49 protein-coding genes and 1 pseudogene (1 of these 50 running past the window's edge) are annotated in these 57,671 nt (G+C 37.8%); 35 read left to right on the top strand and 15 right to left on the bottom strand.

What is annotated here, in order from left to right:
- Positions 1–393: 393 nt before the first annotated feature.
- Entirely contained in the window at positions 394–1,308 is a 915-nt protein-coding gene (locus ACG94X_RS04670; RefSeq protein ID WP_419382582.1) for an acyl-CoA desaturase, read from the top strand.
- Positions 1,309–1,399: 91 nt separating this feature from the next.
- Here ACG94X_RS04670 and ACG94X_RS04675 read toward each other — a convergent pair whose 3' ends face one another.
- Complete coding sequence (locus ACG94X_RS04675; RefSeq protein WP_419382583.1) at positions 1,400–4,798, bottom strand: DEAD/DEAH box helicase; 3,399 nt, start codon at positions 4,796–4,798, stop codon at positions 1,400–1,402.
- A gap of 180 nt (positions 4,799–4,978) precedes the next feature.
- On the opposite strand from ACG94X_RS04675, the gene ACG94X_RS04680 reads away from it, so the two are divergent.
- Together ACG94X_RS04680 and ACG94X_RS04685 are read left to right on the top strand one after the other, a co-directional pair.
- The gene (locus ACG94X_RS04680) at positions 4,979–6,142 is read left to right on the top strand and encodes an acyl-CoA dehydrogenase family protein (protein WP_419382584.1); all 1,164 of its coding nucleotides are present in this window, start codon (positions 4,979–4,981) and stop codon (positions 6,140–6,142) included.
- A gap of 70 nt (positions 6,143–6,212) precedes the next feature.
- Complete coding sequence (locus tag ACG94X_RS04685; RefSeq protein ID WP_419382585.1) at positions 6,213–7,382, top strand: acyl-CoA dehydrogenase family protein; 1,170 nt, start codon at positions 6,213–6,215, stop codon at positions 7,380–7,382.
- A gap of 177 nt (positions 7,383–7,559) precedes the next feature.
- Here the strand turns inward: ACG94X_RS04685 and ACG94X_RS04690 are convergent, their stop codons facing one another.
- The gene (locus ACG94X_RS04690; RefSeq protein WP_419382586.1) at positions 7,560–8,159 is read right to left on the bottom strand and encodes a TetR/AcrR family transcriptional regulator; all 600 of its coding nucleotides are present in this window, start codon (positions 8,157–8,159) and stop codon (positions 7,560–7,562) included.
- Positions 8,160–8,306: 147 nt separating this feature from the next.
- On the opposite strand from ACG94X_RS04690, the gene ACG94X_RS04695 reads away from it, so the two are divergent.
- The 7 genes from ACG94X_RS04695 to ACG94X_RS04725 all read left to right on the top strand — a co-directional run bounded on the left by ACG94X_RS04695 (position 8,307) and on the right by ACG94X_RS04725 (position 17,813).
- Positions 8,307–10,097, top strand: coding sequence for an acyclic terpene utilization AtuA family protein (locus ACG94X_RS04695; RefSeq protein WP_419382587.1), 1,791 nt, complete (start codon positions 8,307–8,309; stop codon positions 10,095–10,097).
- Between the two features lie 140 nt (positions 10,098–10,237).
- Positions 10,238–11,158: an SDR family oxidoreductase gene (locus tag ACG94X_RS04700; RefSeq protein WP_419382588.1), complete on the top strand. Its 921-nt coding sequence runs from the start codon at positions 10,238–10,240 to the stop codon at positions 11,156–11,158.
- Between the two features lie 3 nt (positions 11,159–11,161).
- A complete protein-coding gene (locus tag ACG94X_RS04705) occupies positions 11,162–12,775 on the top strand; it encodes an acyl-CoA carboxylase subunit beta (protein ID WP_419382589.1) in 1,614 nt (537 codons plus the stop codon).
- Positions 12,776–12,911: 136 nt separating this feature from the next.
- Positions 12,912–14,069, top strand: coding sequence for an acyl-CoA dehydrogenase family protein (locus ACG94X_RS04710; protein WP_419382590.1), 1,158 nt, complete (start codon positions 12,912–12,914; stop codon positions 14,067–14,069).
- A gap of 9 nt (positions 14,070–14,078) precedes the next feature.
- Positions 14,079–14,915: an enoyl-CoA hydratase/isomerase family protein gene (locus tag ACG94X_RS04715; protein ID WP_419382591.1), complete on the top strand. Its 837-nt coding sequence runs from the start codon at positions 14,079–14,081 to the stop codon at positions 14,913–14,915.
- Positions 14,916–14,969: 54 nt separating this feature from the next.
- Complete coding sequence (locus ACG94X_RS04720) at positions 14,970–16,910, top strand: acetyl/propionyl/methylcrotonyl-CoA carboxylase subunit alpha (RefSeq protein WP_419382592.1); 1,941 nt, start codon at positions 14,970–14,972, stop codon at positions 16,908–16,910.
- A gap of 237 nt (positions 16,911–17,147) precedes the next feature.
- The gene (locus ACG94X_RS04725) at positions 17,148–17,813 is read left to right on the top strand and encodes an RluA family pseudouridine synthase (RefSeq protein ID WP_419382593.1); all 666 of its coding nucleotides are present in this window, start codon (positions 17,148–17,150) and stop codon (positions 17,811–17,813) included.
- Between the two features lie 110 nt (positions 17,814–17,923).
- Here ACG94X_RS04725 and ACG94X_RS04730 read toward each other — a convergent pair whose 3' ends face one another.
- Positions 17,924–19,234: an MFS transporter gene (locus ACG94X_RS04730; protein ID WP_419382594.1), complete on the bottom strand. Its 1,311-nt coding sequence runs from the start codon at positions 19,232–19,234 to the stop codon at positions 17,924–17,926.
- Positions 19,235–19,372: 138 nt separating this feature from the next.
- On the bottom strand, positions 19,373–20,014 hold the full coding sequence (trhA, locus tag ACG94X_RS04735) for a PAQR family membrane homeostasis protein TrhA (protein ID WP_419382595.1): 642 nt from the start codon (positions 20,012–20,014) through the stop codon (positions 19,373–19,375).
- A gap of 99 nt (positions 20,015–20,113) precedes the next feature.
- Here trhA and ACG94X_RS04740 point away from each other — a divergent pair, with 99 nt between their 5' ends.
- From ACG94X_RS04740 to ACG94X_RS04750, 3 genes are all read left to right on the top strand, one after another.
- Positions 20,114–21,334: a class I SAM-dependent methyltransferase gene (locus tag ACG94X_RS04740; RefSeq protein ID WP_419382596.1), complete on the top strand. Its 1,221-nt coding sequence runs from the start codon at positions 20,114–20,116 to the stop codon at positions 21,332–21,334.
- Positions 21,335–21,345: 11 nt separating this feature from the next.
- Positions 21,346–21,780 (top strand): GNAT family N-acetyltransferase, encoded by a 435-nt coding sequence (locus ACG94X_RS04745; RefSeq protein ID WP_419382597.1) that lies wholly within the window; start codon positions 21,346–21,348, stop codon positions 21,778–21,780.
- Positions 21,781–22,173: 393 nt separating this feature from the next.
- Positions 22,174–22,785 carry a hypothetical protein gene (locus ACG94X_RS04750; protein ID WP_419382598.1) on the top strand — a complete coding sequence of 204 codons (612 nt, stop codon included), beginning with the start codon at positions 22,174–22,176 and terminating at the stop codon, positions 22,783–22,785.
- A 173-nt stretch (positions 22,786–22,958) separates the two neighbouring features.
- Here ACG94X_RS04750 and ACG94X_RS04755 read toward each other — a convergent pair whose 3' ends face one another.
- Positions 22,959–23,813: a patatin-like phospholipase family protein gene (locus ACG94X_RS04755; protein WP_419382599.1), complete on the bottom strand. Its 855-nt coding sequence runs from the start codon at positions 23,811–23,813 to the stop codon at positions 22,959–22,961.
- Between the two features lie 82 nt (positions 23,814–23,895).
- Positions 23,896–24,096: a hypothetical protein gene (locus ACG94X_RS04760; protein ID WP_419382600.1), complete on the bottom strand. Its 201-nt coding sequence runs from the start codon at positions 24,094–24,096 to the stop codon at positions 23,896–23,898.
- Between the two features lie 334 nt (positions 24,097–24,430).
- Between ACG94X_RS04760 and ACG94X_RS04765 the strand changes: the two genes are divergently transcribed.
- Positions 24,431–24,802 carry an SseB family protein gene (locus ACG94X_RS04765; protein WP_419382601.1) on the top strand — a complete coding sequence of 124 codons (372 nt, stop codon included), beginning with the start codon at positions 24,431–24,433 and terminating at the stop codon, positions 24,800–24,802.
- Between the two features lie 10 nt (positions 24,803–24,812).
- On the opposite strand, the gene ACG94X_RS04770 is transcribed toward ACG94X_RS04765, so the two are convergent.
- Together ACG94X_RS04770 and ACG94X_RS04775 are read right to left on the bottom strand one after the other, a co-directional pair.
- A complete protein-coding gene (locus ACG94X_RS04770) occupies positions 24,813–25,739 on the bottom strand; it encodes a tRNA dihydrouridine synthase (protein ID WP_419382602.1) in 927 nt (308 codons plus the stop codon).
- Between the two features lie 503 nt (positions 25,740–26,242).
- A complete protein-coding gene (locus ACG94X_RS04775; protein ID WP_419382603.1) occupies positions 26,243–27,052 on the bottom strand; it encodes a cytochrome C assembly family protein in 810 nt (269 codons plus the stop codon).
- Positions 27,053–27,196: 144 nt separating this feature from the next.
- Here ACG94X_RS04775 and ffh point away from each other — a divergent pair, with 144 nt between their 5' ends.
- The gene (gene ffh, locus ACG94X_RS04780; protein WP_419382604.1) at positions 27,197–28,606 is read left to right on the top strand and encodes a signal recognition particle protein; all 1,410 of its coding nucleotides are present in this window, start codon (positions 27,197–27,199) and stop codon (positions 28,604–28,606) included.
- A gap of 230 nt (positions 28,607–28,836) precedes the next feature.
- Positions 28,837–29,412: an alpha/beta hydrolase gene (locus ACG94X_RS04785; protein ID WP_419382605.1), complete on the top strand. Its 576-nt coding sequence runs from the start codon at positions 28,837–28,839 to the stop codon at positions 29,410–29,412.
- A gap of 218 nt (positions 29,413–29,630) precedes the next feature.
- Here ACG94X_RS04785 and ACG94X_RS04790 read toward each other — a convergent pair whose 3' ends face one another.
- Entirely contained in the window at positions 29,631–30,362 is a 732-nt protein-coding gene (locus ACG94X_RS04790; RefSeq protein WP_419382606.1) for a type III pantothenate kinase, read from the bottom strand.
- A gap of 100 nt (positions 30,363–30,462) precedes the next feature.
- On the bottom strand, positions 30,463–31,218 hold the full coding sequence (locus ACG94X_RS04795) for a biotin--[acetyl-CoA-carboxylase] ligase (protein ID WP_419382607.1): 756 nt from the start codon (positions 31,216–31,218) through the stop codon (positions 30,463–30,465).
- 30 nt (positions 31,219–31,248) lie between these two features.
- On the opposite strand from ACG94X_RS04795, the gene ACG94X_RS04800 reads away from it, so the two are divergent.
- The 5 genes from ACG94X_RS04800 to ligA all read left to right on the top strand — a co-directional run bounded on the left by ACG94X_RS04800 (position 31,249) and on the right by ligA (position 39,922).
- Complete coding sequence (locus ACG94X_RS04800; protein ID WP_419382608.1) at positions 31,249–32,058, top strand: sulfite exporter TauE/SafE family protein; 810 nt, start codon at positions 31,249–31,251, stop codon at positions 32,056–32,058.
- Positions 32,059–32,555: 497 nt separating this feature from the next.
- Complete coding sequence (locus tag ACG94X_RS04805) at positions 32,556–33,251, top strand: GntR family transcriptional regulator (RefSeq protein WP_419382609.1); 696 nt, start codon at positions 32,556–32,558, stop codon at positions 33,249–33,251.
- A gap of 13 nt (positions 33,252–33,264) precedes the next feature.
- Entirely contained in the window at positions 33,265–36,717 is a 3,453-nt protein-coding gene (gene smc / locus ACG94X_RS04810) for a chromosome segregation protein SMC (protein ID WP_419382610.1), read from the top strand.
- Position 36,718: 1 nt separating this feature from the next.
- Complete coding sequence (locus tag ACG94X_RS04815) at positions 36,719–37,795, top strand: cell division protein ZipA C-terminal FtsZ-binding domain-containing protein (protein ID WP_419382611.1); 1,077 nt, start codon at positions 36,719–36,721, stop codon at positions 37,793–37,795.
- Positions 37,796–37,891: 96 nt separating this feature from the next.
- Positions 37,892–39,922, top strand: a complete 2,031-nt coding sequence (gene ligA / locus ACG94X_RS04820; protein WP_419382612.1) for an NAD-dependent DNA ligase LigA — start codon at positions 37,892–37,894, stop codon at positions 39,920–39,922.
- Between the two features lie 185 nt (positions 39,923–40,107).
- Here the strand turns inward: ligA and ACG94X_RS04825 are convergent, their stop codons facing one another.
- Positions 40,108–41,172, bottom strand: a complete 1,065-nt coding sequence (locus ACG94X_RS04825) for an SDR family oxidoreductase (protein ID WP_419382613.1) — start codon at positions 41,170–41,172, stop codon at positions 40,108–40,110.
- Between the two features lie 446 nt (positions 41,173–41,618).
- Between ACG94X_RS04825 and ftn the strand changes: the two genes are divergently transcribed.
- The gene (ftn, locus tag ACG94X_RS04830; RefSeq protein ID WP_419382614.1) at positions 41,619–42,083 is read left to right on the top strand and encodes a heteropolymeric bacterioferritin subunit Ftn; all 465 of its coding nucleotides are present in this window, start codon (positions 41,619–41,621) and stop codon (positions 42,081–42,083) included.
- A gap of 231 nt (positions 42,084–42,314) precedes the next feature.
- Here the strand turns inward: ftn and ACG94X_RS04835 are convergent, their stop codons facing one another.
- On the bottom strand, positions 42,315–42,887 hold the full coding sequence (locus ACG94X_RS04835; RefSeq protein WP_419382615.1) for a peroxiredoxin: 573 nt from the start codon (positions 42,885–42,887) through the stop codon (positions 42,315–42,317).
- 134 nt (positions 42,888–43,021) lie between these two features.
- On the opposite strand from ACG94X_RS04835, the gene ACG94X_RS04840 reads away from it, so the two are divergent.
- The 6 genes from ACG94X_RS04840 to bioD all read left to right on the top strand — a co-directional run bounded on the left by ACG94X_RS04840 (position 43,022) and on the right by bioD (position 48,295).
- Positions 43,022–43,345: a DUF6176 family protein gene (locus tag ACG94X_RS04840; protein WP_419382616.1), complete on the top strand. Its 324-nt coding sequence runs from the start codon at positions 43,022–43,024 to the stop codon at positions 43,343–43,345.
- A gap of 193 nt (positions 43,346–43,538) precedes the next feature.
- Entirely contained in the window at positions 43,539–44,267 is a 729-nt protein-coding gene (locus tag ACG94X_RS04845) for an alpha/beta hydrolase family protein (RefSeq protein ID WP_419382617.1), read from the top strand.
- A 96-nt stretch (positions 44,268–44,363) separates the two neighbouring features.
- Positions 44,364–45,668 carry an adenosylmethionine--8-amino-7-oxononanoate transaminase gene (gene bioA, locus ACG94X_RS04850; RefSeq protein WP_419382618.1) on the top strand — a complete coding sequence of 435 codons (1,305 nt, stop codon included), beginning with the start codon at positions 44,364–44,366 and terminating at the stop codon, positions 45,666–45,668.
- Positions 45,665–46,828, top strand: coding sequence for an 8-amino-7-oxononanoate synthase (locus tag ACG94X_RS04855; RefSeq protein ID WP_419382619.1), 1,164 nt, complete (start codon positions 45,665–45,667; stop codon positions 46,826–46,828). Before bioA ends, ACG94X_RS04855 begins: the two co-directional genes overlap by 4 nt.
- Positions 46,829–46,877: 49 nt before the next feature.
- A complete protein-coding gene (bioC, locus tag ACG94X_RS04860; RefSeq protein WP_419382797.1) occupies positions 46,878–47,654 on the top strand; it encodes a malonyl-ACP O-methyltransferase BioC in 777 nt (258 codons plus the stop codon).
- Positions 47,651–48,295, top strand: a complete 645-nt coding sequence (gene bioD / locus ACG94X_RS04865) for a dethiobiotin synthase (RefSeq protein ID WP_419382620.1) — start codon at positions 47,651–47,653, stop codon at positions 48,293–48,295. Before bioC ends, bioD begins: the two co-directional genes overlap by 4 nt.
- 1 nt (position 48,296) lies before the next feature.
- Here bioD and ACG94X_RS04870 read toward each other — a convergent pair whose 3' ends face one another.
- The 3 genes from ACG94X_RS04870 to ACG94X_RS04880 form a co-directional block, all read right to left on the bottom strand.
- Positions 48,297–48,746 carry a hypothetical protein gene (locus tag ACG94X_RS04870; RefSeq protein WP_419382621.1) on the bottom strand — a complete coding sequence of 150 codons (450 nt, stop codon included), beginning with the start codon at positions 48,744–48,746 and terminating at the stop codon, positions 48,297–48,299.
- A gap of 277 nt (positions 48,747–49,023) precedes the next feature.
- Positions 49,024–49,362 carry a ribosome hibernation-promoting factor, HPF/YfiA family gene (hpf, locus tag ACG94X_RS04875; protein WP_419382622.1) on the bottom strand — a complete coding sequence of 113 codons (339 nt, stop codon included), beginning with the start codon at positions 49,360–49,362 and terminating at the stop codon, positions 49,024–49,026.
- Positions 49,363–49,541: 179 nt separating this feature from the next.
- Complete coding sequence (locus ACG94X_RS04880) at positions 49,542–50,999, bottom strand: RNA polymerase factor sigma-54 (protein ID WP_419382623.1); 1,458 nt, start codon at positions 50,997–50,999, stop codon at positions 49,542–49,544.
- A 585-nt stretch (positions 51,000–51,584) separates the two neighbouring features.
- On the opposite strand from ACG94X_RS04880, the gene ACG94X_RS04885 reads away from it, so the two are divergent.
- The 7 genes and pseudogenes from ACG94X_RS04885 to rluB form a co-directional block, all read left to right on the top strand.
- Complete coding sequence (locus tag ACG94X_RS04885) at positions 51,585–52,436, top strand: amino acid ABC transporter substrate-binding protein (RefSeq protein WP_419382798.1); 852 nt, start codon at positions 51,585–51,587, stop codon at positions 52,434–52,436.
- 95 nt (positions 52,437–52,531) lie between these two features.
- Positions 52,532–53,374 carry an amino acid ABC transporter permease gene (locus ACG94X_RS04890; RefSeq protein ID WP_419382624.1) on the top strand — a complete coding sequence of 281 codons (843 nt, stop codon included), beginning with the start codon at positions 52,532–52,534 and terminating at the stop codon, positions 53,372–53,374.
- Between the two features lie 2 nt (positions 53,375–53,376).
- Positions 53,377–54,054, top strand: a complete 678-nt coding sequence (locus tag ACG94X_RS04895) for an amino acid ABC transporter permease (RefSeq protein ID WP_419382625.1) — start codon at positions 53,377–53,379, stop codon at positions 54,052–54,054.
- 13 nt (positions 54,055–54,067) lie between these two features.
- Positions 54,068–54,811 carry an amino acid ABC transporter ATP-binding protein gene (locus ACG94X_RS04900; RefSeq protein ID WP_419382626.1) on the top strand — a complete coding sequence of 248 codons (744 nt, stop codon included), beginning with the start codon at positions 54,068–54,070 and terminating at the stop codon, positions 54,809–54,811.
- Between the two features lie 579 nt (positions 54,812–55,390).
- The gene (locus ACG94X_RS04905; protein WP_419382627.1) at positions 55,391–56,182 is read left to right on the top strand and encodes a segregation and condensation protein A; all 792 of its coding nucleotides are present in this window, start codon (positions 55,391–55,393) and stop codon (positions 56,180–56,182) included.
- The gene (gene scpB / locus ACG94X_RS04910; RefSeq protein WP_419382628.1) at positions 56,179–56,781 is read left to right on the top strand and encodes an SMC-Scp complex subunit ScpB; all 603 of its coding nucleotides are present in this window, start codon (positions 56,179–56,181) and stop codon (positions 56,779–56,781) included. The genes ACG94X_RS04905 and scpB overlap by 4 nt, the downstream gene beginning before the upstream one ends.
- Before the next feature lie 40 nt (positions 56,782–56,821).
- Positions 56,822–57,671: pseudogene (rluB, locus tag ACG94X_RS04915) on the top strand (23S rRNA pseudouridine(2605) synthase RluB) (its annotated part continues 35 nt past the right edge of the window); the annotation flags it as partial.

Raw genomic sequence — 57,671 nt, forward strand, 5'->3', positions numbered from 1 at the left:
AGTCATCGCCAGCTTTTAAATTTAAACACCCCCTCCGCTAACGCAGAGGGGGTGTTTTTTATTGCGCATAATATTTTATAAAATAACAAAATAAAACGTGAAATGAATGAAATCTAATCAAATGTGAGTGTGGAGTTGCTGCACTTTACATTGAGAATTTAAATATATTTGTATAGGTGATATCTCACTTTTTAGAGATAAAAAGTGACAAAATCTTTTATTGGGTGAAAGGTATGTCTTGTACCTCCACTAAACTGCGACATTTACGGCACCACACGATAGAAAGATCATATATGATTCAATAATATAATAAGTATAAGTAAATGGTCAGCTTTACTATATTCTAGACATTGGATTCCAGTTGAAATATTTAAAATAAAAAAGTAGAAAATTATGTATAAGAAGACAGCAGTACCGACAATCTATGAGAATTCTGAAACCAATGCATATGAAGGAAAAGTTATTTGGTCACCTATAAAGTCTATTTGGGTAATAATGATGTATCTTATTGGAATTTATGGTGTTTTATTTTTATCATCTATTGAAAACTTTCTAGTATTTTTAGCTAGTTCTGCTATTACGCTATGCGTTGGGCATTCATTAGGAATGCACCGTCGCTTAATTCATCAAAGCTATGAATGTCCTAAATGGCTAGAATATTTATTTGTTCATTTTGGTGTTATTGTCGGATTAGCTGGTCCTTTTGGTATGGTGAGAACACATGATACTCGTGATTGGGCACAGCGCCAACCTCAGTGTCATCCATATTTTTCTCATCAAAGCTCTTTTCTAAAAGATGGTTATTGGCAAATGCATTGCGATATTGTTTTAAAACATCCTCCTATATTTAAAGAAGAATCTATTCTCGATACTCAATTTTATCGTTTTATGGAAAAAACGTGGATGTTACAGCAATTACCTTTGGCATTTATTCTATATCTTATAGGAGGGGTAGAATGGGTCATTTGGGGAATTTTTTTACGTGTCGCAGTTTCAGTCACAGGTCATTGGTTAATTGGATATTTTGCTCATAATTCAGGTCATCGTTCGTGGTATGTAAAAGGTTCAGGCGTACAAGGCTATAATATTAACTTTTGTGGCTTAATTACTATGGGAGAATGTTGGCATAATAATCACCATGCATTTCCAGGTTCGGCAAAACTAGGTCTAGAAAAAGGTCAAACCGATCCTGGTTGGTGGGTATTAATAATATTAAATAAAATTGGATTAGTTAAAAAATTAAAATTAGTCGCTGATTTAGAAGAACGACAAGAGCTTGTACCGTACCATCAAGAAACTAACGAATAATGGTAATTGTCATTCAAACAGCATCATCCAGCTCTTATTTGATTGAGGCTTTATGCATGAAAAATTGCCATTTACATATAGATGGTAATTTTCAATCTAATAAACTCAACACATCATTTTCAGTTAATTTCACATCATTTTCATGGTCTATACTGAGAATTGATTTGGTTAGATTGGCCTTATTTCGTTGTAAAGCCAAAATCTTTTCTTCAATACTTTGAGTGGTAATCAATTTATATACAAAAACGGGTTTATCTTGTCCAATACGCCATGCGCGATCCGAGGCTTGGTCTTCGGCAGCTGGATTCCACCATGGGTCAAAATGAATCACAGTATCCGCAGCAGTCAGGTTTAAACCTACACCACCTGCTTTTAGACTGATCAAGAAAATAGGAATATCACCTACTTGGAAAGCGGTAATAACTTCATCACGTTTTTTGGTTTTACCTGTGAGTTTTACATTCTTAATTTTAAGTGTATTTAATTGATCTTCAATGATTTGTAGCATACTGGTGAATTGAGAGAAGATTAAAATCTTTCGTCCTTCTTCAACCATGTCTTGAACCATTTCTAATAAATGATCCAATTTAGCAGATTCAACATTTTGATTTTTAATATGATCAAGGTCTAATAGACTAGGATGGCAACAGACTTGTCGTAATTTGAGTAAAGCACTCAGAATCTGAATCTGACTGCGATTAAACCCTTTCACTGCAATTAATTCACGGATATTTTTTTGCATTGTGGCACGAACAGCTTCGTACAATTTTGACTGCTGTTCATACATGTCAATATTGACTTCAATTGTGGTTTTTTCAGGAAGTTCTTTAGCAACTTCTGTTTTTAAACGACGTAACATGAAGGGTTTTATGCGAGAAACTAGTTTATTCTTAAGATTTACATCGGCATGTTTTTCGATTGGGTTACGATATTTTTTATTAAATACTTCCTGACTATACAAAAATCCAGGCATCAGAAAGTGGAATAAAGACCAAAGTTCACCTAAATGGTTTTCAATAGGTGTACCTGTTAGGCATAGACGATGCTTGGCTTGAATCTGACGAACGACTTGTGCAGCCTTAGAACGTGGATTTTTAATATTTTGCGCCTCATCTAAAATGAGTAAATGATATTGATGGGCAAGCAGTAGTTCTTCATCACGACCTAAAAGTGGATAAGTACTGAGGACAATATCAACATTTTGAATATTTTTAAAATGTTCAATTCGATCACTACCTTGTAATACCAAAACTGTTAATTCAGGCGTGAATTTTTCTGCTTCTTTACGCCAATTATGCATCAGTGAAGTCGGTGCAATAATCAATACAGGATGCTGTTCTAATCGACCAGCTTGTTTTTCTAAGAGTAGATGTGCAAGCGTTTGAGCAGTTTTCCCTAAGCCCATATCATCGGCAAGGATTCCGCCATGTTCGGTTTCACGTAAAAATTGCAACCATGCCAAACCTTGTTGTTGATATGGACGTAATTCACCCTGAAACCCTCGTGGTGTTGGAAGTTGATTTTGATAGCTTTGTTGCAGCCGATCTGCGAATATTTTTAAACGATCATTGCTTTGCCAAGGCATACCTAAATGATGTTGTAAGTCTAGAATCTGAACCGCATCGTAACGATCAAATCCAGCAGATTCAGGTTTTTGTAAGATTTCTTTCATATAAATAAAGATTGGCTTAATATCTTGAATCTTAATAGCAAGTTGTGGATGCTCAGAACCTAAATCGATATTGATATAACCATCGTCTTCGAATTGTTCTAGATATTCAGGGTCTAATATGATTGGCATGCGAGTGACAAGTTCACCAAGCAGTTCTATCAGATTATATGTATTGCCATTGGCATCTTGAACTGTTGCACCTACATTGAACCAGTCTGGTCTTTGATCGGACTCAATCAGTTCAAATTGTAGATTTTGTGTAGAAATAAGATTAAATAAGCTGTCTACTGTATGTTCAACTTTCCATCCCAATCGTTCAATTTTATTTTCTGGAATAAGTTGCTCAACCCAGTCATAAGGATTGGCACAAATAACTGATTTTTCGGTGATATCATCAAAAGCAGGGCGTTTATTTTTATTAATTTCTGTAATCCACTTGAGTGATGGAACAATACTTTTTAATAACTCAAATTGTGATTTTTCAGTCGCTAAATCACGGTGTTGCCGTACCGATTTCCCATTGTGGTAGCTAATGAAACTGGCATCTGGAAAGCCTGCTTTGATTGTTCCAGTTGGGTAATCAAATTCAATTTCTGCTATAGCATAATGATTCATTTGACCCAAACGATCGTATTGTGGAAAGCTGCCAAAACGTAGAATAGGCGTCGGTTTTCCATCAAGAACTTCAATATTTTGTGTAAATTGAGCTTGGGGTAAATCTTCAAAAATTGAATAAGGTTGAATGACTTGTTCAAATTCAGCAATCAAATCTACAGGCATTTGTGGCATGTTAATGAGTTCTTCAATCATTTCACTTGAATATGAAGACTCAAGCACACCGACTTGATTTCTAAAGGTATCGAGATAACTCAAAGGATGTGAATGGATAATAAAAATTTGTTTGGCATGTTCAGCTTCAATCTCTTGATGGTTTTGATCAAAAAATTGCGCTTTTAACTTTTCAGTTTGTTGCACTGGACGTGCGTGCCAGTTGAACTCGATACGATAGCTTTCATCAGACCACGTCAGTGCAGGGTTTATGATGTTTAAAGCATAACAATTGCCACTTTGAATTGCAGTTTTTAATTGTTCCTGATAAATGCCTGAAATATCCCACGCTGTTGGATAATAATGAGTATTGGTAAAGTTTAGTTTAGCAAAAAAGTATAAATGATTAAAAATTTTCTTTTCTTCAGATGAAACTTTGAGTCGTCCATTAAGGACATTGTCATAACTGGTATACGCATTTGTATCACGGATTTGTCCATTTTTATTACGGCGAACTTTATAAACACTCAGTTGTAATGTATTGGTGTTCTTTTTTTGTTGGAAAATATAAATCAGTTGATTTTGAGATATTACTTGTATTGGTTTTTCTTGTGCAAGTTGTTGTCTAAACTGATTCAGCCAAGTTTTCGCAGTGTAATGTGTTGGACTGGTGTTGCTGAGGGAAGAATGTATTGTTGCAATATTATCAGTATGTACTGTAGAAACTGTTTGAACATTTGAAGTTACATATTTGTTAAATGGTTTTTCATTTTGATGCTCATAAAAATATCGAGCTAAAGCTGCTGCATGTTTGCAGTTATATCTCACAGGACAACTACACTTGGTATCTGCAATGCTATTTTTTAATGTATGAATAGTAATATAGGTTTCGTATAAATCAGTACCTTCAATTTGAGCTTTGATACTAAGTTTATTATTTTCAAAGCGAACATTTAAACGATGTAAATCAATATCTTTCACATAACTGGCACTTCTTTGAACCGTAATTGTGCTAAAACGAGATAGAAATTGAGTAAGCGTCGTCTTCATTGAGGGATATAAAAAGTAAAATCAAATATTGCATGATTCTAGCTGATTTAAATTTTAAAAAATTAGAAATGATCAATTTTGTCAAAGAAAATGTTCAAAATGAACTTTTTTGCAACAAGTGATTGGCTCAAATACTGTCAATATTACTGTTTTGAATAATAAGCTGGGAAGCAAATAAACATGAATTACAATCCAATTTACTATACAGATCAACATTTTGCATTTGCTGATTCAGTCCGAAAATTTGTTCAAAAAGAATTAATGCCACATATTAATGAATGGGAAGAAGCAGAAACTTTTCCAAAAGAACTCTATAAAAAAGCGGCTGATATCGGACTCCTTGGATTAGGTTTTGATGAAAACTATGGTGGTATTCCAGATACCGATGCTTTTCACATTCTTTTATCTTCAATCGAATTAGCAAAAACAGGTTCAGGTGGCTTATGTGCTTCATTATTATCACATTCCATTGGTGCACCTCCCATCAATCATTTTGCTTCAGCTGAAATTAAAGAAGCGGTACTCACGCAAATTTTGGCAGGGGATAAAATTTCGGCGCTCGCAATTACAGAACCGAGCGGTGGTTCAGATGTTGCCGCATTAAAAACTAAAGCAGTTCGTGATGGTGATGATTATATTGTCAGTGGTGAAAAAACCTTTATTACTTCTGGAATGCGAGCAGATTATTACACTGTGGCAGTTCGAACTGACCCAGAAGCAAAAGGACCGAATGGTATTTCGATGCTGCTTATTGATGCACATAGTGCAGGTATCACCAAAAGTAAATTAGACAAGATGGGGTGGTGGGCATCGGACACAGCGCATTTACATTTTGATGAAGTACGAGTACCTGCAAAAAATCTACTCGGTGCAGAAAACATGGGCTTTCTGGTCATTATGAATAACTTCAATATGGAGCGTTTTTTCCTTGCTGCGAGTAGTTATGGCTTTGCTTTGACCTGTTATGAAGAGGCTTTGGATTGGGCAAAAGAGCGTAAAACATTTGGTAAGCGTTTGGTTGATCATCAAGTGGTACGTCATAAACTGGTTGAAATGGCGACTCGTTTAACCACCACACGAGCTTTGCTCGAAGACACAGCTTACCGTTTAGGTCAGCCAGAATTACAAGGCAATGAAATGATTGCCCAGATTTGTATGCTGAAAAATGTCGCAACACAAACCATGCAGTTCTGTGCAGATGCAGCAGTACAAACGCTTGGTGGCATGGGCTTTATGCGAGGAATGAAGTCTGAACGAATTTATCGTGATGTTAAAGTGAACATGATCGGTGGTGGTGCAGAAGAAATTATGAAAGATCTTGCGAGTCGTCAGTTGGGGTATTGATTTTTTGAATGATCGATTATTTTAAAATAGCAGTATAAAAAGAACATTAACAAGGAAAACAGGGAATAAAATGGATCATTTAAATAACCCGATTTATTACACCGCAGAGCATCGTGCTTTTGCAGACAGTGTTAAAAAGTTTGTGGAAAAGGAAATTTCTCCTTTTGTGAATGAATGGGATGAAGCTGAAACTTTCCCTCGTGAATTATATCAAAAGGCTGCTGAGATTGGTTTGCTTGGTTTGGGTTTTGATGATGAGCATGGCGGTATTTCAGATGCAGATGCATTTCATGTTTTTTTAGCAGCTGTAGAAACTGCGAAAGCAGGATCGGGTGGCGTACATATTTCTTTAATGATTCATACCATTGGAACGCCTCCGATTCATCATTTTGCCCAGCCACATATCCGTGACAAAGTGATGCCACAAATTATTTCAGGTGAGAAAATTTCTGCATTGGCGATTACTGAGCCAAGTGGTGGTTCAGATGTGGCTGCTTTGCAAACCAAAGCCATTCGTGAGGGTGATTTCTACATCGTTAGCGGTGAAAAAACCTTTATTACTTCTGGGATGCGTGCGGATTACTATTCTGTCGCAGTACGTACTAATTCTGAAATAAAAGGTGCAAATGGTATTTCAATGCTTCTGGTCGATGCACATAGTGCAGGTATTACCAAATCGCCTCTAAAGAAAATGGGATGGTGGGCTTCAGATACAGCGCATTTACATTTTGATCAAGTGAAAGTGCCTGTTGAAAATCTGTTGGGTGAGGAAAATGCAGGCTTTAAAGTCATCATGAAGAACTTTAATATGGAGCGCTTTTGGTTGGCTTCAATGGCGTATGGTTATGCATTGGTGTGTTACCAAGAGGCTTTGGAATGGTCAAAAGATCGTAAGACCTTTGGTAAACGTTTGGTTGACCATCAGGTGGTACGTCATAAGTTGGTGGATATGGCGACACGTTTAACTGCGACTCGTGCTTTATTGGAAGATACGGCATATCGAATGGGTAAAGCTGAATTACAAGGCAGTGATTTGATTGCACAAATTTGTATGTCTAAAAATGTCGCAACACAAACCATGCAATTTTGTGCAGATGCTGCTGTTCAAACGCTTGGTGGGATGGGCTTTATGCGAGGAACTAAATCTGAACGAATTTACCGTGAAGTGAAAGTGAATATGATCGGTGGCGGTGCTGAAGAAATTATGAAGGATTTGATTGCTAAGCAGTTGAGGTTCTAATTATTCTCAACGAGTTCAAGAATATGCCCATCATGATTTTTGACCACAGTATGATAGCCAAAAGCTGTGTGTTGTGGTGGGGATACAATTACAGCTAAATTATAAATTTCTTTAACTAAGTTTGATAGGTAGAAATTTTCTATAAAATAATGAAGTCATAATTTTATTTTGTTAAAATTATTTCATTGCCATTTCCCAGACAATTTCCGTCAGCTCTTCCATGGTCATTTTGCCATTCGGCCTATACCACGTTACCGTCCATGCAATTGCACCACCCACCAAACGTCGCCAGATAAAGGCATCATATTTTACTTGACCAACTAGCCGTAACTTTTCGATGACGTCTAACCAAATATTCTCATAATCATTACGTAGTTTTAACAGTTCATCCTGCTTTTCTTGGGATAGTGCAAACCATTCATACACCAGAACTGCCATTGCAGAACCCGTATCACCAGTGATAGAAAATAACTCTGCTCTAATTAAATTTTTCAATTGCTGTTCAGGTAAATCAGACAGCGCGATGGCATCCTGCATACGTGCATAGTGATAAATAATGGTTTGCTGCATAACATGCGCCAAAATATCATCTTTACTTTTAAAATGATGAAATAAGCTACCCGACTGAATTCCAATGAAATTTGCCAATTCTCTGACTGTTGTTTTTTCATAGCCTTGCTTGTGAAATAAATACGCAGCACCCAATAGTACTCGCCCTCGAGCATTATCTTCAAAACAGGCGATGGCAGGAATCTGATCAATCGAAGTTGCAATCATTTTATAAGAATTATCCTTTCGTATTTTTTAATATGAGCAAAAATGTTTACTCAGTATAACATTTTGCACTTTACAAACCAAGCGCTTGCTTGGTAGATTAAAAGTATAAATTTTATTCACGACAATGAAAACAAAATGGGTGTGGAAATGGAAGATCAACGTATTGTCAAAATTGGTTGTGCCTCTGGTTTCTGGGGGGATACCAATACGGCAGCATTTCAGTTGGTGCATATGTCTGATATCAATTACTTGGTTTTTGATTATCTTTCAGAAATCACGATGTCCATTATGGCAAAAGCCATGATGACCAATCCAGAGCATGGTTATGCATTGGATTTTGTTAGTCGGGTAATGACACCATTACTGAAAAAAATCAGTGATAAAAAAATAAAAGTGATTAGCAATGCAGGTGGTGTTAATCCATTGGCTTGCCGCGATGCTTTACAAAAAGTGATTGAATCACAAGGATTAAATTTAAAAGTCGCTGTAGTTTTAGGTGATGATTTATTGCCAAAACAGGCTGAATTTCAAAAGCAAAATGTTAAAGAAATGTTCAGTGGTGAAGATATTCCTACACATTTAGCCAGTTGCAATGCATATCTGGGTGCAGTTCCTATTCGTGATGCACTGGATGCGGGTGCAGATATTGTCATTACTGGGCGTGTGGTTGATTCTGCGGTAGTACTTGCGCCGTTATTAAATGAATATCAATGGTCTATGAGTGACTACGATAAATTAGCACAAGGCTCACTGGCAGGACATATTATTGAATGTGGTGCACAGTGTACAGGTGGTAATTTTACGGATTGGCGACTGGTTCAGGGCTTTGACAATATGGGCTTTCCAATTGTTGAAGTATCACCTGATTCATCATTCATTGTGACAAAGCCGAACGGTACAGGTGGACTAGTTTCAATTGGGACTGTTGCAGAGCAAATTGTCTATGAAATTGGTGATCCTCAAGCGTATTTACTGCCCGATGTAACCTGTGATTTTAGTAATGTACAGCTCGAACAGATTGGTGAAAATTGTGTCAAAGTCACAGGTGCAAAAGGTCGTGCGCCTACAGAGCAGTATAAAGTTAGTGCAACTTACCCAGACGGTTACCGAGTGCAAGTCAGTTTTATGATCGCAGGTCGTGAAGCAATTGAAAAAGCTCAAGTCATTGCCGATGCTATTTTAAATAAATGTGAACGTGTGATGGCGTTGCGCTCTATACCGCCATTTGCAGAAAAATCGGTGGAAATTTTAGGTATTGAAAGTACTTATGGTGCTCATGCTCAGACATTAAATAGTCGTGAAGTTGTTGTGAAAATGGCAGTAAAACATATGTTTAAGGAAGCATGTATGTTCTTTGCTTCTGAAATTGCACAAGCATCTACAGGTATGGCACCTGCACTGGCAGGAATTGTCGGTGGACGACCAAAAGCATCCCCCGTCATTAAACTGTTTTCTTTCCTTATTGATAAAAATCAACTAATTATCGATACCGATATCGACAACAAGCGTACACAAATTCAAATTCCACAAGGCTCGTCAGATCAGACATTTACCCAGCATTCAGTGGGTGATGTTGCTCAATTCACTGGTGATGAAATTGAAGTGTCTCTGATTGATATTGCCCATGCTCGTAGTGGCGATAAAGGCAATGCAAGCAATATTGGGGTGATTGCACGTAAAGCAGAATATCTACCGTGGATTCGGGCAAGCCTGACTGAAGCCAATGTCGCTGAATATATGAAGCATGTGATTGATGCCGAAAAAGGCAAGGTAATCCGTTATGAATTACCAGGTTTGAACGCATTGAATTTTATGCTTGAAAATGCTTTGGGTGGTGGTGGTGTGGCAAGTTTGCGTATAGACCCGCAAGGTAAGGCTTTCGCACAGCAGTTATTGGATATGCCAGTGAAAATTCCTGCGAGTTTAAAAATGCTGTAATTGTAAATCCTCCTAACCTTCTTTGGAAAAGGGGGAGCTCATCCAATTTTTTTATTAAGAGTTGAAAGCTCCTTCTCCTTTGGGAGAAGGTTGGGATGAGGGGCGTTAAGAAAATCAAAGTAATAATTTGGAAATAAAAAATGCATTATCATTCAATATTTAGACTAGATGCTTTTCAGAACAAAGTCATTATCGTGACAGGTGGTGGTTCTGGTATTGGCCGCTGTACGGCACATGAGCTGGCTGCATTAGGTGCTCAGGTCATCATCACTGGGCGCAAAATTGAAAAACTAGAAAAAATCAGTGCAGAAATTATTGCCGATAGTGGCAAGGTTCATAGCATTGTTTGTGACAATCGTGAAGAAGAACAAGTCAAAGACATGATTGCAGAAGTCATTGAAAAATTTGGCAAGATTGATGGTTTGGTGAATAACGCAGGTGGTCAATTCCCATCGACATTGGAAAGTATCTCTGCCAATGGTTTCGATGCAGTAGTACGTAATAACTTGCATTCTACCTTCTATTTAATGCGCGAAGCTTATAACCAATGGATGGCGAAAAATGGTGGCAGTATTGTCAATATGGCTGCGGATATGTGGGGCGGTATGCCAGGAATGGGGCATTCTGGTGCTGCACGTTCAGGGGTTGATAATCTGACTAAAACCGCTGCGGTAGAGTGGGGGCATTCAGGGGTGCGAGTGAATTGTGTTGCACCTGGATGGATCGTGTCATCGGGTATGGATAATTATTCAGGTGATTTTGCCAAATTCATTATTCCAAGTCTGGCGGGCAATGTGCCATTAAAACGCATGGGTACTGAGTCAGAGATATCATCCGCCATTTGTTATTTACTTTCCGAAGCGGCAGGATTTATTTCAGGGGTAACGTTACGTATTGATGGTGCTGCATCACTGGGTACTCGCATGTATCCATTGGCAGATGCGACCAACAGTAAATCTTATAATGGTTTCCATCGAGCCTTCATCCCCGATGTATTAAAAGATGAGCTTGGAAAAGCAGAGCAAATTTCTACCCAAATGCAAGATGATAAGAAGGATTAAAAAATGACTATTCTCCAATCTGAAATTGCTGTGGGTAGTGAGCAATACGAACAGAATAAAGCCGCACTTTTAGAACAACTTGAAGAAGTACGTGTGGTACAGAATAAAGGTTTGGAAAAGTCTTATGCGGCTAAACCCAAGTTTGATAAGAAAGGCAAAATTCTGCCACATGAACGTGTACGTTTGGTGCTAGATCCAGACTCACCTTTTGTTGAGATATGCGGTTTAGTTGGCTACAACATGCATGACGATAAAGATGGTTCGGAAGCAGGTGGTGGGATTATTTCAGGTATTGGTTTTGTCAGTGGTGTACGTTGCTTAGTTTCTGCAAGTAATAGCGCAATTAAGGGTGGAACAATGTCGCCAATGGGCGTGCAAAAAACCTTACGATTGCAAAAAATAGCGATGGAACAGAAATTACCCATGGTCACTATGACCGAAAGTGGTGGTGCTAATCTGAACTATGCAGCAGAAGTATTTACCTATGGTGGGATGACTTTTGCCAATCAGGCGCGGATGTCTGCGGCAGGACTGCCACAGCTTTCCATCGTGCATGGTAATGCAACGGCAGGCGGTGCGTATCAGCCGGGTTTGTCTGATTATGTCATTACTGTGCGTAAACAATCTGAAATGTTATTGGCAGGTCCTCCATTATTATTGGCTGCGACAGGTGAGGTTGCTACTGCTGAGGAACTTGGTGGTGCAGAGATGCATGCTCAGGTAGCAGGAACAGCAGAGTATCTGGCGGAAAGTGATGCCGATGGTATTCGTATTGCACGTGAAGTTTTTGCCCATCTGAACTGGAAGGAACAGACGCACAGCCTAAATAATCATTACAAAGAGCCGCGTTACGATGTAGAAGAACTGTTGGGCATTATTCCCAATAACACTAAACAACCTTTTAATATGAAAGACATCGTGGCTCGGTTGGTTGATGATTCAGATTTTCTTGAATTTAAACAGGAATATGATGATTTAACTGTTTGTGGATGGGCGAAAATTGGTGGGCAGAATATTGGCATTATTACCAATAATGGTCCAATTACTCCACAAGGTGCAACCAAGACAGCGCAGTTTATTCATCTATGCGAACAGACGCAGCGCCCACTTTTATTTTTGCATAACACGACAGGTTTTATGGTTGGAACGGATGCTGAACAGAACGGCATTATCAAACATGGTTCAAAGCTGATTCAAGCGGTGGCAAATACTACCGTACCAAAAATATCTATTGTGGTGGCAGGCTCTTATGGTGCAGGAAACTATGCCATGTGTGGTCGTAGTTTATCGCCTGATTTTATTTTTGCATGGCCAAATTCACATGTCGCTGTCATGGGTTCTGCACAGGCTGGAAAAGTACTTCGTATTGTTGCGGAAGGAAAACAAAAAGCATCTGGCATGGAACCGAATGAGCAGATGTTAGATTTTCTTGAGCAAAGTACAGCGATGAAACTGGAACAGCAATCCACGGCTTTATTCAACACAGCGATGTTGCATGATGATGGCATTATTGACCCGAGAGATACTCGTAAGGTACTGATATTTTTATTGGAAACCATTTATGAAGCAGAGCATCGTAAATTGAATCCAACCCGATTCGGGGTGTCGAGATTTTAATTGTATTAAAAATAGTTGAATCCCTCTCCTTCATCCTCTCCCAAAGAGAGAGGAGACTTCATGACTATATGAAGTTTATGGATAGTCATAGAAATTTAAACACAACAAAATTCAGGAAATAATAGGAACAAACAAAATGAAATTTACCTCAGAACACGATGCATTACGCCGTACCACACGTCAGTTTGTAGAAACTGAACTGAATCCATTTATCCCAGAATGGGAAGCTGCAGGTAGTTTCCCAATTCACGGAGTCTTTAAAAAAATGGCGGATTTAGGGTTACTTGGTATTTGTAAGCCCGAAGAAAATGGTGGTGCAGCACTCGACTATTCTTATAATTTAGTGGTTGCGGAAGAGTTAGGTCGTGCAGCTTGTGGTGGTGTGCCTTTGGCAATCGGTGTCCAGACCGATATGGCGACACCTGCTTTGGCACGTTTTGGCAGCAAAGAATTACGTGATGAATTTTTAACACCTGCAGTTGCAGGAGAATATGTAGCTTCGATAGCTGTATCTGAAGTGCATGCGGGTTCAGATGTTGCAGCGATAAAAACTACAGCAAAAAAAGAGGGCGATGATTACGTTATTAACGGCAGTAAGATGTGGATTACCAACTCATTACAGGCCGATTTTTTCTGCCTGCTTGCCAATACTTCTGACGATAAACCACATGTAAATAAATCCATGATTATTGTCCCTGCCAAAACCAAAGGTATCAGTTTTTCAGAACCATTAAATAAGTTAGGAATGCGTTCTACGACAACAGCAGAAGTGTATTTTGACAATGTCCGTGTACCACAGCGCAACTTGGTCGGTGCAGAAGGTATGGGCTTCATGATGCAGATGATGCAATTTCAAGAAGAGCGTATGTGGGCGGCAGCCAATGCCATTGGCGGCCTAGAAAATGTGATTAAACAAACCATTCAATACACCAAAGAACGCAGTACATTTGGTCAGCCACTCATTAATAACCAATATGTCCATTTCCGTTTTGCAGAACTCATGACTGAAGTTGAAGCGTTACGTGCATTGACTTACCGTGCTTGTGATATTCATGTGAATGGTGGAAATGCGACAGAAATTGCATCTATGGCTAAATTGAAAGCGGGTCGTTTGACTCGTGAAGTTGCGGACAGTTGCTTACAGTTTTGGGGCGGCAATGGCTTCATGTGGGATAACCCTGCATCTCAGCTATATCGTGATGGACGCTTGGGTTCTATTGGTGGTGGTGCAGATGAAATCATGCTTGGCATTATTTGTAAGTTGATGGATATTTTGCCATCTAAGCGTAAATAAGGAGCCGCTATGACACTTTCTCAAGCATTGACCGATTTACAACTGGATGACAGTATTCAATTAGATTTATCGGAAGGCATTCTATCGCTGATATTGAACCGTCCTGAAAGCCGTAATGCCATGAGTCTAAATATGGTGAAAGCCATTCAGCAGGTATTTACTGCAATTCATGATGATGTTGCCATTCGTGCTGTGGTCATCCGAGGTAAAGATGGTCATTTTTGTGCAGGCGGTGATATTAAAGATATGGCGCAACTGCGTGGTGAAGCCATGAGTGTAGGGTCAAATCAACCATATGTTAATTTCAACCGTCAGTTTGGTGCCATGATTGAACTGGTCGATCAAGCGCCACAAACGGTTGTTGTGGTACTTGAAGGTGCTGTGTTGGGTGGTGGATTTGGTTTGGCTTGTGTATCCGATGTTGCGATTAGCCGTTCAGATGCTAAGTTTGGTTTACCTGAAACTGGCTTGGGTGTACTTCCTGCTCAGATTGCACCTTTTGTGGTGAAACGGATTGGTTTGACTCAGGCACGTCGTATTGCCTTACTTGGCAATCGTTTTGAAGGACATGATGCATTGACCATGGGTGTTGTCCATGACGTTGTAGAAAATGAAGCTGAATTGGAATTGGCTCTGAGTAAAGTGCTATTACAAATTCGCCGAACTGCACCGAATGCTTCACGTGTCACTAAAGCATTGTTGCATCGAACATTATCAGAACCATTAAAACCATTACTAGATGATGCAGCACTATTATTTGCCAATGCGGTCAGTAGTGAAGAAGGTTTGGAAGGCACGATGGCATTTGTACAAAAGCGTAACCCGAACTGGTTTGGCGATGCGTAGTTATAAAACTACTTTATGTCATTGAAATGATAAAATATAAATAGGGAAACAAGAATGACATTTTCCAAAGTATTGGTGGCAAACCGTGGTGAGATTGCAGTCCGTGTTATGCAGACTGCAAAAGCAATGGGCTATGCCACAGTGGCTGTTTATTCAGATGCAGACAGTCATGCACGTCATGTCACAGTTGCAGATGAAGCGGTTCATATTGGAGCTTCTAAAGTTTCAGAATCGTATCTGTCGATTGATAAAATTATTGCAGCCTGTCAAAAAACAGGTGCAGATGCAGTACATCCTGGCTATGGATTTCTCTCTGAAAATACTGATTTTGCAGCTGCATGTGCAAAGCATGGGATTACTTTTATTGGGCCAAGTGCGCCATCGATTGAGTTGATGGGCAGTAAACGCTTATCTAAAATTGCCATGATCAAAGCAGGTGTACCTTGTGTTCCTGGTTATGAGGGGGATCGGCAGGATTTAGATCATTTGGCGGAACAGGCAGAAAAAATTGGCTATCCGTTAATGGTCAAAGCATCTGCAGGTGGTGGTGGGCGTGGTATGCGCCTAGTTCAGCAATCTTCAGAATTGATGGAATCTCTAAAAACCGCTCGTTCTGAGGCTGAAAATGCATTCGGTTCAGGTGAGCTGATTCTTGAAAAAGCGGTAATTGCACCGCGCCATGTGGAAATTCAGGTTTTTGGTGATACGCATGGCAATCATGTTTATCTGTTTGAGCGAGATTGTTCTATTCAGCGTCGTCATCAAAAAGTTGTAGAAGAAGCACCGTGTCCTGTTATGACAGCCGAACTGCGTCAGCGCATGGGGGAAGCGGCAGTTTCTGCTGCAAAGTCTTGTAATTATATTGGTGCAGGCACAGTCGAGTTCCTACTGGATCAATCGGGCGAATTCTATTTCCTTGAGATGAATACACGTTTGCAGGTAGAACATCCTGTTACAGAAATGGTCACAGGCCTAGATTTAGTCGAATGGCAACTTCGTGTTGCCAATGGTGAAGTGTTGCCGCTCAAGCAAGATCAACTACAGCTAAATGGTCATGCCATTGAAGTACGTTTATATGCAGAAGATCCACGTCAGGATTTTCTACCACAGACAGGACAAGTATTGAAATGGCAACCTGCTGAATTACCGAACGTGCGTATCGATCACGGCTTGTTGTCACAAGGTGAAATCAGTCCTTTTTACGATCCGATGGTGGCAAAAGTCATTGCTTATGGTAAAACCCGTGAAGATGCGATTCGTTTGCTTGCTCGTGCTGTAGATGATTGTGTGTTACTCGGTGTAAACAGCAATAAACAGTTTTTGGTGAATTTATTACGCCATCCAATTATTGTGGCTGGAGATACCAATACCGCATTTATTCAACAGTATTTTCAGGCAGATATGAGTTTGCATCAACAGACTTTGTCATTGGAACATTTGGCTGTGGTTGCTGCTATTTTCACACAGGCTCAGCATCAAAAAGGTTGGAACACGGGTCTAAGCCCTCGCTTACCGCTAAAACTTCTGATTGATGATCAAAAAGTTGAATTGTTGGTAGAACAAAAAGGGCAGAGTATCGCCGTGGAAACTTGTGGTCAATTGCAGTCTATTGATTTGATCAGTCAATCATCAGAACAGCTTATTTATATTGTTGATGGTGTACGCTGTAAAATGAGCTATGTGTTGAATGATGATCAACTTTATCTGGATACACTGAATGGTAATGTCAGTGTGAGTAATGTGACTTATGCACCGCCTGAAATTGCTGAAACAGCAGGTGATGGCAAAATTCGTGCACCGATGGATGGTGCAATCATTAACATTCTGGTGAATGTAGGTGATCGCGTTGAGAAAGGTCAGACTTTGCTCATTTTAGAAGCCATGAAAATCCAACAGCAGATTAAATCGGATGTGGATGGTGTGGTTGAAGAGATTATTGGACAGACAGGACAGCAAGTGAAAAAACGTCAAGTGTTGTTCAGTATTCATGTCTAAGTGAATATTCTAGCTGAGTGGTTAAACTGGTTAATTGTTCAATCAGTAATGCTTTTAGTTTTTTAGTTACCAAAAACATTTCGTTTATTGGATTCAGTATTTTGGAATCTTGTTGCGAGCTCTCTTCCCCAAAGGGATGGGAGCTTTCTTCATTTCTAAGTCTAAAAAAAGACGATGACTTGACACGCTTTCAGGCAGTTGTTATTTTTCGGCAATTCTTGCCAATACATGATTGACATGCCCATAGATAAGAGCTTTGTTTATCAACCACCTTTAGAACCGCTCGCTATTATTTTTGAAGATGATGACTTTGTTGCAATTCATAAACCTGCAGGATTACTTTCTGTTCCTGGGCGTTTGGTTGAACATCATGATAGTGCTTATTTTCGAGTTCTTGAATTATATCCAAATGCCAAAATTACCCATCGTTTAGATATGGCAACTTCTGGCATTTTGTTATTTGCTAAGCACCGTGATGCTGAAGTTGCAGCAAGTAAAATGTTTCAGGCAAGAACCATTAAAAAGAATTATATCGCCTTGGTTCAGGGGAAAATAAGTCATAAGGGGAGTGTGGAAGTACCATTGCTTACAGACTGGGAAAATCGCCCAAGGCAAATGGTTCATTTCGAATTGGGTAAGCCTGCACAAACTTTATTTGAATGTATTGATTATGATGTTAAAAATAATATCAGCCGTGTACTTTTAACTCCAATTACAGGGCGTTCACATCAGTTGCGTGTACATATGCAATATATTGGGCATCCGATTATTCGAGATAAGCTTTATCACCCTGAACCGTTCAATACGGATTTAACACGTATGGCTTTGCATGCGAGTTATTTGTCTTTTATGCAGCCATTTTCAAAACAGTTGATTGAAATGGTGAGTACACCAGAGTTTTAGCATAATCCATTACAAAATACATTTAGTTGAATAGGCATCAAAAATACTCATAAAAGAAGCCTGCTCAATAGCAGGCTTCTAATACTCTAAAACACTTCACTTCAATAAACTTAAATCTGATTATTTACATCATCATTTTTCGTTTCACGAATGGCTAAGAAAGCAAGAAGTGAAAGAATAGACGCAGCAGATAAGTAATAACCTACAGCATATAAACCATAAGTTGTTGCAAGTTTTGTTGCAATTAATGGTGCAAAAGATGCCCCAAAAATACCTGCCAAGTTAAAGGTTAAAGCTGAACCTGTGTAACGTACAGACGTTGGAAAAATTTCTGAAAGTACAGTACCAATTGGGCCATAGGTCATGCCCATGAGTGCTAAGCCAGTACACAAGAACAGGAATACTAGCAAAGTACTGCCAGATTCAAGCATGCTTGAGAATACTAAACCGAACAATGCACAGCCAATACATACTGCTATAGAAGTTGCTCTACGACCAAATTTTTCTGCCAAGATTGCAGACAGTGGAATAAATGCAGCAAAGCACAGTGTTGCAGCCAATTGCATTTGTAAGAATTCAGTACGTGAATAACCTAGTTTTGTCGTACCCCAATTGAGGGCGAAAACAGTGGTTAAATAGAAGACAACAAAGGTACAGATAGCGGCGATTGTACCTAGAACTAACATTCGAGTATGTTTAGTTATAACTTCTGTAAATGGAATAGTAACTTCTTTTTGTTTATCCAAAACTTTTTGGAACGCAGGTGTTTCATGTAATTTTAGACGAATCCACAAACCTACAATAACCAATGCAGCACTTGCGATGAATGGAATACGCCAACCCCATTGCATAAAGTCTTCTTCAGACATCAATGCGCCAAGTGTTAAGAATGAGCCCGTTGCTAAGATGAACCCGATAGGTGCGCCCAATTGTGGGAACATACCATACCAAGCACGTTTGCCTTCAGGGGCATTTTCTGTTGCAAGCAGTACAGCACCAGACCATTCACCACCTAAACCAAGCCCCTGACCTAAACGGCACAGTGCAAGAAGTAAAGGCGCAGCAAGACCAATCTGATGATAGGTTGGGAGTAAGCCGATACAAACGGTTGAAACACCCATTGTTAATAATGCAGCAACTAAGGTGGCTTTACGTCCAATTCGGTCACCGAGATGTCCGAATAATGCAGCGCCAATCGGGCGAGCAATAAAGGCAATTGCAAAGGTTGCTAAAGATTGAATGACCGCAGTCGTTGGATCTGTACTTGCAGGAAAAAACAAGTGAGGGAAAATAAGAACAGCAGCAGTTGCATAAATATAGAAATCGAAGAATTCGATAGTCGTGCCGACAAGGCTCGCAAAAAGTACGCGAGCTTTAGAATTTGTCTTAACGGTTTCAGTTACAGTAGATGATGACGCCATGGTTGACCTTACACTTTTAAAAGTAAAAAACTAGTTTCTAAAGCGTAATCTTTTTAAAAAAGGCGTAATTTTTTAAAAAAACAACGAGATAAATCCTTTTCACCCTTTCAGGGTCACTGAAAATTGAGTTTCTGCGGATTAGATAACGTAAAGATAAATCGCGAGGAATTGTGATCCTGCCCCTATCAAAACAAAAATATGCCAAATTGCATGAGTGTATCTTACTCTTTTTAGCGCATAAAACAATGCGCCAATCGTATAAGCCAAGCCGCCAATGATCAAAAGTTTGAGACACTCAGGCTTTAAAAAGCGTTGCATATCATCTATTACCAGAACTGCAAGCCATCCCATGACCAAATAAGCAATTAATGAAATTTTCTCAAAGCGATTGATCAAAACTAACTTGAATAGTGTACCAATTGCAGCGATCACCCAAAGTGCAATTAGCAAGTAGTGTGCTTTGGCTGTAGGAAGAGCAATTGCAAGAAATGGCGTGTAAGTCCCTGCGATTAAATAATAAATTGCCGTGTGGTCCAGTTTTTTATACCAATGGCGTTTTTTTTCATCGACTGAAAAGTGATAAATGGCTGAACTTGAGAAAAGTAAAATCATACTCAAACCATAAACACATAAGCCAAAAAGCTGCCAAAAAGGCAAATAACTGCCTTTCATCAACATCAACACGGTTGCGATGACTGCTAAAACAGCACCGAAGGCGTGACTGAGGGCATTAATTCGTTCTTCTTGTGGAGCATAATCATGAATGAGTTTGTTGGTCATGAGCAATCACACTTATAAAATACAGTTGTATAGTAATGGAGTTTTACCTTTAAGGTAATAAGTTTTAAAATCAGAGCTCAAATTATTCGAGTTTTTAATATGTCTCAAGTGGCTACTCCGTCAATTCAAGAACAGCAATTTTTAGATGCTTTTCAGCAAGCCATTGAAACTCAAAGTTTTGATCGAATGATTATGAGCCAATATAAGGGTGAATTAGAGCATTTAGAGAAAATGACTTTTAGAGTCATTCAGCTACAGAATCAAGATGTTTTGAGTTGTCTATTTCGCTATAAAACCAATGATGTCACAAAAAACTATACTTTGAATGAAGCATTACCCATCGTGCAAGGTTTTTTACAGCAATGCAAGCAAGCTAATTTAATGACCAATGAGCAAGAATTGCAATTGAAAAAAAATAAGAAAAAAGACATGCTGACTGTGAGTAAGCAACAACCGATATCATCAAAAACCGCAGAACAACAAGGGCATGATCGAACCAAGCATCGTTATGTCGATCAAAACAGTTATTTTCTACAGCCTTTGGGTATTACCGATGCCAAGGCACAGATTATTCCAAGCATGTCTAGAAAATGGAAACAGATTAATAAGTTTGTAGAAATTTTTTCAGGTGCTTTAGAACAATTACCAAATCATCAACAAGCTTTAAAAATTGTCGATTTTGGTTCAGGTAAAGGTTATTTGACCTTTGCTTTGTATGATTATTTAGCCAAAAATAAAATAACGCCTTTTGTGACAGGCGTGGAGCTTAATGACAAAATGGTTAAGTTTTGTCATGATGTTGCGCAACAATCGGACTTTACCCAACTCGATTTTTTTCAAGGGGATGTCAGAACGTATCACCCTGAAACATTAGATGTGATGATTGCATTACATGCATGTGATGTTGCAACAGATTTTGCGATTCATACAGGTATTCGTTTGAATGCTCAAATGATCATGTGTGCGCCGTGTTGTCATAAGGAGTTGCGTCCACAATTACAAAGCCCAATCGTTTTACAACCTATGTTGCAGTTTGGTATTCATGCAGGGCAACAGTCGGAAATGTTGACGGATACGATTCGTGCTTTATTGCTCAAAGCGTATGGCTATGAAACCAAAGTTTTTGAATTTGTGGCTTTAGAACACACCAGTAAAAATAAGATGATTTTGGCAACCAAGCGTAAAGATTATATTGAACCAGATCAGGCAGTTTTGGCACAGATTCAAGCACTGAAAGCGATGTATGGAATTCGTAAACATTCTTTGGAGTTATTATTAAATGATCAGTGGGATCAACAAGATATTGGTAGTAAATGTTAATGGTAGAGCAAATGTCAGATTTTAATATCCTCTCAGGGCATTGGAATGAATTACAGCACGATGCGGAATTGATTCGTCGTCATGTATTCATTCAAGAGCAAAATATTCCTGAAAATGAGGAATGGGATGATCAAGATGCAATTTCTTTGCATTTCGTGGTTTATGATCAAAATCAAGCGATTGCAACAGCACGTTTATTGGAAAATAACAGCATAGGGCGTGTTGCTGTTTTAAAATCCCATCGTGGCTTGGGGATTGGCAAAATACTGATGCTTAACATTATTCAGCAAGCAGCGAAAGAACAACGGACAGCTTTAAAATTGTCTGCACAGGTTCATGCAATTCCGTTCTATGCAGGGCTAGGTTTTGCCGTACAGGATGGTACAGAACATTTGGATTGTGGCATTCCACATATCGATATGACTTTTTCGCTAAAGTCAGCATAGTAATAAGAATAGATTGATGGCAACGATCCAAGTTGTGTTTTCGATTTCAACCAAACACAGCTTGGATTGGGGTTAAATGAGTGCTTTAAGATTGCCACTATTTTCGAAGTGAATGTTTTGAAAAAAGTAAATCCTAATTTTTTATTTGATATATCTGCAATTATAAGTTGTTCCTCGAAATAATATTTCATGGATGATCATTCATTTTTCACTATTTCAGCAACTCAACAAATCGCGATATAGATCAATCTGTTTGCGCCCTAACAAAAAGTAACAGCGGCGCAAGCAGATCATCATATACAGTCATTTGTAGATATCCTGACGATTATTAAAAATAAGATGAATAAAAAACATATGTTTTATCCTCCAATTTTATTTTTTGGCACATTGTTTGTGGCTTCATATAGCTTTGCACAAACTCCACAAGATGAAATGTCTCGATACGCTTTAACTACGGATAATAATATTGAAGTTTATCAACCACTCACACAATCTCGAATTCGTATGTATGGGAAAAATGGGCAGAAAATTTATTTACAACATTCTTTTGATTGTGCAGGAAAAAAAGATGGAATCCGAAACTATTTAAGCAGTACAGGCGGTTGGAATGCCTTTAAAAGTTATGCACGATGGACGTTTAACCAGTCCAAAGGAATGCCACGGACCGCTATTCAAAAAGAAGTTGAAGGCAATGAAATGAGTACTTATGCAATGCTTTCTTATAAAGAATTTATTTTAAAGGCAAATGAACCTGTAAATTTACATGGATTTGTCGTTGGTGCTCAAAATCGTACAGCTTCGAAAGCACAAGTGATTACTGCTTGTGAACATGCCATTGGATCTTTTAAGCCGCTTGCAGGGCACGATTATGAGGTTTTAGGACGCTATGAAAATAATCAATGTCAATTTCAAGTGATAGATCTTAAAACGAATCAACAAATAATAATCTCAGATCAAGCGTATTCATGCCCTGTCAAATCTTGGAAGTTTTGGAAAAAGGATTAGGTGATGAAAATAATTATTGTAAGAACGTATAAATTGATTCCACCCTTCGTCAATTTGAAAAAGGGTAGGTGATTCAATTGGATAATATCGATAAGGATTCCTTTCCTAATGATGGCTATGACACAAAATATTATTGAAAACTGAAATAAAAATTTAAATAAACTCCATCCGAGTTAAATTAATTTTTGCCAATTTTCAATCGCTTTTATTCCAGTTTCTATACCAACTTGATAGGTATATTTCAGTTTGCGTTTATCTTTACATAAACGTCCAGCCAATTTTTTATCATCAGGTGGGCATACTTCTAAAATACGTTGTTGAGTATTTTGGCGAATAAAATCGACAGTATTGTTATAACGAGTACAGCGATTTTTTAAGCTATCCGCAAAACCAGTATGTTGATTCAATAAATATTTTGAAAAAAACTGATCGGCTTTACTACTGGCTTTAAAATAATGTTGCGGACGAGTACGAATCACCAAAAGGTTTTTAATATTATGCTGTTGTGCTGCCCATTGAACAGGTAATGCATCTGCAACACCACCATCAAAATAAGGTTCACCAAAAATTTCTACAGCATGGCGTGTTAGATAAGGAATAGAACTCGAGGCACGTAAACCATCGATAATATTGTCTTTACCTGCACGTAAATACTCAGGGTAACCTGTGCGAGCATGTGTCAAAACCATATAAAAATCAGGATTATTGGTGAAAAGTGTCTGCTGATCTAAAGGATTTTCCTTTTCCACAATCTCCCACATCCATTGCATATCCAGTAAATCACCACCTTTTAAAAAGCGACCATAGCGAATAAATTCAGGACGTAAAGAATGGTCTAGGTAGAGCTCTATGTTGCGACCATGTTGTTGGGCAAGATAATTAGCAAGATTTGTTGAGCCTGAAGACACTCCAACAAAGAGGTCGAAAGGGTTAAAACTGTGTTGTAAAAAGGCATCGAGAACACCGCAAGTAAAAGCCCCACGCATGCCTCCGCCTTCCACCACAAGGGCATTACGCGAATCATTCATAAATTAAAGTCTAGTGAGCTTGCTCTGAATGAGCATCGCTGAGTTGCATATTTTTCATTTCATGATCAGTCATTTGCATGGCTTAAGGAGCCGCTTCTGTCTGTGTATCTGAAGAGTTCATTCGATGTTGTAGTGCAGTTGTTTGTTTCTGGCTCGGCATATAATCAGATTCACGATTGATTGCTAAGTAGAAAAATACAAGGAATAGGCAACTAAAAATTGCTGCGATTATCACCGCTTTAGAACGCCATAATGGAACTTTAGGAGATACAACATCGATCATAGGAAAATTCCTAAATGAAAAGAATCAAATGTTCAGTCGTTTTATAGCATAAATAGTGGAAAAAGTTGAGATTAAGATTGAAGTCATAGTCATTTTATCGTTTTTAATAGTGAATTTTTTTGATCAAAAATGAATATGCTTGGTGTATTTTATCTGAGAATTGAATGTTTACAACCAATGAAATCTATTGATGAATGCTTAGAAACCATAGTGATGATTACTCTATGGCTGAATAATCTTTCGTGATCGTCTATCTAACTCTAGATAACACTGGTCTATTTTATATTTATCGGAAATAATAGAGTCAATTAAAACCAAAAAAATAAGCAAAAATATGTCAAACCTACAACAATTATTTACCCAAACCCAAGAAAATTATGAACTTATTCCAGACTTTATAGATCTACTTCTAGTTTCAGATGTTTATTGTTTAGGAAAGCAAAATCCGAATCAGCGAATACAATTTAGAGTGCTGGAAACGCCAGATGGAGATCAGGCGATTCCGTTCTTTTTATCTAAAGAAACGATTTATCAAGATTTAGGAGAGGACATTGAGTACGTTACTTTAAATACTCGAAAACTCTTTGAGATGACAATAGGTGCAACACTTGTGTTAAATCCTACAGCCGATTTAACAAAAGAATTTCAACCAGAGGAAATTCAAGCAATTCTTGCCATTGGTTTAGATGAAGATACTCATCCTTAAACTATGCATATTAAGCATTTAATTTTTCAATAATTTCATTCAATTGCTTAATACGTTTAACCTCATCCCATAGTATTTTGGCTTCTGGGTAGTGTTTCGACATCATTCCAAGCCATTGTTTATAGCGCCCAATCATATTCATTTCTTTTTTATATAGACCATTTAAAAAGCGAGCTTGTAAGCTTAAGAGCTCGTTCCAAGTGATTAATGGTTGATCGGTATTTTGACGAATACATTGGGTTAAATCGGGTGTAGTGACTGCACCACGACCAATCATTAAATCTTCACAACCTGATTCAAGTTGGCACTGCTTCGCATCTGCATTGGTCCAAATTTCACCATTGGCAATGACATTGATTTTTAAAGTTTCACGAATCGGTTGAAGTAAGTCCCAAAAAGCTGGCGGAGTATAGCCATCGGCTTTGGTACGTGCATGTACGGTGACCCATGCTGCACCTGCATCTTCAATTGCATGAGCATTTTCCATTGTAAAGTTTCTGTCCATATAGCCTAAACGCATTTTTGCAGAGACAGGAATATGTGCAGGAACCGCATCTCGAACGGCTTTAACCAGTTCATGAACAACTTCAGGTTCATCGAGTAATACTGAGCCACCACGGTGACGATTCACTGTTTTAGCTGGGCAACCAAAATTCATGTCGATGGCTGGTGCACCAAGTTCTACAGCACGAACAGCATTTGCAGCCAATACTTCAGGATTATTTCCTAAAAATTGCACATGCACAGGTGTACCTGCTGCTGTTTTTCCATCATTGAGTAATTCAGGACAATACTTATGGTAAACATGATCGGGTAGTAAAGAATCGGTTACACGAATAAACTCAGTTACACACCAGTCATAGCTACCGACATGCGTTAAAACATCACGCATGATTGGGTCAGTTAAACCTTCCATTGGTGCAAGAATGAGTTTCAATGTTGCTGGCCATCTGATAATAAAAAATGCGTTATACGTTTTTTTAGTGGGGATGTCTAGTTCATTGTCAAATTGATGAATTATGCTTTTCTAAAAGTTTTGAAAAATTTATCTGCCAATGCACATATCAATAAAATAATATTTATTTTTGCCCGCTATTTGTGATGCAAAAAAATGAGCAATAACGGTCGTTACTATATGTTGATACAACACCATCATAGTTTGGATCAATATCTTTGATCAGAAAAACGGCGTCACATTGTTGACATCTTTCTGTTGAAATTTGGTTTAAATTTTCATCTTGGCTATTAATTGGTATCATTACGAAATATCCATTGTTTGTTTTGTAAACACATACTTTTTTTAAGAGATTAAACGTGTTGATCAGTATTCGCAAGATTTAAATATAAAATTTTAATATAAATAAGATGTTAATGTTTTAATCGTTATGAATAGAAAGTATTCATAATATGTTCGAAATGATTCATTGCCGCATTTATCAATTAGCGATGTAGAATCATTTCCAAAACAAACTTACTTCCTATAAAGCCTACAGCCAATAAGAAAAATCCAATAATCGTAAAGCGAATGGCTTTTTGACCACGCCATCCAAACTTATAATGACCAATCAATAAAGAACCATATACAAACCAAGAGACAATACTAAATGCAGTTTTGTGTGCTAAATGTTGTGCAAAGAAATTATCAATCGTGAAGAAGCCAAACAATAAGGCAACACTGAGTAAACTAAACCCTGTGAATAACATATCAAACAACAAAGATTCCATTGCTTGATAAGATGGTAGGAAATTGACCCAAATCCGTTTTTTTTGTTTCTTTTTGAGTTCTCGGTTTTGGAACCAAATCAGTACAGCTTGAATCGTTGCCATTAATAACACTGCATAAGCAGACAGCGATAAAATGATATGAAAATCTAGCCCTAAAGAATGCTGTTCAATGATTTGATTGGGTTCACTAAAACAAAAACCTAAAATGAGACCCAATGCAGCGACTGGAATACCAATTAAATTTAATGCAGAAACAGGGCGATAGGTACTATATAGCAAGCTTAATAGCAGCATTAACCCAGAAGTAAACGACATTAAGTTAAAGACATCGTAATTAATGCCATATGGCATAACCATATCGTTATACAGTACACTCGAGTGTAGGATCAGTCCTAATCCTGACACGATTGCAATAAACCATGGGTTTGAAGGACGCTTTGACATTAAGTGCATAACCACATACCAAAATGAAGTGGTATAAGCAATTAATGCTAAAATCGTGTAAACCAAGGGGAGGCTAATCATGTCAAACCTTTTTCAGGATGATGAATAATCATGTTATAAGATATAAATTCCATGTGAACTACAGTATCCTATAGCATCTTATGCACAAATTTTCTATTTTAAGAAAGAATTTTTTGCTACTAGCTATTTTAAGCGGATTTTGCAATGTTTGATACCTTAACAGAACGACTCACGCAGAGTTTAAGAAATGTTACTGGCTCTGGGCAGCTGACCGAAGACAATATTAAAGATACCTTACGTGAAGTACGTATGGCGTTGCTTGAAGCCGATGTTGCTTTACCTGTAACTCGTGAATTTATCGCGAAAGTTAAGGAAGAAGCATTAGGTCAGCAAGTAATGACTCAGCTTTCGCCTGGGCAAGCTTTCGTCAAAATCGTCTATGATGAACTCACGAAAATGATGGGTGAGGCGAATGAAACCCTGGATTTAGCTGCAAAACCACCTGTTGTTATTCTCCTTGCAGGTTTGCAAGGTGCTGGTAAAACAACGACAGCAGCAAAATTAGCTCGCTTCCTTAAAGAACGCCAAAAGAAAAAAGTAGCGATGGTGTCTGCGGACGTTTATCGTCCTGCGGCAATCAAACAGCTACAAACTGTTGCTGCTGAAGTTGGTGTAGATTTCATTGAATCTGACGCTTCTGAAGATCCAATTAAGATTGCACAACGTGCGATTGGTCAAGCCAAGATTAACTTTAATGATGTCTTAATTGTCGATACTGCAGGTCGTTTGCATATCGATGATGACATGATGGATGAAATCAAAGCCTTACATGCTGCGATTGGTCCAACAGAAACTTTGTTTGTTGTCGATGCGATGACAGGACAGGATGCTGCTAATACAGCAAAAGCCTTCAATGATGCGTTGCCGTTGACAGGTGTTATCCTGACCAAGACTGATGGTGATGCACGCGGTGGTGCGGCACTTTCTGTGCGTGCTATTACAGGCAAACCAATTAAATTCTTAGGTATGGGTGAAAAACTCGATGCCTTAGAGCCATTCCATCCTGAACGTGTTGCACAGCGTATCTTAGGTATGGGTGATGTACTTTCTTTAGTCGAAGAAGTTGAACGTAAAATCGACAAAGAAAAAGCTGAAAAAATGGCGAAAAAATTGCAAAAAGGCGGAAACTTCAATTTTGAAGATATGCTCATGCAATTTGAACAAATGAATAAGATGGGCGGTATGATGGGCTTCTTAGATAAGTTGCCTGGCATGAGTGGAGCGGGTATTCAGGATGCAATCGCACAAGCGAATCCTGAAAAGCAAGTGAAAAAGATGGAAGCGATTATCCAATCGATGACCATTAAAGAACGTCGCAACCCAGATCTAATGAACCCAAGCCGTAAAAAACGTATCGCAGCAGGTTGTGGTATGGATGTTGTTGAAGTGAATAAACTCATTAAACAACATGCACAAATGGCGAAGATGATGAAGAAATTTGCTAATCCGTCGGGTATGGCAAAAATGATGCGTTCATTAGGCGGCATGCAAAAACAATTCGGCGGTGGTGGTGGCGGTATGGGACCATTGTTTGGCGGTAATGATAAAAAATAATGATCAGATCGTTAATTTTTAAAAGTTAATTGTCTATACATATTTAAAAGATGCTTCGGCATCTTTTTTTTCATCTTAAGTGAATAAAATAATATTGTGATTTTATTTGCAAATCGTCTAATTAGTGTTAATTATTTTGCTATTAATTCTATTTTCCTATTTAATCAAAATATAGACGTAAATTTTGCTTTGATGAATCTATTCATCTTTAAACAATTAGAAGAAAAAAAATGAGTGTATTTTTGATTTATGGTAATCCTCGTTTGTCGCCTACCCATTGGTACACATGGATATCTGAAAAAATTGCTGCCAGTGGTTTAGTATGTGCTCATATCTCATTACCGAATCCTCAACAGCCTGATTATGAGCAATACAAACAGATATTCATTCATCAAGATATTCAGTTAAATGAAGATAGTATTATTATTGCTCATGAGCTCGGCGTTTTGGTCGCTTTAGATTGGCTCTCAATTCAATTGAAACAAGGTAAGCGGATTAAAGCACTTTTTGTTATTTCAGCTTCTAATCAAAATTTAGCTGCTAAACCTGAATATCACTCATTTATGAAGCACATTAAAATTGACGATAGTGTGATTAGAAGCCATGTTCAAAAACGGTTTCTATTTTTATCAAATAATGATTTAAACATTCCTGCACCGCTGAGTATTGGTTTTGGGCATTTATTGAATGCACAGATGATTGAAGTAAAGCAAGCGGGGCAGTTTCGGGATCAAGATGGTTTATTAGAATTTCCACAATTATGGGAAAAATTAAAACCTATTTTGACAGCTAAAGAAGAAGCTTAATTTCAATATTTAGGTCAGCTAGAGTATTCATTTACCAATCATTCAGTTTTCAATTGTCTTGCAAAACATTCAATTTCAAAGGTCGTTCTGTTTCGAACAATCTAGATGGCTTTTCAATGCAGCAATAGACATCATTATTTCTCTATATCTAAATTTATTAATTTTTAGTATTCATAAAAATGGAGGATACATGATCCTCCATTGAAGTGTGTTTATACTTAATTATTTTGTTGATCTATATAAAGTTGTAAGCCTTGTAACAGTAAATCAGTTTCAATTTGTGGAGAAAATTCTTCAAGAAATTGTGCAAATAATAGGGCATCACCACCCGTTAGAATTAATTTACGTGGTGATTGTTGCATGACTTGGCGAATGGTACTGAGTAGCCCCAATAATATACCGTGATGTACGGCGTCAATGGTATTTCGACCTGGGCTCAGTTCTGAAAATGCTGCATCTGGAATTTTGATGCCTTTGGTTTTTTGGATTAAGGAATCACGTTGTAAATAAAGGTTAGGTAGAATATAACCACCAAGATGCTGAAAACCTTCAGTTAAATCAATAGTTAATGCTGTTCCACAACTAATGACACATAGATCTTCTTCTGCACTGGCAACGGCTAAGACTTGTAACCAACGGTCTATTCCTAATTGTTCGATATGGTCATAGCCACAGCGTAAACCTGCATATTCAGCATGGACTTTGGCAAAAGTTACAGGAATATCAAGTAAGGTCAAAATTTGGATAATACGTTCATTGTTCTTTTGGTCTTGAACAGAAGAAATACCAATCTTATCTAAGCCTAAGCCACGGAAATGCTGTATTAAGCCAAGCAGTAAATCCGCAGGGGATTGCAGATGTAATTCTGCTGCTTGTTCAATAATTTGGTCATTTTCGGTGATCCAATATTTAAGACGAGTATTTCCAATATCCAACCAAAGTGCTTTCATTTTAAAAGACTCATTTTTCAAACCATTGCGGATGATATGTTTTGTGTATCTGCCATTCTTGATCCACCATATTTTAAGAAATGGATCGAGTTTTTACAATTTAAGATTCAACTAAACGTAACCGACCTTGATAGACTTTTTCTATTCCTTGCGCAGTAAGTAAGTTGAGTGCGCCGTCATTTGAAATTCCTTTGAATACACCTTCAATTGAGCCTGATACTTGTTCAAAATGAACGTGTTGGTCAATAAAGGCCGCATAATGATTAAATCGAGCAGCAAGGTTGTAACAACCGTGATCAAACCATTGTCCAGCTTGTTGGATGGCTAGATATAATTCATTTACGATTTGAATTCGATTGGGATATTGCACGCCAAGTTGTACGACCGAAGTGGCTTTCTGGCTCACTTCTTGCTCAGGAATGGGAAGCAGATTAATGCCGACACCTACAATCGCTTGATGAGGTGAAATCGGTTCAACTAAGATACCACCCCACTTTCCTTGTATGCTAAATAAATCATTCGGCCATTTAATTTGTAAACCTGTCAGACCTTTCAAGCTAGGCATATGCAAAATATTTAAAGCGATTTCAAGTGCTAAACGACCATCTAAGGCTGTTCGAGTATCGAGCAATGTGCTTAAATAAATATTGCCAATTGGGGATACCCATTCTCGTTGGTGCTGACCTCGCCCTTGAGTCTGTGTTTCACTACAGACCAAAATTGTCTTGACACCACTGCGCGCAATTTCCCGAACATCATCGTTGGTTGATGTTGTTGTCTGTTTTAAGAGCAGCACTTCAGGGAGCTGATTTGCTTGCGTAAGAAGCTGTCTAAGATGACGAGTCTCTAAATCCATGTTGAATCTGAGAAGAGTGGAAGAACATTTATGGAGTTAATCATATATTTAGGTATTGGCGCAATCGCTGGATTTGCTGCTGGACTATTTGGTGTCGGTGGTGGGTTAATAATTGTACCTATTCTCTATGTGGTCTTTACTCAAATGGGTTATGACCCATCTGTTATTATGCATATGGCTTTAGGAACATCCTTAGCGACGATTATTGTGACGTCTATTAGTTCTGTAACGGCACATCATAAAAAAGGTGCAGTTTTATGGAATGTATTTAAAAATTTAGCACCAGGATTAGTGATTGGATCATTTTTAGGTGCAGGGATTGCAGATATTCTGTCAGGACAACATTTACAACTCATCATTGGTATTTTTGCACTTTGGGTTGCTTTTAAAATGTTTAAGGGAGCGAATGTTAAAGTTGATGAATCTAAACATTTACCATCTGCACAAAAACAAATGCTTGCTGGTGGTGGAATAGGTGTTGCATCTGCAATTTTTGGGATTGGTGGTGGTAGCTTAACCGTACCGTATCTGAATAAAAATGGTGTAGTCATGCAAAAGGCTGTGGCAACTTCAGCTGCGTGTGGTTTACCTATTGCGATTGCAGGAGCTCTAGGTTTTATGTTCTTTGGTGCACAAGAACAGATAGAGATTAAAAATGCGATTGGTTATGTACATATTTATGCCTTTATTGGTATTAGTGTTATGAGTTTTATTACGGCTAAATTTGGTGCAAAAGCTGCTCATGCACTTTCACCTGAAATGCTCAAAAAGTGTTTTGCTTGTTTGTTGACTGCTGTAGGGCTTTATTTTATTTATAAAGGTATTTCGCCATTTTTTTGAATATTTGATTTTAAATTTTTATCTTTTTGATGATTTAACTTGCTTTATATTTTATAAGTAGAGCAAGTTAAATATAAGTTAAGGAACTTGTTCGAATAGGTAATATAGCGACCAGGACTGAATGGCTTGCTGGATAAATTAGAAAAACACTCAAGTATTTGAGATTAAGAATGTTTTAAAACCAATATTGGTGATCTCTTTTTTTATGGAATTTGTTTTCATCCTTTAAAAAGAGAGGAGATTTCCAATTTCAATCAAAAAAGCTTTCGTAGAGATTTATTAGAGATACCTTTTATATATCAGATAATTATTAAATAATTCATACTTAATTTCCGATCAACAACACTTCTTCAAAAATCAAAGTTGACTTAAAATGCATTAAAATTGTCGGACAATGTCATGGCTTTTATCTAAGGAACTCAGGTAAAACAAAAGAATGACAATTGATATTGTCCTAAACCTTGCTACAAAAATAAAAAAGCCAATATAGGAAGTATATGCATTTGGAAGAAGTTGATAGCCTTTCAGAACAAATCGCCAAGCATATTAGTGAACAAATTATTAGCGGCGAGTTGGTGGAAGGGGAAAGAATACAAGAACTACGTATCGCCAAAGAACTGAATGTCAGTCGAGGGTCGGTACGTGAAGCTCTTTTGCTTTTAGAAAGAACCCATCTCATTGAAATATTCCCACGCCGTGGTGCAATTGTTTCTGAAATGTCTGCACAACAGGTACGCGCATTGTTTGATACCTGCGCTTTGCTGTTGGGTCAAATAGTACAACGCATGAGTGAAACATGGCGCAACCATGAAGCCGAAGCTTTACAACAAATGATGAGTCAATTGGTTGAGCATGTGAAGCAAGGCAACACAGAAAAATTTTATGATGGTATCTTTCAATTCTTGTCAGAACAGCAAGATATGGTAGGAAATGCCTATCTGATGAAATTTTATAAAGAATTGCTGCCATCATTACGTAGAAGTTATTTTTTAACCTTAAATACTTCAAGACGTGAGCTACAAGAAGCTTTAGAATTGTTAAAGTTAGTGATTGATGCAATTTTAATCCGAAAATCACAACAAGCTACTTTATTTATGGAAGATTTTTGTCGACACTTACGTAATTTAGTGTTGGAATCTCTGACACGGATGAAACAAATCGAACTTGCTTGGGCGCGGAGATCGCGTCGGTAGTATCTAGGACATTATGCGTTTAAGTAGCTTAAAACTTTCAGGCTTCAAATCGTTTGCCGATAGCACAACTTTACAATTCAAAAATAGCCGTACAGCGGTCGTAGGTCCTAATGGTTGTGGTAAATCCAATGTGATTGATGCCATCCGTTGGGTGATGGGTGAGTCTAGTGCGCGCCAGTTACGCGGCGGTAGTATGCAAGACGTTATCTTTACCGGTACGGTAAAACGTAAACCTGTAGGCATGGCAAGTGTTGAACTACGTTTTGAAAATACCTATGGCAAACTGGGTGGAGCGTATAATGCTTATACCGAACTTGCTGTCCGCCGTCAGGTGAATCGTGATGGAAAATCTGAGTATTTTCTAAATGGTACCAAGTGTCGTCGTCGTGATATTACAGATATTTTCTTGGGTACAGGTTTAGGGCCTCGTTCATATGCCATTATTGAACAAGGTATGATTAATCGTTTAGTTGATGCTAAACCTGAAGAAATGCGTGTTTTTATCGAAGAGGCTGCAGGCGTATCACGCTATCAAGCCCGACGCCGTGAAACCTTGCAGCATTTAGAACACACCACGCAAAATTTAGACCGTTTGGATGATATTGCTTCAGAGTTAAAATCACAGCTCAAAACATTAAAACGTCAGTCTGAGTCAGCCATTCAGTATAAAACTTTAGAAACTGAAATTCGTACTTTAAAGATTGAAATTCTATCTTTCCAATGTGAGCGTAGTTCTCGTTTGCAAGAAGAATACACCGTTGAAATGAATGAATTAGGTGAGCATTTCAAACTGGTTCGTACTGACATGAGTACATTGGAACATGACTTAACATCGACCAATGAATTGTTTCAGCGTTTGATTCAGCAATCTACCCCTTTACAAAATGAGTGGCAACAAGCAGAGAAAAAATTATCTGAATTGAAAATGACGTTGGAGCAGAAGCAAAGTTTATTCCAACAAAATTCTGAAACTTTGGGTAATTTGGAACAACAGAAAGTCCAAACCAAAGAAAAAATTCAGTTAATAGATTTACAACTGGAAACCTTACACAGTCAATTGGAACAACAGTCAGAACATTTGCTCAGTTCAGAAGCTGAAACGCAGCAACGTAGTCGTACTTTTACAGATTTAAAAGCACAGCAACTTCAAGCGCAGCAACACTATGAGCAAGTTAAAGTTCAAGTTGAGAAGCAACAACTTCAAAAAAACCAGATGCAAGCTCAAATTGAGCAATTGGCAAAAAATGTCGCACGTATAAGTCAGCAAAAAGAGACATTAAAAACTCAAGCGACTCAAATCCAAAGCCAGTTTCAAACGGAAGATATACAGCAACTTGAACAAGATAAGTTAGCTGCTCAAAATAGCATAACGCTACTTGAACAAAAAACTTCTGAATCAAAATTGCAACTAGAACAACGCCAAGAACAGATCAATCTCCAAAAAACACAAATTTCAGCATTTAAATCTGAAATTCAAGTGTTGCAGTCTGAACAGAAAAATCTAAACCAATTGATGGCAAAAAGTACGGTAAAAGCTGATGCCAATGCTGTGCAATTGATGCAAATTTTAAAACTCAATTCGCAAGGTAAAACCCATGCCAATTTAGTTGAAAAGTTTTTAGCAAAATGGTTATCTGCACATATTGTTGAAGGGAATACTGACTTTGTAGAAAGTGTGGCACGTCAACTTAAAGCTTCAGACTCTTTGGATAAAATCCAATTAAATGGCTTAACTTGTTTAGCCGATTGGATTGAGTCTCCGCAATATTCTTTGTGGAATCAAGTGGCTGTTACTAAAAATCTAGCAGAAGCTTTAAGTTTGCAAACCAAGTTGAATGTAGGGCAAAGTATTTTGACATTAGACGGCTACCACGTCGGTCAAGATTGGGTGGTTGGTTTATTCTTTGATGAATCGAGCCAAGCTGCACAAGGAGCATTGAGTCATCGTATTCGTCTTGAAGAAATTGACACTTTACTCACAACATTACAGCCTCAATTCATTGAAGCAGAAATAGTTTTACCAGTGTTTAATCAGCAAATAGCGACATTGCAACAGCAGATTCAGCAAGATCAAGATTGTCTTAAAAGTCAGCAAAAAATATTGCAGCAAGTTGATGTACAAATAGCGAAACAGCAAAGTGCGGCTCAAGCATTTGAATTGCAAAAAGTTCAATTGAATAGCCAATTACAACAATTGGATGAGCAACTTGAAGAAGATGCAATGCAGAAAGATGATCTTGAAATTGATATGCATTCAGTCATCCTCAAGCTTGAACAAAATCTGCCTGAATTTAAAACTGTGCAATATAAGCTCGATGAATTAAATGAGCAGGTTGAAGAACAGCAACTGCAATTACAGCTCAAACAGCAAGATTTTGAAGCGACCCGTCGTTTGACTGAACAGAATAAACAACAAATTGAATTGCTTGAAAAAGATCTGACATTTTCTAAAGCGCAGTATGAGCAAATTATTGCGCAAATGGAACAAGCTAAGAAATTTGTAGATCCGATTCAATTAGAGTTGCCAAGTTTAGAGTCACAATTTTCTGAACAATCACAACATACAGAAAAATTGCAAAAGACTTGGAGTGATTGGCAGATTGAATTGAATAATGTTCAATCTAAACAGCAACAATTGACAGAAATGCGCCATTTGCATCAGCAAAATGATGAACAGTTACGTACAAAACTGGAAGAAAAACGTCTTTCTTGGCAATCAGCTAAATCCGACTTGCAACATTATTCAGACCAGCTCAAAGAAATGAATGCTGAGATTAAGCAAGGTGTAGTGATTGATTTACCTACTCATCAAGAAAAATTTGAAAAATCACAACGTCAGTTTGAAAAACTCGGTGCTGTTAACCTCGCTGCTTCTGAAGAGTATGAGGAAGTATCGAAACGCTTTGATGATTTAACTCATCAAATGCAAGATCTGGAAAATACGGTTGGGCAATTAAAAGATGCCATGAAGACCATTGATCAAGAAACCAAAAAATTATTTATGGGTACTTTTGATCGGGTGAATACTGAGCTTAAAGTATTATTTCCTAAAGTTTTCGATGGTGGTGAAGCCAGTTTAAGTCTAGAAGATGATTGGCAGTCTGGTGTGAAGTTGATGGCGCGTCCACCGGGTAAGAAAAATAGCTCATTGGCATTGTTGTCGGGTGGTGAAAAAGCATTAACAGCTTTGGCATTGGTTTTTGCAATTTTTAGGCTGAACCCTGCACCATTCTGTGTTTTGGATGAAGTTGACGCACCTTTAGATGATGCAAATGTCGGACGTTTCTGTAATTTAGTAAAAGAGCTTTCTGATCAGGTGCAATTCATTTACATTACACATAATAAAGTTGCAATGACAATGGCAACCGATCTGCTCGGTGTGACGATGCCTGAACCGGGTACATCAAAACTCGTCACGGTGAATTTGGAAGAGGCAAGAGAATACGGTTTAGCCGCGGAGTCATAGTATGGAAAACACCACAATTATTGGAATTGTTGTTGCAGTAATCTTTATCTTAATCGGTTTAAGAATGGTGTTACGAAAGCCGCATGATGCTGCACCATCTTTAGAATCTGAACTGCATGTGAATGAGGATTGTAATCAACCTGTAATTCCACGTCATGTACGTGATCAATTGCAAGCAGATCGTGCATCCAAAGAGCAAGTACGTGTTGAACCGAGTTTAAATACTTTAGATTCCGTTGAAATTGCTGATGAAAAACAACAGCAGATTGAAGCACAACAAGAATCTGTATCGGTTCAAACAACAAAAACTGCTACGCAAGTTGCTGCTGTGGATACAATAGCTAACCTTGATTCAGTTGATAAAATTGAGCAAGCCGATCTTGTTGAAACTGAAAGTTTAAATGGGGCTGCTGTGCAAGTTACTGAATCTGAGGTTCAGAAAATCGAAAATGCTGTTGAAGCGACTCAAGTTCAAACTCAGACCACAGTTGCATTTCAAACTGAGATTGATACACCGAAAAAAGAGCCTGATTTTCATTTAAATCCAAATGTAGAAACCACAGAAATTAAAGCATTTGATGAAGAAAGTAATATTTTAGATGTGCATTTGAACCAACAACAAAAACATGATGATGAAAGTGTGTTGTCGAATGCAGAAATGATTATTGCATTGAATGTTTATCCAAACCCACGCAAAGCTTTATCTGGTGATAAGACGTTAAAAGTACTGTTGAAATATGGCTTACGCTTCGGTGAATTGTCATGTTTTCATCGCTATGAAAATACAGAAGAAGAATGTCATCTGTTATTTTCAGTATTGCGTGTAACGGATAATGGACCAGATGGTTTTGATTTAGAAACCTTATCGACTGAGCAAGTTCAAGGTTTGGCATTCTTTCTTGCATTACCTCATCCAGACGTACAAAAAGGTTTTGATACCATGGTGAGTATTGCAGGTTTAATCGCTCGTGAGATTGACGGTACGGTTTATGATGAAAATAACTTGGAATTTACCCCACAATTGAAAGAACATTGGCGTCATAAAGCCATCGACTATCGTTCTGGGCAAGAAGTGTAAGATCTGTTTTAGTAAATGAGTTGATCATTTGCTTTATAATAATCGGCAATGAATTTTAGGCGGAGTCATCCGCCTTTTTAGATAGTGAAATAATGTATGGAAAATAACCCTGTCGTGGCGCAAATGCGTCAATTGATACAACTGATTGCTCAACATAATCATGCTTATTATGTAATGGATCAACCCACTATTGAAGACAGTGAATATGATCAATTATTTCATCAGTTAAAAGCTTTAGAGCAGCAATATCCTGAATTAGTACAAACAGATACACCGACAAAATCTGTAGGTGGGAAAGCATTATCAAAGTTTGAAACCATTACCCATACAGTGCCAATGCTGTCTTTGGGAAATGTATTTAATCAAGAAGAATTATTGGCTTTTGCACGTCGTATTGAAGAACGTTTACCGAATCAAAAAATTCAATATGATGTCGAATTAAAGTTTGATGGCTTGGCGATTTCATTGTGGTATGAGGATGGTGTTTTGATTCGTGGTGTCACTCGTGGCGATGGCGAAACGGGTGAGGTCATTACCGAAAATGTAAAAACAATTCGTAATTTACCTAAAGTTTTAGCCGCAGATAAAGTGGCGGTTCCACGTTTGTTAGAAGTCCGTGGTGAAGTGCTGATGCCTAAAGCAGGCTTTGATAAGCTAAATGCCGAAAATGAAGCAAAAGGTGAAAAGACCTTTGCTAATCCACGTAATGCAGCAGCAGGTAGTTTACGTCAACTCGATCCGAGTATTGCAGCTTCTCGTCCATTGGCATTCTATGCGTATGGGATTGCACAATGTGAACCGAACCATGGTATTACCTCTATGTCGGAAAGTTTGGAATGGCTGACCAATTTTGGATTTGCGGTAGGTGAGCGTCATTTTGTTTGCGATAGCATCCAAGAAGTTCAGGAAAAATACGAACAAATTAATCAAGAACGTCCAAATTTGTTGGTCGAAATTGATGGTATGGTTGTTAAGGTTGATGATTTACAGCAACAACAAAAATTGGGTTTTTTAAGTCGTGAACCACGTTGGGCAACGGCGTATAAGTTTCCTGCAGTTGCAGCATTAACCACAGTAGAAAATATTGACTGGCAAGTTGGACGTACAGGAACTTTAACACCTGTTGCACGTTTGAATCCCGTTGCTGTGGGTGGTGTTACCGTTTCTAATGTGACGTTGCACAATATTGGTGAAATTCACCGTTTAGATGTGCGCATTGGCGATACTGTCAGCGTTTATCGCAGTGGTGATGTTATTCCAAAAGTTGAAAAAGTTTGGTTGGAATTCCGTCCAGCAGATGTGGTTGAAGTTCATCTTCCTGAGAATTGTCCTGTATGTTCTTCTCCTGTAGTCATGCCAGAGGGTGAAGCTTTAGCCCGCTGTTCAGGTGGTTTGTATTGTTCAGCACAACGTATTGAAGCTATTCGTCACTTTGTTTCTCGTAAAGCACTGGATATTGAAGGTTTAGGCGATCGTTGGGTTGAATCATTATTACATCTTGATTTGTTGAAAGATGTTGCAGATATTTATCATCTGCATGAGCATCGTGATCAGCTATTGACCATTGAAAAAATGGGTGAAAAATCGGTTCAAAATTTATTTGATTCAATTGAAAATAGTAAGAAAACGACCTTGTCTGCATTTATATATGCACTGGGTATACGTGGGGTCGGTGAGACGACAGCACGTATGCTTGCGAATACATTTCAAACACTAGATGCAATTCGTACTGCGGATTTAGAAGCATTAAAGAAAACACCTGACGTGGGTGATATTACCGCCGAGTGGATTGTAGATTTCTTTAAAGCACCGCATAACTTAGAAGTCGTAGATCGTTTGCTTGCAGCAGGTATTCATTGGGATGCACCAACTGCACCAACACGCCAACCACTCAATGGCGAGAGCTGGGTAATCACAGGAACTTTGACCACCATGGGGCGTGATGATGCAACACAAATGTTGCAGTCTTTAGGTGCTCGTGTCAGTGGTAGCGTATCGAGTAAAACCAAGTGTGTTGTTGCTGGTGAAAAAGCAGGTTCTAAGTTGGAAAAGGCTGAAAAATTGGGTATTCAGGTATTGAGTGAACAAGAGTTCTTGGCGTTAATGGCTGAATATGGACAAGCTTAATTTTATTTGAGTTATAGTTTGAATAACGGTAAAGGCATATTGAATGTATCTTTACCGTTTTAATAATGAAAATATTAATGAGAGGCTTAATTTATATTAGGCGCTTAATGAAGAACATCACAAAATAATTCATCACATATTTTAAATAAAGAAACCGTTGTTTGAACGGCTTCTATTATCGAACATTAAATATATTTTTTCACCACACCATCATCGAGCAATTGTTGAAAATGCTCAACTAAACTGGTGTCAATATTACGATAAGTCATGCCCAGTTCTTGCTTGCTTTTATCGGCATTAAAATAAATAGGATAGCCCATATTCTTTTCAATAAAATCACGTGAATATCCAAAAGCAGGGCCTATCAACTTAAATGCTTTTTTGGGCACTTGATTACGCGGGAAGGGGAATTTTTGCCCGAAGTGCTTCAGTAAAATTTTACCCATTTCCAATAAGCTAAAAGAACCACCACTAATAATATAACGACCAGAAGCTTTAGGATTCAATGCAGCGTGAATATGTGCATCTGCAACATCTCGTACATCGACAATACCGTTCCACATTGGTGGAACGCCCAATAAGGTCATCCCATTGGCAAATTGCTCTAAGACTTCGACACTACCAGATTGAGTCGTTGCAGTAAGAGAAGGGCCGAGTACCAAAGCAGGGTTAATACAGACCAAATTCCAACGATTTTGTGCCTTTGCCATATCCCAAGCTTTACGTTCAGCCATCACTTTGGAGTAAGGATAAGGTTGATGTGTCGTAGAACTGGTCATATTCCAATGCGACTCATCAAACTGGTTATTCGTAGTATCCAAAATATCAATCGCATCGCCATAAGTAGACGCAATACTAGATGTCACAATGACACGATTAACTGTTTCTGTTTTATTAACACTATTTAGAACATTTTCAGTGCCTAAAATTGCAGGTTTAATAATATCATTGACTGCATCTTTAAAATTAGTGACAACGAATGGAGATGCCATGTGAATCACAATTTCACAACCTTGCATAGCCTCATCAAATGAACCATTTTCTAAAAGATTGGCTTTAAAGAGTTTGAGTGTTCCTGTATTTGCTTGTGCAATTTTTTCTAAATGTGCAAAGCTTTGTTTTTTATTGAGATCACGCACAGTGGCATGAACGGTATAACCTTGTTCTAACAGGTTTTTAATGACCCAACTGGCAATATAACCTGTAGCGCCAGTAACAAGGATCGGTGCTGATGTTTTTCCCTGAGACATCATTTTTCCTTTTGGTTTTAGTTGTCATGATCATAAATAATTCGTTGTAGAATGTCTTTTAAATTCACCTTTTGAAATGAATATTTTTTTATTAGCAATGCATTTAGTTGTGAGTTTGTAGAAGCTAGTTTTCCATGAGTTTTTAAAAATAAATAACTAGATCTAAGCTATTTGATTTGAATATTAGTGTATTTAAGGTCATAAATAAGAAGCATTTGTACTGGTTACAATTTGATGCAAAGCTATTTGGAGTACTGTTTAAATAAAATCAGCAGACCGAAAAGCTGCAAAGGCTTATTTTTTAAATGAAAAATTTGCTTATTAAAACTGCGAATGCGTATGTTTCTCATTTTAATTTTATAAAAATCATAAACTTACACATTTATATTTTTGCAATATTGCTAAAACTTGTCCATAATAGTGTAAAAGGGTATGGAGTATTGGAAATGCGTGGCAATCCAGAAGTTATAGACTATCTTAATATGTTGATCGGTGGTGAACTGGCTGCTCGTGATCAATATCTCATTCATTCTCGTATGTATGAAGACTGGGGTCTAAGCAAGATATTTGAACGTATTGATCATGAAAGCCAAGAAGAGGCTTCACATGCCGATGCTTTGATCCGCCGTGTATTGTTTCTCGAAGGCACGCCGAATATGGATCGTGATGATATTGAAACAGGCACAGATGTGGTGAGCTGCCTAAAAGCAGATTTGGCACTGGAATATCATGTCCGTGAAAAATTAGCGAAAGGTGTAAAACTTGCGGAAGAGCATGGCGATTATGTGACCCGTGATATGCTTCGTCAGCAAATGTCAGATACCGAAGAAGATCATACTTACTGGCTTGAAAAGCAAATGCGTTTAATCGAGTTGATTGGTTTACAAAACTATATTCAGTCACAAATGTAAGATATGTAAAACATCGAGCTGAACAGATGAAGTGAATAAGCCTTTGGATGAAAATCTAAAGGCTTTTTTATTTAAGCAGTATGATCAAAGGTAAAGCATTGAATTAGATTTTCATAAATGAAATTCCCAGAAACAATCAAATTCAACAATAGCATCAATGATCAAAAAAGCATTGGATTCAAGGTGATTAATCCAATGCTCTAGTACATTCAATAATTGAATGTTTAATAATTATTTTTTAGTAAACTTCTGAATATCCGCCAAGACTTGACCAGCATGTGTCTGCGTATTGACGCTGCTGTAGTGGTAGACAATTGTGCTTTGTGGGTCGATTAAAAAAGTTTCTCGTTTGGCAATTTTAGCAATTCCAAGATTACGGACAATACCAAGCTGTTCGGCAAGTTTATGATTATTATCAGCAAGTATCGGAAAGTTTAGCCCAAGTTTGTCCGAAAATTGTTGATGTGATTTAACGTCATCCAAACTAACACCTAAGACCACTGCATTATTTTTTATAAATTGTGGATAGAGTGCTTTAAATTGATTGGCTTCCTGCGTACAACCTGGAGAATTATCTTTTGGATAAAAGTACAGCACAACCCATTTACCTTTGTATTGACTTAACTCATGCCATTTAGAGCTTTGATCTTGTAATTTAAAGCTAGGTGCAGGTTTTCCTACCCATTCTTTTTGATTTGAGTCGAACTTAGAAAATATAGTATTTTCAGCATGGCTCACAGTATTGAATGTGTACAATGTTGATATGGAAAGTAAGCCAATACTCAATAATTTTAATCGTTTCACAATGCATACTTCCCTAAATTTAGTCTACTTTTGATCTTAGCAAATTTTATGATTTTGTGGCGATGATAAATGTTTGCAATTATTCCAAACAAATTTATGATGAATTCAGTTTTTATCATAAATTAGAGAAACACATGGATGTCGGTGCGGTACTGATCAAATTAAAAGCCAATTCAATGGCAAATGTTGAAGCATGGCAGCAAGAGCTGAATGCCCGAAAAGATGAAGCGATTGAAACACTTAAAGCCGAAGGTGTATATGTTGAATCTTGGTTTCATGTGCAATTGGAAGGGCAAGACTACTTAATTGCCTATATGCGTGCAGTAGATATTCCTCGTGCGCAGCAGATTGGCAGAGAAAGTAGTTTTCCCATTGACCAAATGCATAAGCAATTTAAAAAAAATTGGGAAAAGGGCTATCGGGCGACTTTGTTGGTGGATTTAGAAAATACTCAATGAGATGATTAAGCTATTATATTTTATACCTTAAATCTCTTATAAAAGTCGCTTTTAATCAATTTTCCACTACATCATACGATATTAACTTCATCTTTTAGAGCGTAAATAGACGACGTAATTGAAATTTAGATATTCTTAGTTAACCACTAAGTTTGATACTATTTTAAATATTCAGTACTTTTAGAGCATCGAATTGAATCAAAAGATTTTACTTATTACTGGTTGGGGCGGTGGTACAAAACTACTTCACCCACTAAAAATTGCTTTGCAAGACAAAGGTCACCACGTTGAATTAATCAATATTTTCAATGTTTTTGATGATATTGAATTACAACGTCAGACTGAAAATGCCAAAGATTTTGATGTGATTATTGGTTGGTCATTGGGTGGGCAATTGGCTACTTTATTGGTCAATCAAATCGAGCAAAAATATCAACAACAAAAAGTGTTGATCACATTGGCATCTAACCCATGTTTTGTTGCCAATGAGACATGGCAAACGGCGATGCCACAAGATACTTTTCAAAACTTTAAACAGTCTTTTGAACAGGATATCAGCGCAACCTTATTCAAATTCGGTTTTATGGTCTGTCAGGGCATCGCTTCGACGAAACAAGATCTGAAAATTTTACAAAGTTTAATTCAGCCACAGAAAATAGAATTGTTGAAACAAGGTTTAGCATTACTTGAGCAATTAAATATTGCAGAGATCCAAGAAAATTACACTGGACAGCAATATCATCTCTTTGCAGAGCAAGATGCTTTAGTTGATAGCAAAGTTGTGCAAAATATCCAAAATTTCACTGCAAAGTTTTTGGCTGTAGAACTTATTCAAGGCTCGCATGGCTTTCCTGTTTTTCAAGTGGAGCTAATAACTGACAAAATCTGCCAATATTTACATAAAAATAATCAAACATCGTGATAAGTGGTAAATCTCGCAATTTATTTTTAATTCGTGCAGGTTTAAGATCGGTAAAATAAATTTTTAGTTGTAACGGCAACACATATGGAGTTAAGGATGACTGATTCAAGCCCTACGTTAAGTGATCAACAATTTGATCTTGAACATATATGGCATCCTTATACTTCTATGACCAATCCGTTACCGACCTTTAAGGTGAAACGTGCCTTTGGTGCAATCATAGAATTAGACGATGGTCGTCAACTTATTGATGGTATGTCGTCTTGGTGGTGTGCGATTCATGGTTATAACCACCCTGAATTGAATCAGGCGGTCACTGACCAATTACAAAATATGTCACACATTATGTTTGGTGGTTTTACCCATCAACCTGCAATAGATCTTGGTAAAATTTTGCTCGATATTACCCCACCTAGTTTAGATAAAATATTCTATGCAGACTCTGGCTCAGTTGCTGTGGAAGTGGCATTAAAGATGGCAGTACAGTTTTGGAGTGCGCAGGGTAAGGCTGAGAAAAACAATTTTGTGACACCACGTTCGGGCTACCACGGCGATACATGGAATGCCATGTCTGTCTGCGATCCTGTCACGGGTATGCATCAGATTTTTGGTTCAAGTTTGCCGAATCGAGTTTTCGTACCTACGCCACAAACAGGTTTTGACGAAGTGTGGAATCACAACGATATTGCCGAACTTGAAAGAACTTTTGCAGAACAACATCAACAGATTGCAGCTTTTATTATCGAACCGATTGTGCAAGGTGCAGGTGGTATGCGCTTTTATCACTCTGAATATTTACGTCAGGCAAACTTGCTTTGCGAAAAATACAATATTTTGCTAATTTTTGATGAAATTGCTACAGGTTTTGGGCGAACTGGAAAGTTGTTTGCGTGGGAATGGGCAGGTGTTGAACCTGATATTATGTGTATCGGTAAAGGGTTGACGGGCGGGTATATGACCTTGTCAGCAACACTCACGACAAAGCATGTGGCTGAAACCATTAGTCAGGGTGAAGCGGGCGTATTTATGCATGGTCCAACCTTTATGGCAAATCCACTGGCATGCGCTGTGGCATTTAAAAGTACACAATTGTTGTTGTCGCAAGATTGGCAGTCCAATATTCAACGTATCGAAATGCAATTAAAACAACAGCTTTCAGTATTATCTACACTTGAATATGTCAAAGATGTAAGAGTTTTGGGCGCTATTGGCGTAGTGGAGTTAAATTTCAATATAGATATGAAAATACTACAACAGGAATTTGTCCGCCGTGGAATTTGGATTCGTCCATTCGGCAAGCTGGTCTACGTGATGCCGCCCTATATTATTAGCGAAAATGAATTAAAAACGTTGTTAGAGCAATTGGTTGAAGTGATTGGAAATATGGAGCATGCAGCATGAATGCAGATTTACTTGATCACTTTGCAACACAATTAGATTGCTTAAAACAGCAGGGGAATTTACGCCAATTCACTGCCAATACGCAGCAAGGGCGATATATCAGTATCAATAATCATAAAATGCTGAATTTAGCATCCAATGACTATTTGGGTTTGGCTTCTGATTTACAACTTCGTGAACAGTTTTTTGATGAAACTCCGAATGCTCAGCGCTGGATGAGTTCATCATCTTCACGTTTATTGACTGGTAATTTTCCTGAATATGAACAACTCGAAGCAAGTTTAAGTCAGGCATTTTATGGTCGTGCAGCATTGTTGTTTAACAGTGGCTACCATATGAATATTGGAATTTTACCTGCGCTCACAGACGGTAAGACACTAATTCTGGCGGATAAATTGATCCATGCCAGTATGATTGATGGTATTCGCTTATCCACTGCAAAATATGTGCGTTATCGACATAATGATCTGCTACATCTGACACAACTTTTGCATAAATACCATGAAGATGATGCATTCGAACGCATTATTGTGGTGACCGAATCCATTTTTAGTATGGATGGGGATGAAACGGATTTAGCAGAATTGGTACGTATTAAAAAACAATTTTCCAAAGTCATGCTCTATGTCGATGAAGCGCATGCAATAGGTGTGCGTGGTGAACAAGGCTTGGGCTGTGCTGAACAGTATCATGTAATTGATGATATTGATTTTTTGGTCGGTACTTTTGGTAAAGCGATTGCATCAGTTGGTGGTTATCTGATTTGTCATAGCATCATTCGAGATTATTTAATTAATTTGATGCGACCATTGATTTTCAGTACGGCACAACCGCCAATATGTATGGCGTGGACAAATTTCATATTTCAAAAAGTATTAAAGCTCAACACGCAGCGACAGCATTTACAACAACTTAGCCAGTCCTTACAACAAGCTGTGACAGCCAAAGGTTTTGATTGTCCATCCACTTCGCATATTGTCCCTGTGATTGTTGGGGAGTCAGTAAAAACGGTTGTAAAAGCAAAAGCTTTACAGGATGCGGGTTTTTATATTATGCCTGTACGCCCACCGACTGTGCCACAACATAGTTCTCGTTTACGAATTTCTTTAACGGCACATATTACGCAGCCTGATCTCGATCAGCTTGTAACTTTGTTGTGAGTCCTCTTTGATGAGCACTTATGATAAAGACCATGTGAAAAATTTAAAGATGGATAAATTACAAATCGACAAAGCGCAGGTTGCCTTACGTTTTTCACAAGCAGGGCAAAGTTATACACAGCATGCAATTGTGCAGAAACAGATTGCACAGCAACTCTTTCAGTTGATCAAAAAATATTCTCATCAACGACTTAACATGGTCTTTGAAATTGGGTGTGGTTCAGGTAATTTAAGCCATTTATTGATGGGTGGTTTACATATTAACAGCCTGATTTTAAATGACTTATATGTAGGTGTTCAGCAAGGCTTTAAAATGGATCAGCCTATTAAGTTCCTCATTGGTGATATTGAACAGCTTGAATTTCCAAAGAATATCGACTTAATCGCTTCAAGTTCTGTATTGCAATGGATAGGTGATCTGAGTGCTGTTTTGCAAAAAGCACAGTCGAGTTTAAATCTACAAGGTTATTTGTGTTTTTCGACGTTTGGACAGCAGAACTTACAGGAAATTAAGACTTTAACTGGGCAGGGGTTAGATTATCTATCCATTGAAGATATTCAAGAAAAATTACTGAGTAATGGTTTTGAAATATTGCACATTTCAGAACAAATAGAATCTTTAAGTTTCACTCATCCAAAACAGGTTTTACAGCATTTAAAAGCCACAGGAGTAACAGCAACGGCTTCAAATTACCGTTGGACGAAACAATCACTGCAAGATTTTTATCAAAACTATCAACAATTTTTATCTCAAGATGAGTCTGGGGATGAAACTTACTCGCTAACTTATCATCCAATTTATTGTATCGCACGGAGAATGCCATGACTGGACTCGTTTACTTTATCAGTGGAATCGATACAGGCATTGGTAAAACCTATACCACAGGTTATTTGGCAAAATTATGGAATGAACAAGGTCGGAAAGCCATTACTCAAAAATTGATTCAGACGGGTAATGTTGATATTTCAGAAGATATACAGCAGCACCGTGAAATTATGGGTATGGGGTGGTTTCCTGAAGATGAAGCCAAGCTGACCATGCCTGAAATTTTTAGTTACCCTGCATCGCCGCATTTGGCGACTAAAATTGATGGTCGTGAAATTGACTTTCAAAAAATTGAACAGGCGACTCAGCAACTGGCTGAAAAATATGATGTAGTTTTATTGGAAGGTGCAGGTGGTTTAATGGTGCCTTTAACCACAGATTTACTCAGTATTGATTATATTGCCGAGAAAAAATTACCTGTGATTTTAGTTAGTTCAGGGCGATTGGGCAGTATCAATCATACTATTCTCAGTCTTGAAGTACTGAAAAGCCGAGGTCTGGAATTATACGCATTGGCATATAACTTAAATGATGAATCTCAAGATGAACTTATTTCCAAAGATACTGCTGAATATTTAAAAGGCTATTTAGTGAAACACTTTCCAAAAGCACTTTGGATGGATATTCCTGTTCTAAAATAAATTATTGAGAAATTGGTGTATTGGGATAAATATATTTCCGATAAATGGGCAGTAGAATGGGCAGTAGTAGAAAGTGGAAAAAACTGGTTGCCCAAATCACAATAATCAATACTGCAATATATTGTGGGACATCATTCGCCCAAACAAAACTTAATAAAGGCAACAAAATGGGTAAAATTGAACAAAGGGCATAACTGATAAGTGGGCGTTTAATTGCATATTTTGAGCAAAAAAGGAAAGCGTAGCTCAACATCCAAATTGTATAGATAAAACACGCTTGTAAAATATCAGAAGTAGGGTAGCTATAATCTATAGGCAGGTTTGTCGTATTGCCGAGTAGATCTGAATTCAATTGTTCAGATAAAGGGAATTGCCCTTGGTAAGCAATATAACTACAGACAGCTAACCAAATAACACTGAGTGGAATGAGTATGAGATATTTTTTATTCATCTTATTATTGTCCTGAATAATGTCTCTTTCTAAAATAAGTATACGACGACAGAATTGATTTGATGGGGGTGTTTACAGAATAAGAACTTAACTCCACACAAAAAGCTTAAATCGGCAGTAAGACTAAAAGCATATTCATTATTATTTTGTGGAATCAATACAGAAATCATTTGAGCTTTATAAAGAAAGACAGCGAGGAAATAAGGTCACTCAGTGTCTTTTAATGATTTACCTATCTTTAGGTAAAATATTTTTATATCAAAATAACTCAGTTGAATTAGGTAGTTAATACGAGAGGTTGATAATCTAACTGCATTTTTCGATGTCTCTCTAATTGCCTTTTTAATTTATCCGTCAGTTTGGTAATGGCGTTATACATATCATCAGCACTTGCTTGGGCAAAGAGTTCTATTCCTGGTAGGCGAACGATCGCTTCTGCGATATGGTTGGCACTGCCTTTTTTTGATCTTTTATCTGTCTGATGATCTTTGCTGAGCTTCACTTGCATACTGTTGACTTGGTCTAAATGCTTCGTCATCTGCGTGAATTTATCTCGAATACTGTCTTCAATCGCAGGAGTAATGCTTAAATGATGTCCACGAATTGTAATTTGCATAGTTCGATCCCTCTCCTTTTATGAGGATATGAAAGTCATAGCTAAAACGATCTCATGCCAGCGTTCACAAAGGGAAATACTGTGCTTTACGTCATGCAATCATTTTAACTACTCCAAAAAACAACAAGCGATTCATTATTTGGTAATAATGTACATCTACAATTGCCACACTTTAAAAATTAGATCAAGACTTTTCGGTCTGACGATGATGGAATATGTAATGATTCGCGATATTTTGCGACGGTACGTCGTGCAACATCAATTCCTGCTTCATTTAATAAGGTGGCAAGAGCGTTATCTGACAATGGTTTACGTGGATTTTCATCGGCAATCAGTTTTTTAATTTTTGCTCGAATGGCAGTCGAAGATGCCTCTCCGCCCGATGATGTTCCAACATGACTCGAAAAGAAATATTTCAATTCGAACAAGCCACGAGGTGTCAGTAAAAATTTATTGGTCGTTACACGTGAAACGGTAGATTCATGTAGTTCAACTTCTTCTGCAACATCTCTAAGCACGAGAGGCTTCATGCCTTCAGCGCCAATTTCTAAAAATTCACGTTGATGCTGTACGATACAGCTCGCGACTTTTAATAATGTTTTATGGCGTTCATCGACACTTTTAATAAAGTTTTTTGCTTCCAGCATTTGCCCACGAAGATATTGATTATCATCACTTTGATCAGCACGTTTAATCATGCTTGAGTAAAATGAATTCACTCTAAGCTTGGGTAAAATATCGGGGTTAAGTTGAACATGCCAATGTCCATTTTTTTTTGATACCACGACATCTGGAATTTGGTAATCATTTTCTTTTTGATCGAACTCCGCACCTGGGTAGGGTTTTAGCGTTTTTAGTAATGCAATCGCAGATTTTAATTGATCTGCATTTAAGCCTGTTTGTTTGATCAATTTATTTAGGTCGTTACTGACCAATAACTCATAATGTTTTAGTAATATTAAAGCTTCTTTTCTAAATAAAGTTGTTATGGGTAAAGCTTCAATTTGTACAAATAGACACTCAGCTAAATTTCGTGCACCTACACCAAGCGGTTCAAGGCGTTGAATATGCTTGAGTACGACTAAAACTTCATCTTCCTCAACTTCAATTTCATAATCCATTTGTTGTAGTAAATGTTGTACTGAGCTTACGATTTCCTCAACATCAGCATCTAAAAAACCCTTTTCATCTAAAGCATCAACGATACAATAGGCGATTAATTTATCCACTGGAGAGAAGTGTAATAAATTGACCTGTCCCAGCATGTGGTCTTTTAACGAGGCATTGACGTGATGATTGTCTTCACGATCATCAAATTCAGGGCGTTCCATCGCGGTCGATTGGTGGGTATAAATATCATCCCAATCAGTATCTACAGGTAATTCATCGGGTAGATGATCTGCATTCAAAGATTCAGAAAGTTCATATTCTTGTTGTTCTTGCTTAATATTTTCTAAGCTTTCAATATTGTCATTGTTTTCATCCTCGACTTTTTCAAGCAAAGGATTACTATCAAGTTGAATTTGAATTTCTTGTTCCAATTCCAAGCTTGATAATTGCAGCAATCGAATGGCTTGTTGCAGTTGTGGTGTTAGCGACAACGAGTTTGCAACCCTTAATCCAACCGATAACTTCATAAAAATTCTTCCCGCTCTGTTTCAAAAGAGATCACATCTACATCACATTTTATCTGGTGAATGTAATGCAAAATTCATGCCGCTTTTATTTTTATATCACATCAAATGGCAAGCGACTAGCATTAAAGTTAATCTATATTCAAAAAGTGTTTATTAATTATTAAGTAAAATAAAATTTTATAAGTGTGGTAGTTTTATTAATAATAAAATCAACAGATTGACATTAAATATTGTCAAGTGACTATCATTTAAATAAATACATTTAAGTAAATTATAAGCTCAAATAAATACTCTAAACCCTATTTATTTCATTTTTTTTACATACAATACAAAACCTATTGTGATGTGTATCACGCTGTGTTTGAGTGAAATTTATTATTTTTTTATTCTTTACTTATGCAAAATGTAGGTATAAATATAAATAGATACGTGGTGTTAGACGGATCAAGCATTTTTATTATGCATAACACCCAAAATGTAATAAATCGAATCTGAAACTAGATTATTCAAAGATTAATGCAAATGGAGCCTTCAAAGATGAAGAAATTGTCGACAAAAATTTTAACCACTACGCTTGGCGTATTCATGGCGAGCGGTGCATTCACACAGGTTCAAGCCGCAGACACACTCGCAAAAATTAAACAATCTGGAAAAGTTATTATTGGTTATCGTGAGTCTTCAGACCCAATTTCATACGTTGTTGGTGGGAAACCAATGGGTTATGCAGTCGATATTTGTAATAACTTTGCCAATGAGTTAAAAAAATCGTTAAAAATGCCAGCGCTTAAGGTTGAGTACAAGGCTGTAACATCTTCAACCCGTATTCCTGAAATGTTAGCAGGGAATATTGACATGGAGTGTGGTACAACAACCAACTCTATTCCACGTCAACAACAAGTCAGTTTCTCTACCAATTATTATGCGACAGAAGTTCGTATGGCAGTTAAAGCCAATTCTCCAATTAAATCTATTGCAGATCTAAATGGTAAAGCGGTTGTGACAACGCAAGGTACAACGTCGGATAAATACATCAAAATGGGAGAGAAAGGTGAGAAAGTAAATGTGAATAACGTTTACGGTAAAGATCACTCAGACTCTTTTGCAATGGTAGCTTCGGGTCGTGCTGCTGCATTTGTAATGGATGATAATATTCTTGCAGGCTTAATTGCTAAATCTTCAAATCCTAAGGATTTCAAAATTGTAGGGCCTGTTCTTTCTTCTGAACCATATGGCATCATGCTTCCAAAAGGTGATGCTGCTTATAAAGCAATTGCAGACCGGGTTGTTACGACCATGTGGAAAAATGGACAAATGGCAGCACTTTATAAAAAATGGTTCTTGTCTCCAATTGTGCCAAAAAATGTCAATATGAATATGCCGATGAGTGGTTCGTATAAAGCACTTATGGCGAAACCGACTGACGCTGGTATTCAGTAACATTTTGCTTTATTAACACAAGCGTATATAGATCAAAACATGATCAATGTTTTGATCTATTGCTTTATTAAAAATTAAAATTACAAGGAGCGCATATGTCAGTCGGCTCACTTAACTGGACATCATATTGTCTCCCCTCCAACGAATATAGTTTAGACAAAGCCGCGTGGGCTGAGTCTGTATGTAAAGCCATTGGCGGCCAAAGTTATTCTCCTGTAGCAGATGCGCCTACGTGGCTACAGCTTTTAGGTTCAGGTGTCTGGACAATGGTGTGGACAGCATTAGCAGCTTTTGTTATTGCTTTTGTTATTGGGTCACTTATTGGTATTTTACGTACTGTACCCAATAAGCCATTGTCATTCATTGGGACGTGCTATGTAGAACTTTTCCGAAATATTCCATTGATTGTGCAACTTTTCTTCTGGGCATTTGTATTTCCAGAACTGCTCCCAGAAAGTTTAAGTACGGGCAGTGGCGAAATGGTCAATGGGGGATGGTGGCAAAATATTCTGAATGACAATCCTGCCGTTGTTGGGGTATTTGCACTAGGCTTATATACCGCAGCACGTATCGCAGAACAAGTTCGTGCAGGGATTAATACGGTTTCGAATGGTCAAAAAAATGCAGCTTATGCAATTGGCTTAACGCAAGCACAAAGTTATCGCTATGTCGTTTTACCCGTTGCTTACCGTATTGTTTGGCCAACATTGACTTCAGAAGCAATGAACGTATTTAAAAATTCGGCTATTTTATACGCACTGAGTGTTCTCAACTTTTTTGCGTATACCAAAACCATGCGTGAAGAAACATCACAAGATATTGTTATTCTTATTCTCTCGACACCAGTCTACTTAGTCATTACCTATACCATTAAATTGATCATGTCTTGGGTTGAAAAACGTATGGCTGTTCCTGGTCTAGGCTCAGGGGGTAAATAGTCATGGATTTTAGTATTTTACAAAATCAAGATGTTATTCAAACGCTGAGTGCAGGGTTTAAATTCACCGTTACTGTAACGATTTTATCGATTATTGGCGGTATTCTGATTGGCACACCTTTAGCCATGATGCGTCTATCCAGTAATAAAATTGCCAGTACTTTTGCTAAGATTTATGTCGATTTCTTCCGTGGTGTACCACTGATTCAAGTGATCTTCATTTTCTATTTCTTATTGCCTAAATTCTTTGAATTCCAGTCTGATACTTATTATGGGCCGCTCTTTTCGAGTGTGGTGACATTTGCAATTTTCGAAGCTGCATTTTTCTCGGAAATCGTTCGTTCGGGTATTCAATCTGTCTCGAAAGGGCAGGAGAATGCAGGTTATGCGCTTGGTTTTACCTATAGGCAAACCATGTCAAATGTTGTGTTACCACAAGCATTTAGAAATATGTTGCCGATCTTACTCACGCAATCAATTGTACTTTTCCAAGATGTATCTTTGGTTTACGTGATTAGTGCGCCAGACTTCTTGGGTAATGCCAATACATTAGCAAATACTTACGGTGCCGAAACTAAAGCAACCTTCTACCTTGTAGTTGCTGTTGTTTACTTCTGTATTTCCTTTGCGCTTTCTCGTCTTGTGAAGCGTTTACATCAAAAAATAGCCATAATTAGATAATTGGAGAATCAATATGCCAATGATAGAAATACAACATATCTCAAAATGGTATGGAGATTTTCAGGTTCTTACCGATTGCACAACATCTATTGAAAAGGGTGAGGTTGTGGTGGTTTGTGGCCCATCTGGTTCTGGAAAATCAACACTAATCAAAACAGTTAATGCACTAGAGCCTTTCCAAGACGGAAATATTATTGTCGATGGAACGGCGTTAAAAGGTGCAAAAACTGATTTGGCGAAGTTCCGCTCACGTGTGGGAATGGTTTTCCAACACTTTGAATTATTTCCACATATGACTGTGTTGGATAACTTAACCATTGGTCAGATGAAGGTACTGAAACGTCCTGAGCAAGAAGCGAAGAAAAAAGCATTACAGTATTTAGATCGTGTGGGTTTAGTTGCACATAAAGATAAATTTCCTGGTCAGTTGTCGGGTGGTCAGCAACAACGTGTGGCAATCGCTCGTGGTTTGTGTATGGACCCTGTGTGCATGTTATTTGATGAGCCAACGTCTGCGCTTGACCCAGAAATGGTCGGTGAAGTGCTTGATGTGATGACTCAACTTGCAAAAGAAGGCATGACGATGATGTGTGTAACCCACGAAATGGGCTTTGCACGTAAAGTTTCTAGCCGAGTTATTTTCATGGATCAAGGTAAGATTGTAGAAGATTGTGCAACGAATGACTTTTTCAATAAACCTGAAGAACGTCATGAAAGAACCAAGTTCTTTTTGGATAAAATTTCAATGGTGCACTAATACAATTCGTTTTTAACTTAAAAAACCTCAATGAAAATTGGGGTTTCTTTTCAATGATGTTGTTAAAATTAATTAAAATTAGCTTGATGGTATTTTTTGCACTAGAAATGGCGTTAGGTTTAGATATTAATCATTTTAAAAATGATGAAGAATGAATTTATTTTATTGAATTTTCACTCAAATTTAATCGTTGTTCTTTATTCAAAAGAATATTTAATGATCAAAAAAATATAAGTAGTATTTATAATAATTGTTTTAATACTCTATAGTTAGCTTAATTTAAATGAATAATAAAAGGTTATAAATTTAATGAATACTCCATAAAACAAAGACTTTTTTTTACCTTATGAAAGGGCGGTCAAAGCAAGCTTAGAAATATCACGCAATTTAATATTCCTTACTTATTTTCAGGTTTTTTGTCATTTTTATGATTTAGTCATGTATTCCTGCGGACTTTTACTTTAAAATGTATAGATTCTCTTTTCGTAATTCGTTACCACCTCTCTCCTAGGCACTAGTTCTATGAGTGGCAGCACGAATTAAACATGCCTTTGAAAATTCGCGTGGCTAATAATTGTAATGACTCAAGCAACTCCTGATTCTATGGAATCTGTTTCGCCTATCCGAGTGTTGGATGAATGGCAAGAAACAATTCCTGAGGATTTATATATTCCCCCAGCTGCATTCGAAATTTTGCTTGAACATTTCGAAGGACCACTCGACTTTTTAATTTATTTGATTCAAAAAAATGGTTTTGATCTCTTACAGCTTGATATTGCACCGATTGCTGCACAATACCTATCCTATATGGATAGTATGAAATCGCTGAATATTGAGCTGACAGCAGATTATATGGTGATGGCGGCATTATTAGCAGACTTAAAGTCTCGTTTATTATTGCCGAAACCAAAAACCATTAATATTGAGAAAGACCCGAAACGAGAATTAATTGACCGTTTAGAAACCTATTTACGCATTAAAAAAGCGGCTGAACGTTTAGGTCAAATGCCTGTTTTAGATAGAGATACCTTTACCACCAATGTGACGATTGGTCATATTGCAAAAGTATATGATGGTTATGAGGTTGAGCTGTTAAGAGATGCGTTGTATTGCATTTTTAACCGACCTGAACCGATCATCCATAAAATTGAACAAGAACCTGTATTGTTAGAAGAGCGTATTGCTTATATTGAACAGATGGTTAAATCTGGAGAAGTGCTTATTTTCCAAGAGTTGCTTAAGCCGAACCAAGGTCGTATGGGCATGGTTGTGACATTTATGGCAATCTTAGAGTTGAGTCGTCAGCAAAAAGTTCACATTATTTCAGCAGGTGTAGATGCTCCACTTTCAATTCAAGGAGCTCCTGCATGACGATTGACCAAAATAATGCTTTCCATGGCGAAGGTTCTCCGCATGAGCTTCATCATGAAGTGCTTATGCAGCTTGAAGCGATTATCTTTGCAAGTGATGCGCCTGTATCTGTCGCGCGCTTAAAAGAAGCATTTCAAAATCAATTTTCTAAACAACAATTGCAACAATATTTACAGCAATTGTCTGTTTTACAACATGGTCGTTCTATAGAGTTAGTCGAAACAGCGCAAGGCTATCGTTTCCAAGTTCGTGCAAAGTATCGAAATGTCATTGCACAAGTTTGGCCAGACCGACCGACCCGATTATCCCCATCACTGTTAGAAACCGTAGCAGTGATCGCATATCATCAGCCTGTAACACGTGCTGATATAGAACAAATTCGTGGAGTGACGAATAATAGCCAAATCATTCGGACATTATTTGAATGGAACTGGATTAAAGAATCTGGTTTCCGTGAACTCCCAGGAAGACCTGCGTTGTTAGTTACAACGCCACAATTTTTAAATGCTTTTGGTCTCGTTTCAATTGACCAATTGCCTCCCCTACAGGACGCCAAGGAAGCTTTTATGGTTTTGGATGCGCAAGCTCCAAAGTCTTAAATAGGTGCACTGTTGATGTTTATTTCTAAGGTTATGTGTCATGAGTGAAAAATTGCAAAAGGTACTCGCACGAGTTGGACTGGGCTCTCGCCGTTACATGGAAGAGGTCATTGCGGCTGGACGTGTAAGTGTCAATGGGCAGGTTGCTCAAGTGGGCGAACGTATTGAACCAACGGATGAGCTTCGCATCGATGGTCGTAAAGTTCAGTTCCAAATTGAAGATGAAATCCGCCGCCGTGTGTTGATTTACTATAAGCCAGAAGGTGAAATTTGCTCACGCAATGATCCTGAATCTCGCCCAACGGTATTTGAACATCTTCCACCGATTACCAATGATCGTTGGGTTATGGTTGGTCGTTTAGATATTAACTCGACTGGTTTATTGTTGTTCACGAATGATGGTGAATTGGCAAATCGTTTAATGCACCCTTCAAATGAAGTTGAGCGTGAATACGCTGTTCGTGTGATGGGTGAAGTGACTCCTCAAATTAAAAATAACATGATGAAAGGTGTTATTTTAGATGATGGTCCTGCAAAATTTGAATCTTTCACTGAAATTGGTGGTGAAGGGATCAACCGTTGGTATCAAGTTGTTGTTAAAGAGGGGCGTAACCGTGAGGTTCGTCGTATTTTTGAATCGCAAGGTTTAAAAGTCAGCCGTCTGTTGCGTACACGTTATGGCACAGTAATTTTACCACGTGAACTACGTACAGGTCGTTGGATGGAACTTGATAAGAATGATATTGATAACTTAACTAAAGCAGTTGAGTTGAAACCACGTCAAGGTACTGGCTTATTTGGTATGGCAAAACGTCGTACTGAACGTATGCAAGATAAGCCGATGGCTGCACGTCGTGGTGGTTTTTTACGCCAACAACGCCGTGACAACG

This window comes from Acinetobacter psychrotolerans (assembly GCF_048552595.1).
Classification (GTDB): domain Bacteria; phylum Pseudomonadota; class Gammaproteobacteria; order Pseudomonadales; family Moraxellaceae; genus Acinetobacter.

Bases quoted from the DNA above. Each gene is read 5' to 3' on its own strand.
- ACG94X_RS04690 (WP_419382586.1), bottom strand. From the start codon at position 8,159: ATGATTGCAACTTCGATTGATCAGATTCCTGCCATCGCCTGTTTTGAA.
- ligA (WP_419382612.1), top strand. From the start codon at position 37,892: ATGGAAAATAACCCTGTCGTGGCGCAAATGCGTCAATTGATACAACTG.
- ACG94X_RS04755 (WP_419382599.1), bottom strand. From the start codon at position 23,813: ATGAATGATTCGCGTAATGCCCTTGTGGTGGAAGGCGGAGGCATGCGT.
- ACG94X_RS04805 (WP_419382609.1), top strand. From the start codon at position 32,556: ATGCATTTGGAAGAAGTTGATAGCCTTTCAGAACAAATCGCCAAGCAT.
- ACG94X_RS04680 (WP_419382584.1), top strand. From the start codon at position 4,979: ATGAATTACAATCCAATTTACTATACAGATCAACATTTTGCATTTGCT.
- ACG94X_RS04685 (WP_419382585.1), top strand. From the start codon at position 6,213: ATGGATCATTTAAATAACCCGATTTATTACACCGCAGAGCATCGTGCT.
- ACG94X_RS04670 (WP_419382582.1), top strand. From the start codon at position 394: ATGTATAAGAAGACAGCAGTACCGACAATCTATGAGAATTCTGAAACC.
- trhA (WP_419382595.1), bottom strand. From the start codon at position 20,014: ATGACCAACAAACTCATTCATGATTATGCTCCACAAGAAGAACGAATT.
- ACG94X_RS04695 (WP_419382587.1), top strand. From the start codon at position 8,307: ATGGAAGATCAACGTATTGTCAAAATTGGTTGTGCCTCTGGTTTCTGG.
- hpf (WP_419382622.1), bottom strand. From the start codon at position 49,362: ATGCAAATTACAATTCGTGGACATCATTTAAGCATTACTCCTGCGATT.
- ACG94X_RS04715 (WP_419382591.1), top strand. From the start codon at position 14,079: ATGACACTTTCTCAAGCATTGACCGATTTACAACTGGATGACAGTATT.
- ACG94X_RS04795 (WP_419382607.1), bottom strand. From the start codon at position 31,218: ATGGATTTAGAGACTCGTCATCTTAGACAGCTTCTTACGCAAGCAAAT.
- ACG94X_RS04675 (WP_419382583.1), bottom strand. From the start codon at position 4,798: ATGAAGACGACGCTTACTCAATTTCTATCTCGTTTTAGCACAATTACG.
- ACG94X_RS04740 (WP_419382596.1), top strand. From the start codon at position 20,114: ATGTCTCAAGTGGCTACTCCGTCAATTCAAGAACAGCAATTTTTAGAT.
- ACG94X_RS04700 (WP_419382588.1), top strand. From the start codon at position 10,238: ATGCATTATCATTCAATATTTAGACTAGATGCTTTTCAGAACAAAGTC.
- ACG94X_RS04765 (WP_419382601.1), top strand. From the start codon at position 24,431: ATGTCAAACCTACAACAATTATTTACCCAAACCCAAGAAAATTATGAA.
- ACG94X_RS04895 (WP_419382625.1), top strand. From the start codon at position 53,377: ATGGATTTTAGTATTTTACAAAATCAAGATGTTATTCAAACGCTGAGT.
- ACG94X_RS04725 (WP_419382593.1), top strand. From the start codon at position 17,148: ATGCCCATAGATAAGAGCTTTGTTTATCAACCACCTTTAGAACCGCTC.
- ACG94X_RS04800 (WP_419382608.1), top strand. From the start codon at position 31,249: ATGGAGTTAATCATATATTTAGGTATTGGCGCAATCGCTGGATTTGCT.
- ACG94X_RS04815 (WP_419382611.1), top strand. From the start codon at position 36,719: ATGGAAAACACCACAATTATTGGAATTGTTGTTGCAGTAATCTTTATC.
- ACG94X_RS04790 (WP_419382606.1), bottom strand. From the start codon at position 30,362: ATGAAAGCACTTTGGTTGGATATTGGAAATACTCGTCTTAAATATTGG.
- ACG94X_RS04855 (WP_419382619.1), top strand. From the start codon at position 45,665: ATGAATGCAGATTTACTTGATCACTTTGCAACACAATTAGATTGCTTA.
- ACG94X_RS04705 (WP_419382589.1), top strand. From the start codon at position 11,162: ATGACTATTCTCCAATCTGAAATTGCTGTGGGTAGTGAGCAATACGAA.
- ACG94X_RS04710 (WP_419382590.1), top strand. From the start codon at position 12,912: ATGAAATTTACCTCAGAACACGATGCATTACGCCGTACCACACGTCAG.
- bioD (WP_419382620.1), top strand. From the start codon at position 47,651: ATGACTGGACTCGTTTACTTTATCAGTGGAATCGATACAGGCATTGGT.
- ACG94X_RS04825 (WP_419382613.1), bottom strand. From the start codon at position 41,172: ATGTCTCAGGGAAAAACATCAGCACCGATCCTTGTTACTGGCGCTACA.
- bioA (WP_419382618.1), top strand. From the start codon at position 44,364: ATGACTGATTCAAGCCCTACGTTAAGTGATCAACAATTTGATCTTGAA.
- ACG94X_RS04880 (WP_419382623.1), bottom strand. From the start codon at position 50,999: ATGAAGTTATCGGTTGGATTAAGGGTTGCAAACTCGTTGTCGCTAACA.
- ACG94X_RS04745 (WP_419382597.1), top strand. From the start codon at position 21,346: ATGTCAGATTTTAATATCCTCTCAGGGCATTGGAATGAATTACAGCAC.
- ACG94X_RS04905 (WP_419382627.1), top strand. From the start codon at position 55,391: ATGACTCAAGCAACTCCTGATTCTATGGAATCTGTTTCGCCTATCCGA.
- ACG94X_RS04775 (WP_419382603.1), bottom strand. From the start codon at position 27,052: ATGATTAGCCTCCCCTTGGTTTACACGATTTTAGCATTAATTGCTTAT.
- ACG94X_RS04885 (WP_419382798.1), top strand. From the start codon at position 51,585: ATGGCGAGCGGTGCATTCACACAGGTTCAAGCCGCAGACACACTCGCA.
- ACG94X_RS04840 (WP_419382616.1), top strand. From the start codon at position 43,022: ATGGATGTCGGTGCGGTACTGATCAAATTAAAAGCCAATTCAATGGCA.
- scpB (WP_419382628.1), top strand. From the start codon at position 56,179: ATGACGATTGACCAAAATAATGCTTTCCATGGCGAAGGTTCTCCGCAT.
- smc (WP_419382610.1), top strand. From the start codon at position 33,265: ATGCGTTTAAGTAGCTTAAAACTTTCAGGCTTCAAATCGTTTGCCGAT.
- ACG94X_RS04900 (WP_419382626.1), top strand. From the start codon at position 54,068: ATGCCAATGATAGAAATACAACATATCTCAAAATGGTATGGAGATTTT.
- ftn (WP_419382614.1), top strand. From the start codon at position 41,619: ATGCGTGGCAATCCAGAAGTTATAGACTATCTTAATATGTTGATCGGT.
- ACG94X_RS04720 (WP_419382592.1), top strand. From the start codon at position 14,970: ATGACATTTTCCAAAGTATTGGTGGCAAACCGTGGTGAGATTGCAGTC.
- ACG94X_RS04870 (WP_419382621.1), bottom strand. From the start codon at position 48,746: ATGAATAAAAAATATCTCATACTCATTCCACTCAGTGTTATTTGGTTA.
- ffh (WP_419382604.1), top strand. From the start codon at position 27,197: ATGTTTGATACCTTAACAGAACGACTCACGCAGAGTTTAAGAAATGTT.
- ACG94X_RS04760 (WP_419382600.1), bottom strand. From the start codon at position 24,096: ATGATCGATGTTGTATCTCCTAAAGTTCCATTATGGCGTTCTAAAGCG.
- bioC (WP_419382797.1), top strand. From the start codon at position 46,878: ATGGATAAATTACAAATCGACAAAGCGCAGGTTGCCTTACGTTTTTCA.
- ACG94X_RS04730 (WP_419382594.1), bottom strand. From the start codon at position 19,234: ATGGCGTCATCATCTACTGTAACTGAAACCGTTAAGACAAATTCTAAA.
- ACG94X_RS04785 (WP_419382605.1), top strand. From the start codon at position 28,837: ATGAGTGTATTTTTGATTTATGGTAATCCTCGTTTGTCGCCTACCCAT.
- ACG94X_RS04890 (WP_419382624.1), top strand. From the start codon at position 52,532: ATGTCAGTCGGCTCACTTAACTGGACATCATATTGTCTCCCCTCCAAC.